Source organism: Streptomyces sp. SID13726 (genome assembly GCF_010548375.1).
Taxonomy (GTDB): Bacteria; Actinomycetota; Actinomycetes; order Streptomycetales; family Streptomycetaceae; genus Streptomyces.
The window spans coordinates 1-55,777 of the sequence record NZ_JAAGLY010000035.1 but is presented as its reverse complement, the minus strand read 5'-3'; the positions used below and the strand labels follow the sequence as shown (position 1 = coordinate 55,777).

The window sequence follows — 55,777 nt, the reverse complement described above, 5'->3', positions numbered from 1 at the left end:
ACCCCTCGCTGACCGCGGAGATGGGCGCGATGCGCTTCCCGCCCTCCTCCACCGCGCTCCAGCACTACATCGACCTCGTCGGCCTCAAGACCCGTCCCTTCCCCAACCCCCTCGCGGAGACGACCCCTTCGACCGTCGTCGACCTCAAGGGCGAGTCCCACTACGCCGAGACGGTCGCCGACCTCCCGCAGGTCTACCGCGATGTCGCCGCCGCCTGGAGCAAGTGCCTCGAAGAGGGCGCCGACTTCACCGACATGAACCGCGCCCTGCGCGAGCGGGACGTGCCGCGCATCCGGGAGATCTGGGCCCGGCTCGTCGAGAAGCTCGACAACCAGACCTTCTACGGCTTCCTGTGCGACTCGGAGGCGTTCCGGTCCTTCCGGCACCGCGAGATCTTCGGCCAGGTCGGCTTCGGCACCGGCGGCTGGGACACCGACTTCCCCAACTCCATCCTGGAGATCCTGCGGGTCGTCTACACCGAGGCCGACGACCACCACCGCGGGATCGTGGGCGGCTCGCAGCAACTGCCGCTCAGGCTCTGGGAGCGCGAGCCGGAGAAGATCGTGCACTGGGCCTACGGCACCTCGCTGGCGAGCCTGCACGAGGGCGGCCAGCCCCGCCCGGCCGTGACCCGGCTGCACCGCACCGCGGGCAACCGGATCACCGTGACGGACGCCGACGGGGACATCCGCACCTACCAGGCGGCGATCTTCACCGCCCAGTCCTGGATGCTGCTCTCCAAGATCGCCTGCGACGACTCGCTCTTCCCGATCGATCACTGGACGGCGATCGAGCGCACCCACTACATGGAGTCCAGCAAGCTCTTCGTGCCCGTCGACCGGCCGTTCTGGCTGGACAAGGACGAGGAAACGGGTCGGGACGTCATGTCGATGACCCTCACCGACCGTATGACGCGCGGGACTTACCTCCTCGACGACGGCCCCGACAAGCCGGCCGTCATCTGCCTTTCCTACACCTGGTGCGACGACAGCCTGAAGTGGCTCCCGCTGTCCGCGAACGAGCGCATGGAGGTCATGCTCAAGTCGCTCGGCGAGATCTACCCGAACGTCGACATCAGGAAGCACGTCATCGGCAGCCCGGTGACCGTCTCCTGGGAGAACGAGCCTTATTTCATGGGCGCGTTCAAGGCGAACCTCCCCGGCCACTACCGCTACCAGCGCCGCCTCTTCACCCACTTCATGCAGGACCGCCTCCCCGAGGACAAGCGCGGCATCTTCCTCGCCGGCGACGACATCTCCTGGACGGCGGGCTGGGCGGAGGGCGCGATCCAGACGGCGCTGAACGCGGTCTGGGGCGTCATGCACCACTTCGGCGGCGGCACGGACGCGACCAACCCGGGGCCCGGGGACGTGTACGACGAGATCGCGCCGGTCGAACTTCCGGAGGACTGACGGGCGTCACCCGAGCGGCCGGGCGGGCGGGGCCTGACCCCCTGGGGCCTGACCCCCTGGGCCCCGGCCTCGGCTGCGGGCCCGGCTGTGGCTGTGGTTGTGGCTGAGGCCCCGGCTGTGACGACGGCGCGTCAGCCACCGGCCGCGGGCCAGGTCCGCTTCGAGGTGCCGCTCCAGCGCGGTCGGCGTGAGGTCCGGGCGCAGCCGCTCGGGATGCCCCGGAGGCGGAGCCGACCGGAGTCCGGGGCGCTGGTCGGGCCACAGGTCGGGGCACGGGTCGCGGTGGGGGATGCCGACATGGATGCTCCCCAGTGCGGCCAGAGCGCGTACCGCCGGTGCCACGACCCGGCCCTTGAGCCACCACCACAGGCGGTACATGGCCGCTCCTCCCGAACATGGCCGCTCCCCCTCAACTCCCGGGGAGGTCATGGTCGGAGAGGTGACTTGAGGACGGCTCGAGAAGCGCCGGGCGCCCGGGTCAGTCCGGCAGCGGTGTGAGCAGCATCCGCCCCGCGAAGCCCACCGCCGTGTCCAGGCGTTCGGTGAACTCCCCTGCCACGTCGGGCAGTCCGCGCAGCGCCCACAGGGCCCGTGCCGCGGTCCAGGTGGCGTCGCGGGCGCGGTCCAGGCTCCAGGAGCCGAGGAGATGGGTGAGCGGGTCGGCGATCTGGAGGAGGTCGGGGCCCGGCATCAGATCTTCGCGGATGCGCTCCTCCAGCGAGACGAGGAGGTCACCCACGCGGTCGAACTCGTCCTCCACGTCGGCGGGTTCGCAGCCGAGACTACGACAGGTGTCCACCACGGCGAGCGCCAGGTCGTGCCCGATGTGCGCGTTGATGCCCGCCAGCGCGAACTGCAGCGGTCGTACCCCGGGATGCCGGCGGAACTGGAACAGCGGGCGCCAGCAGGCCGGCGGACGGCCTTCGTGGCGCGCTTCGTCGACCGCCGTCAGATAGCGCTCCGCGAACCGCACGTCCAGCGTGATCGCGGCCCGCGCGTCCCCCAGCCGGCCGCTGTCGACGCACCGGTCGACCGCCTCGGTGACGGCCAGGTAGACGCGGTTGAAGACCGCGACGCCGTCCCGCTCCGGCAGGGCCTCCTCCAGGGCGCGCATGCGGGAGACGACCGTGTCGAGGGGAGTGGTGAACTGTTCCAATTGCGCCATAGCGGCAGGGTCCCAGTCCTAGGCTGGCCGGGGTACCGGCGGGCCCGAGGCTTCCCCAGAACGGGGGACGCGCCCGCCGCGCGAGGGGGGCGGACAGGGTGTCAGGCTTGCGTGCCCAGCGGCTGGCCGCGCGCCGGTCCGCCCGCAGGCGCGCCGTGGGCCGCGGTGCGATGGTCGCGGTGGCCTCCGTGGTGGTCGCCGTCGGCACCGCGACCGGGATGCTCTCCGCGCTCGACGGCCGGCCCGCCTCCGACGAGGCCCGGCCAGAACCCGCCGCCTCACCGAGCACGCGGTCGTTGCCCGTCCCGCCGCCGGTGTCCGCGTCGGCCTCGCCCACCGGGAGGAAGAGCGCGTCGCCGTCGGCCTCCCGCACCCGGAAGGCGAGCCCCACGGCGACGGCGGACGAACCGAAGCGCGCCGTCGCCACCCGCCTCTACCGCCACCCCGCCTCCCAGGTGCTGGACTGGGTGCGTGACCACCCCGGCGACCCCCGCACCGACGTCATACAGTCCCGGATCGCCGACCGCCCGGCCGCCGTCTGGTTCGCCGAGTACGCCCCGGCGACCATCACCGCCAAGGTCCGCGCGGTCACCTCGGGCGGCGCCGCGCAGGGCCGGGTCCCGGTGGTCGTGGTGTACACCGTCCCGGACCGCGACTGCGGCGGCGCCTCCCAGGGCGGCGCACCGGACCTCGACGCGTACGACGCCTGGATCGACCGGTTCGCCGCGGGCCTCGGCTCCGGCGAGGTGGTCGTCGTCCTGGAGCCCGACTCGATCGCCCAGTCCGACTGCCTCTCCGCCGCCGACCGCGCCGACCGCTTCGCCTCGCTGGCCCGCGCGGGCCGGGTCCTGAAGGCCGCGAACCCGAAGGCGCGCGTCTACTACGACGCCGGGCACTCCGGCTGGAACCCGGCCGCGAAACAGGCGGAGCTGCTGCGGCAGGCGGGCGCCGCCTCGGCCGCCTCCTCCGACGGCGTCTTCAGCAACGTCTCCAACTTCCACACCACGGACGCCGAGATCGCCTACGACCGTCAGGTCCTCGCCGCCCTGGGCGGACCCTCCGGCCTCGGTGCCGTCATCGACACCAGCCGCAACGGCAACGGCGCCCCGGCCGACGGCGAGTGGTGCGACCCCGCCGGCCGGAAGATCGGCAGGACGCCCACCCTGGACACCGGGCAGCCGGGGATCGACGGCTACCTGTGGGTGAAGCTGCCGGGGGAGTCGGACGGCTGCAATGGCACGCCGGGCACCTTCTCGCCGTCGTACGCCTACGACTTGGCGTCGTCGTAGGGAGCCGCCCCCTCGTCGCCGTAGGAGGACGTCCCCTCGTCGAGCAGTGGCTCCTGCGTCTTGAGGTGGGCCGGGGCGAACGCCCGCAGCGCGTGGTACCCGGTGATGACGACCAGCGTGCCCAGGGCGATGCCGCTGAGGGAGAAGGTGTCGGTGAACGTCATGCTGACGTTGCCCACGCCGATGATGATGCCCGCGGCGGCGGGGACCAGGTTGAGCGGATTGCGCAGGTCCACCCGGGCGTTGGTCCAGATCTGCGCGCCGAGCAGGCCGATCATGCCGTAGAGGATGACCGTGATGCCGCCGAGGACCCCGCCCGGGATCGCGGCGACGACCGCGCCGAACTTCGGGCAGAGACCGAAGAGGAGGGCGAAGCCGGCGGCGGCCCAGTAGGCGGCGGTCGAGTACACGCGCGTGGCCGCCATCACGCCGATGTTCTCGGAGTACGTGGTGTTGGGCGGGCCGCCGACCGCGGTGGAGAAGATCGAGCCGATGCCGTCGGCCGAGATCGCCGTGCCCAGTCTGTCGTCGAGCGGGTCGCCGGTCATCTCGCCGACCGCCTTGACGTGCCCGGCGTTCTCCGCGACCAGGGCGATGACGACGGGGAGGGCGACCAGGATCGCGGACCACTCGAAGGACGGGCCGTGGAAGGCAGGCAGCCCGATCCAGTCGGCCTTGCCGACGCCCGAGAGGTCGAGCCGCCAGTGGTCGGTGAGCTTCCCGCTCGCGTCGACCGAGTGGATCCGCCCGAAGATCCGGTCGAAGGCCCACGAGATGCCGTATCCGAAGACCAGGCCCAGGAAGATCGCGATCCGGGACCAGAAGCCCCGCAGGCACACCACCGCCAGACCGGTGAACAGCATGACTAGCAGGGCCGTCCACTGGTCCTGCGGCCAGTACGTCGAGGCGGTCACCGGGGCGAGGTTGAAGCCGATCAGCATCACGACCGCGCCGGTGACGATCGGCGGCATCGCGGCGTGGATGATCCGCGCCCCGAACTTCTGGACCGCGACGCCGACCAGGAAGAGCGCGACACCGACGACGAGCACCGCGCCGGTCACCGTGGCGCTCGTGCCGCCCTGGGCGCGGATCACGGCGGCGACGCCCACGAAGGAGAGCGAGCAGCCGAGGTAGCTCGGCACCCGGCCGCGGGTCGCCAGCAGGAAGATCACCGTGGCGACGCCGGACATCATGATCGCCAGGTTGGGGTCGAGGCCCATCAGGACCGGGGCCACGAAGGACGCCCCGAACATCGCGACCACGTGCTGGGCGCCGAGCCCGGCCGTGCGCGGCCAGGAGAGCCGTTCGTCGGGGCGGACCACCGCCCCGGGCGCCGGGGTGCGTCCGTCGCCGTGCAGTTTCCAGCGGACGCCGAGATCCATGAGCGGTATCGCTTTCGTCGTACGAGTCCGGAGCGACCATTGTCACGTGCAAGATCCCTGGTCACCCGCCGGGGGCAGGGTGAGCGGCCGCTTAAGGTGGGGGTGATTGCCCCATACACCCAGGAGCCCCGCCGTGACCGCCGAAGCCACCCTCGCCCCCGCCCTCGCCTACGGCAGGCTGATCCCCGTCACCGTCCACTTCGACGACCTCGACGCCCTGGGCATGCTCCACAACGCCCGCTACCCGCTGCTGGTCGAGCGCGCCTGGACGGAGTTCTGGGAGGGGCACGGCATCCGCTTCGAGGGCGACTGGGCGAGCGCGGGGGACGCCTGCAACGTCGTCAAGGAACTCCTGATCAGCTACGACGCCCCCGTCACCCGCTCCGGCGGCTACGCCGTCCACCTCTGGCTGGAGCGGCTCGGCGGCACCGGCCTGACCTACGGCTTCCGGTTCTGCTCCGCGGACGGCGCGACGACCTACGCCCGCGGCACCCGCGTACTGGTCCGGCTCGACGCGGCGACCCTGCGCCCCACGCCCTGGAGCGACGGTTTCAGGGCCGCGGGTCGGGAACTGCTGCGGCCGGAGCGCTGACCTTCGGGCGGTCCCGGTCACCGGCCCGCAGCACGCCCGCGAAGACGACGAGCCCGCAGGCCAGGACGGTGACCAGGGTGAAGGACACCATCAGGTTCGTCGCCTGGGCCACCCCGCCCAGCAGGCTCGGCGCGATCAGCCCCGAGGTGTAGGTGATGGTCGCGACACCCGCGATGGCCTGGCTCGGATTGGGCCCGCTGCGCCCCGCCGCCGCGAAGCACAGCGGTACGACGACGGCGATGCCGAGCCCCATCAGCGCGAACCCGGTCATGGCCACCGCGGGATGGTCCGCGAGCACGATGAGCAGTCCGCCGGCGGCGGCGAGGAAGCCGCCGAGCCGGACCGTGCGGACCGAGCCGAAGCGGTTGACCACGGTGTCGCCGACGAGCCGGGCCACCGCCATGGTGAGCATGAAGCCGGTCGTGCAGGCCGCGGCGAGCCCCGCCGAGGAGTCGAGCCGGTCCTTGAGATAGACCGCCGACCAGTCCAGGCTCGCCCCCTCAGCGAACACCGCGCAGAAACCGACCGCGCCGATCAGCAGGGCCGACTTCGGCGGCAGCGCGAACCGCGGCGGCGGCTCCTCGTCCTCGGTGGCCTGCACGTCGAGCACCCACCGGCAGGCCAGCACACCGAGCACGCTGAGACAGGCCGACGCCAGCGCGAAATGCACGCGCGCGTCCGCGCCCAGATGGGCGGCCAGGGTGCCGCCCGCCGAGCCGATCAGCGCTCCGGCGCTCCACATGCCGTGCAGGCTGGACATGATCGACCTGCCGAGGCGGTTCTCGACCTCGACCCCCAGCGCGTTCATCACCACGTCGGCCATGCCGGCGCTCGCGCCGTACACGAACATCGCCAGGCACAGGGTGTAGATGTTCGGCGCGATCCCCGGCAGGACCAGGGACAGCGTCCACAGCGTGATCAGCGCGCGCAGCGCCGCCCGGCTGCCGAAGCGGTGGCTGACCCGGGCGGCCAGCGGCATCGAGCAGGACGCGCCGAACGCCGTGAAGGCCAGGGCGAACCCGAGCTGCCCCGCGCTCAGCGAGGCATGGTCCTGGATCCACGGCACCCGCGTCGCGAACGAGCCGGTCACGGCCCCGTGCACGGCGAACACGGCGGCCACGGCATACCGGGCCCGCCGTACCTCTGCCGGTGTGTGCACCACGGTGCTCATTCTCGGGTCCCTCCCCGGATCCTTTGTCGTCCCGTTGCCGTCGCCGCCGTAAACTATCAGGAACCCTGCCTGATAGATAGCGCGTGTTCGGCACAGTGGATCTGAGAGGATTCCCCGCATGCCCGCATCCCCGAGCACCGCCCGGGCCATCAACGACCGGCTCGCCCTGCGACTGCTCCAGCAGGAAGGCCCGCTGACGGCAGGCCAGTTGAAGCAGCTCACCGGACTGTCCCGGCCGACGGTCGCCGACCTCGTCGAGCGCCTCGCCGCCGCCGGACTGATCGACGTGGTGGGGGAGTCGGGGGAGCAGCGCCGCGGCCCGAACGCCAAGCTGTACGGCATCGTCGCCGGCCAGGCCCACCTCGCCGCCCTCGACGTGCGCACCGAGGGCGTCTCCGTCGTCGTCTCCGACCTGCTGGGCCGGGTGCTGACCGAGGCGTCGGTGCCGATCGGCGGGGACACCGGGACCGGGCCCGCGGTCGAGCAGGCGGTCGCGCTGGTCGAGAGGGCGGCGAAGGAGGCCGGGGTCTCGGAACTGCACACCGTCGGCATCGGCGCCCCCGGCCTGATCGACCCCGCCACCGGTGAACTCCGGGACACCAACGGGCTGCCCGAATGGCACCGCCGACTGGTGCTGGCCCTGCACGAACGGCTGCCCGGCACCCGGATCCACGTCGAGAACGAGACCAACCTCGCGGCACTGGCCGAACAGCGCGACGGGGTCGCCCGGGACCGGGACACCTTCGTCCTGCTCTGGCTCGGCCTCGGCACCGGAGCGGCCGTCGTCCTGGACGGCACCCTGCGCCGGGGCGCCTCGGGCGGCACCGGCGAGATCGGCTTCCTGCCGGTGCCGGGGACGGTGGGACTGCCGTCGGCGGTGGACTGCGCGGGGGGTTTCCACTCGCTCGCGGGATCGGCGGCGATCGTGGAACTGGCGGCTCGGCACGGGGTGGCGGCCGAGGCGGACGGCTACGAGCCGCCGGCCGCGAGGGTGGTGCGGGAGGCGGTGGCCCGGGGTTCGTCGGACTTCCTGGACGCCCTGGCCGACCGACTGGCCGTAGGGGTCGCGTCGGTCGTCGCCGTCCTGGACCCGGGTTGCGTGGTGCTGGGCGGCGAGGTGGGCCAGGCGGGCGGACCTGACCTGGCCGCACGAGTGGAGCGCGGGGTGCGCCGTATGTCACCTCTGGCCACCGAAGTGAGAGCCAGTGTCCTGGGAGGCGGAGCGGTCCTGGGAGGAGCCCTGCTGACGGCAAGAGACACGGCACAGGACGACTTGTTCGCGCCCCTTCAGGGGCGCGGGGCTGTGCTTGATCATGCGGCTCCGCCGCGTGGGCGCGACGAGCCCCCACCGGCCCGCAGATAGTCCTCGAACGTCCCCTTCCCCACCGCCTGTCCCACCGCAAGATGCCCCCCGGCCCGAAACTCCCGATACGCCTTCCCGAACAACCGCACACTCACCACAGGCCGCTTCTTGCCGGCGGTTCGCAGATAAGCCCGAGCGAGATCCGTGAGCGTACGAACCTCCGGCCCGCCCATGTCGGCCACGCGCCCCGCAGGCGCCCCCACCGCCAACTCCGCCAGCCGTTCCGCGACTTCGGCCACCTCGACGGGCTGGTCCCGCACCCCCGCCGGAACGAACACCACCGGCAGCCTGGCGAGCCCCCGGAAGAGCGTCACGAGCAGGTCGTGGAACTGGGTCGCCCGCAGGGTCGTCCAGCCGATCCCCGACTCCTCGACCATCCGTTCCACGGCGAACTTGCTCCGGTAGTAGCCGAACGGCACCCGGTCGACCCCGACGATCGAGATGTACACGCAGTGCCGCACCCCGGCCCGCCGCGCCGCGTCCAGCAGGTTCCGCGCCGCCTCCTCGTCGCCGCCCCGCTGGGTCGACGCGCAGTGCACGATCGTGTCCACCCCGGCGACGGCCGCGTCCAGCGCCGATCCGCCCTGCCGCAGGTCGACCGGGTACTCCGGGCCGCGCCGGCTCAGCACCCGCACCTCGTGCCCGTCCGCCCGCAGCCGCTCGGTGACGATCCGGCCGAGTGTGCCGGTGCCACCGGTCACCAGGATCGTGGTCATGCTGTCCATCCCCTCAGGAGGTCGGACGCTCCCGGCCGGAACGCCCTCCGACAGCCCAGACCGAGCAGGCCCGGGGGAATGTGACATCCGCCTACCGGTCGGCCAGCTGGCGCCCGGCGAACTCCAGCTTCTCGGGGTTGAGCACCGCCCGTACCCCGCCGATCACCCCGCCGATCCCCGCGTCGCTCACGTCGCTCACGTCGAACGTGATCACGACGGTCAGCGTGTCGCCGTCCCACACCGTGAGGCCGGGCCCGCCGTTGACCTCCGCCGGCGCGAACCGCATGCCCGCGCCCCACTTCTCCAGGGCGCCGAACAGGAACCGCAGCACCTTCTCGCGCCCCTCGACCGGCCGCCGGGCCGCGCTGACCCTGCCGCCGCCGTCGCTCCACCAGGTGGCGTCGGCAGCGAGCAGCTTCTCCAGCCCCGAGAGATCGCCGTCCCGGGCTGCCGTGACGAAGGACGCCACCAGCTCCCGCTGCCGCTCGGGCGGCGCCGCGAACCGGGACTCGGCCGCGCCCACCCGCTGGGCCGCCCGCCGGTGCAGCTGACGGCAGTTGGCCTCGCTCAGGTCGAGCACCCCGGCGATCTCCCGGTAGCCGTAGGCGAAGGCCTCCCGCAGCACGTACACCGCCCGCTCGGTCGGGGTCAGCCGCTCCAGGAGCACCAGCAGAGCCATGGACACGGCGTCCCGCTGCTCGGCGGACTCCAGCGGCCCGAGCGTGCCGTCCGAGGTGACGACCGGCTCCGGCAGCCAGGTGCCGACGTACTGCTCGCGGCGGGCCCTGGCCGAGGTCAGCCGGTTGAGGCAGAGGTTGGTGACGACCTTGGCGAGCCAGGCGCCGAGGTGCTCGATGTCCGCCCGGTCGGCGCCGCTGAAGCGCAGATACGCGTCCTGGACGGTGTCCTCGGCCTCGTCGGCCGAGCCGAGCATCCGGTACGCCAGGCCGAACAGCCGGGGGCGATGGCTCTGGAACTCGTCGGCGATCGCGGTCGTCATGCGGTCACCCTGCCAGAAGGAAGACCCGGCGGCGGGCAAGGGCCGTCGTCACCGCCGCCGGGCCCGTCTCTACGGGTGTCCACGCACGGCGACCCTAAAAAGGACTAGACCATTAGGTCAAGAGGCAGGTGTGCGGGGGGCTGTGAGCCACGGCACACCGTTCGCCCGTATGGACCTCGATCAGGCGTGGCACACTGGCTCTGTACCAGAAGCAGCGCACTCCGGGGTCGGTGAAAGTCCGAACCGGCGGTTACAGTCCGCGACCCGACCGCTTCCAGCGGCCGGTTGACCAGGTGAAATTCCTGGACCGACGGTTAAAGTCCGGATGGGAGGCAGTGCGCGGCGGGCGTGCATTCGTGCGCGCCGCCGTATCCGCTCGTCCTGAGGGACGAATGCGTCCGGCGTCGCCCCCGGTGTCCCTGCCCGTACATTCTGTCGTCATCGACAGCCCCGGAGTCCGTGCCCGAATGAGGCAGGGAGGACCCGGGACGTGTTCACCGGAATCGTCGAAGAGCTGGGCGAGATCACCGCCGTCGAGAACCTCGGCGACGCCTGTCGCTTCCGACTGCGCGGCCCCGTCGTCACCGAGGGCGCGAAACACGGAGACTCCATCGCCGTCAACGGCGTCTGCCTCACCGTCGTCGACCACGAGGGCGACGAGTTCACCGCCGACGTCATGGCCGAGACCCTGGACCGCTCCAGCCTTGGCGCCCTGGACGTCGGCTCCCGCGTCAACCTGGAGCGCCCCACCGCCGTCGGCGCCCGCCTCGGCGGGCACATCGTCCAGGGGCATGTGGACGGCACCGGCGAGGTCCTGGAGCGCAAGCCCTCCGACAACTGGGAGATCATCAAGATCTCGCTGCCCGCGGACCTCTCGCGGTACGTCGTCGAGAAGGGCTCCATCACGGTCGACGGCATCAGCCTCACCGTCGTGGACGCGGGTCCCGACTACTTCACCGTCAGCCTCATCCCCACCACCCTCGCCCTGACCACGCTCGGCCTCAAGCAGCCCGGCGCCCCGGTCAACCTCGAGGTCGACGTCGTCGCCAAGTACGTCGAGCGCCTGCTCGCGAGCGGTCAGGGGGCGGGGAAGTGAACTCCCTGAACACCGAGGCCTTCACCCTGTTCGGCCAGCACATCCTCTGGTCGGACATGATCGGCAACATCCTCGGCCTCATCGGGCTCGCCCTCGGCTGGCGGCGCCACCTGTGGAGCTGGCCGGTCCAGTTCGCCTCCGGCCTCATCCTCTTCGGCGCCTTCTTCGGCCACCTCACCGGCAGCGCCGGCAAGCAGGCCGTCGTCATGGTCGTCGCGCTGTACGGCTGGTGGCAGTGGAACCGCAACAAGGGCCAGTCCGGCGACGGACACATCGCCCCACGGTTCGCCACCTGGCGTGAGCGCGGCGCGATGGCCGGCGCCGCCGCCGTCGGCACCGTCGCGGTCGCCCTCCTCTTCAAGGCGTACCCGAGCCTGTCCTGGGACCCCTGGCCGGACGCCTACATCTTCGTAGGCACCGTCGTCGCCATGTACGCCCAGGCGCGCGGCATGGTCGAGTTCTGGTTCGCCTGGCTCCTCGTCGACCTCGTCGGCGTCCCGCTGAACTTCGCCAACGGCTATGCCTTCTCCGGCTTCGTCTACGTCATCTACGGCGCACTCGTCCTGTGGGGCATGCGCGACTGGTGGCTGCGCTCCCGCGGGAACGCGCAGCCCGCTCTGGAAGGAGCCCCGGCATGAGCGCCCGCCCGTCTCCCACCACCACCCCAACCGAGGCGCTTCGCGCCACCCCTTCGATCCCACCGATTCTGTACAGCACCGACGGGTTCGAGGACTTCGCGCTGGACCCGATCGAGCAGGCCGTCGCGGACATCGCGGCCGGCCGCCCCATCGTGGTCGTCGACGACGAGGACCGCGAGAACGAGGGCGACCTGGTCGTCGCCGCCGAGAAGGTCACCCCCGAGATCGTCGCCTTCATGATGAGCGAGTGCCGCGGCCTGATCTGCGCCCCCATGGAGGGCGACGAACTGGACCGGCTCAAGCTGCCGCAGATGGTCGACGACAACACCGAGTCGATGAAAACCGCGTTCACAGTCTCCGTGGACGCGTCGGGCGCTCACGGCGTGACAACAGGGATCTCGGCCGCCGACCGCGCGACCACGCTCCGGCTGCTCGCGAGCGGCGACACCGACCACACCGACTTCGTCCGGCCCGGCCACATCTTCCCGCTGCGCGCCAAGGACGGAGGCGTCCTCACCCGCAACGGCCACACCGAGGCCGCCGTCGACCTCGCCCGCCTCGCGGGACTGCGCCCGGCCGGCGCCATCGTCGAGATCGCCGGCGAGGACGGCCGGATGCTCCGCCTCCCGGAGCTGATCCCCTTCGCCCGCAAGCACGGCCTGACGATCATCTCCATCGAGGACCTGATCGCCTACCGCCAGGCCGCCGAGCCCACGGTCCGCCGCGAGGCCGAGACCCGGCTGCCCACCGCCCACGGCACCTTCACGGCGTACGGCTACCGCTCCACCGTCGACGGCGTCGAGCACGTCGCCCTCGTGCACGGCGAGATCGGCGACGGCGAGGACGTCCTGGTCCGCGTCCACTCCGAGTGCCTCACCGGCGACATCTTCGGCTCCCTGCGCTGCGACTGCGGCCCCCAGCTCGACGCCTCCCTGGAGCGCATCCAGGAGGAGGGCAGGGGAGTGGTGGTCTACCTGCGCGGCCACGAAGGGCGCGGCATCGGCCTGCTCTCCAAGCTGCGGGCGTACGAACTCCAGGAACAGGGCCACGACACCCTCGACGCCAACCTGGAGCTCGGCCTGCCCGCCGACGCCCGGGACTACGGCGCCGGCGCGCAGATCCTTCAGGACCTCGGCGTCCGCAGCCTGCGCCTGATGACCAACAACCCCGACAAGTCCGACGCCCTCCTGCGCCACGGCCTCAAGGTCACAGACCGGGAGCCGATGCCCGTACAGGCGGGTGAGCACAACCTCCGTTACCTGCGCACCAAGCGGGACCGGATGGGCCACGACCTGCCCTGGCTGGACACCGCCCCGGTGTCCACCTGCAGCAACCAGTAAGCACTTCGAGGGAGAGTTCGAGAACGTGAGCGGCAAGGGTGCACCGGAGCTGTCCGTACGCAACGTGGGGGACCTGCGGGTCGCCGTCATCGCGGCGCAGTGGCACGAGAAGGTGATGGACGGACTGGTCGACGGCGCCCTGCGCGCCCTGCACGACCTGGGCATCGACGAGCCGACCCTGCTCAGGGTCCCCGGCAGCTGGGAACTCCCGGTCGTCGCCAAGGTGCTGGCCGGGCGGGGCTACGACGCGATCGTCGCCCTCGGTGTCGTCATCCGCGGCGGCACCCCGCACTTCGAGTACGTGTGCCAGGGCGTCACCCAGGGTCTGACCCAGGTCTCCGTCGAGACCGGCGTTCCCGTCGGCATGGGAGTCCTCACCTGCGACACCGAGGAACAGGCCCTGGACCGGGCCGGTATCGAGGGCTCCAACGAGGACAAGGGGCACGAGGCGGTGACCGCCGCGGTGGCCACGGCGGCCACCCTCCGCTCAGTATCTGAACCGTGGCGTTAGGTGGTGCGGGCTTACGCGTAAAGTGGGCGCCACCATGTCCAATAAGACGTTCGAGGAGCTCTTCACCGAGCTCCAGCACAAGGCCGCCAACGGCGATCCCGCCACTTCCCGCACCGCAGAACTGGTCGGCAAGGGCGTCCATGCCATCGGCAAGAAGGTCGTCGAAGAGGCCGCCGAGGTCTGGATGGCCGCCGAGTACGAGGGCAAGGAGGCAGCCGCCGAGGAGATCTCGCAGCTGCTGTACCACGTCCAGGTGATGATGGTCGCCCGCGGAATCTCGCTGGACGACGTCTACGCCCACCTGTAAGCCGTACCCGCACCCCCTTTCCGTACGAGAAGAAGGAAGCTCGCCTCATGCTGCGCATCGCCGTCCCCAACAAGGGTTCCCTGTCAGGACCTGCGGCGGACATGCTGCATGAGGCCGGCTACCAGCAGCGCCGGGAGTCCAAGGAGCTGCGGATCGTCGACCCGGTCAACGACGTGGAGTTCTTCTACCTCCGCCCCCGGGACATCGCGATCTACGTCTCCTCCGGCCAGCTCGACATCGGCATCACCGGCCGTGACCTGCTGATCGACTCCGGCGCGAGCGCCGAGGAGATCCTCCCGCTCGGCTTCGCCCGCTCCACCTTCCGCTTCGCGTCCAAGCCGGGCACGGCCAACGGCGTCGAGGACCTCAAGGGCAAGACCGTCGCCACCTCCTACGAGGGGATCGTCGCCGGGCACCTCGCCGACAGCGGTGTCGACGCCTCCGTCGTGCACCTCGACGGCGCCGTCGAGACCGCCATCGAGTTGGGTGTCGCCGAGGTCATCGCGGACGTCGTCGAGACCGGCACCAGCCTGCGCAACGCGGGCCTCGAGGTCTTCGGCGAGCCCATCATGAAGTCCGAGGCGATCGTCATCCGCCGCACCGGCGCGGAGCCCGACGACAGCGCCGAGCCCAAGGTCCAGCAGTTCCTGCGCCGCCTCCAGGGCGTCCTGGTGGCCAGGACCTACGTGATGATGGACTACGACTGCCGCGTCGAGCAGCTCGAGAAGGCCGTCGCGCTCACGCCTGGCCTGGAGTCCCCGACCGTCTCCCCGCTGCACAACGAGGGCTGGGTCGCCGTCCGCGCGATGGTCCCCGCCAAGGAGGCGCAGCGGATCATGGACGACCTGTACGACATCGGCGCGCGGGCCATCCTCACGACGGCCATCCACGCCTGCCGTCTCTGAGGGGCCCACCGCACATGTCCTCCGAACTGCCCACCCTCCCCGTCACCTTCCGGCCGGGCCGCACCCGTGCCGTGCTGCTCACCGCCGGGATCGCGATCTTCGTGACCATCACGGTGATCGCCCTGCTCCTCGAAGAGCTGGGCCCCGGCGAGCGGCTGAGCTTCATCTTCACGGCGGCCCTGCTCGCCGGAGTGCTGTTCCTGCTCGCCAGGGTGAAGGTCGTCGCCGACGAGTCCGGTGTCACCGTCCAGAACATCGCGGGGCGGCGGCATCTGGAGTGGGCCGAGATCGTCCAGGTGAACCTCCGGCCCGGCGACCCGTGGGTGTTCCTCAACCTCAGCGACGGCACCAGCCTGCCCGCGCTCGGCATCCAGCCGGGCATCGCGAAGCAGCAGGCCATCACCGACGCGAAGGCCCTCAGGGCGCTCGCCGAGGCCCGCTCCACGGCCCGTCCCGACGAAGATCAGGGCTGACTCAGGGGCTTCCACCCTGCCGCAGTCGCCCTTGTCTTGATTAATCTGTTGGCGGAGGCGTTCTCATCGCGCCTCCGCCTCTCGTTGTTCCTGCTACCCGAGGAGTGACTCCCTCCAGCGATGGACGGATCGTCCTGTAGTACCTGCGCCGCCCCCTCCCGACATACCGAGGCGGCGGCATGACCATCCCCCTGCTGCTCCTCGGAGCCGCGTTCCTGCTGATTCTCGCCAACGGCTTCTTCGTGGCGGCCGAGTTCGGCCTCGTCACCGTCGAGGCCACCGACGCCGAGAAGGCCGCCGCGGAAGGCGACCGACGGGCCCGCCGGGTCGCCGAGTCGCTCAAGGAGCTGTCGTTCCAGCTCTCCGGCACCCAGCTCGGCATCACCATCACCTCCCTGGTCGTCGGCATGCTCGCCGAACCGGCCCTCGCGGAGCTGCTGCACGGCCCGTTCACGGCCCTCGGCATCCCCGAGGGCGCGGTCTCCGGCGTGGCCGTCGTCGTCGGCATGCTGCTGGCCTCGGCCGTGCAGATGGTGATCGGCGAGCTCGTGCCCAAGAACTGGGCGGTGTCCAAGCCGATGCAGGTCGCCCGCTTCGTCGCGGGCCCCCAGCACGCCTTCGCCCGCCTCTTCCGGCCGGTGATCGCCGCGCTGAACGCGGTCGCCAACCGGCTCGTCCGCGCGCTCGGCATCGAGCCCGCCGAGGAGCTGGCCTCCGCCCGCACCCCCGGCGAACTGGTCTCCCTGGCCCGGCACTCCGCCCAGGCCGGCGCCCTGGAGCAGGACACCGCGGACCTCTTCGTGCGCACCCTGTCGCTCGGCGAGCTCACCGCGCAGCACGTCATGACCCCGCGCGTGAAGGTCAGCGCCCTCCAGGCCTCCGCCACCGCCGAGGACGTCGTCAACCTCACCCGCGCGACCGGTCTGTCCCGCTTCCCGGTCTACCGCGAGAAGATCGACGAGATCGTCGGCATGGTCCACCTCAAGGACGCCCTGGCCGTCCCGGTCCAGGCCCGCCTGCGCACCCCCGCCGGCCGGATCGCCCGCCCGGCACTGCTGGTGCCCGAGACCCTCCCCGTCCAGCCGCTCCTCGCCCAGCTGCGCAGCGAGCAGCCCATCGCCGTCGTCGTCGACGAGTACGGCGGCACCGCCGGTGTGGTCACCCTGGAGGACATCGTCGAGGAGATCGTCGGCGAGGTCCGCGACGAGCACGACGGTCAGGACGTCCCCGAACTCGCCGCCGTCCCGCCCGAGGACGGCCGCCTCGCCTGGGACGCCGACGGCAGCTGCCGGGTCGACATCCTCCAGCGCATAGGACTCGACGTGCCCGAGGGGCCGTACGAGACCGTCGCCGGGCTGGTCGCCGACCTGCTCGGCCGTATCCCCGCCGTCGGCGACCGGGCCGAGCTGCCCGGCTGGCGGCTCACCGTGCGCCAGGTCGGGCACTACCGCGCCGAGCGGGTCCGCCTGGTCCGCACGGTCCCCGCGGTGAACGTCATGGAGGCCGCCCGATGAGCGTGCTCCAACTCCTCTTCGCCGGGCTGCTGGTGCTCACCAACGGCTTCTTCGTCGGCGCCGAGTTCGCGCTGGTCTCCGTGCGGCGCAGCCAGATCGAACCGCTCGGCACCGCACGGGCCCGGCAGGTGCTGTACGGCCTTGAGCGGCTCCCCCAGATGATGGCGGCGGCCCAGTTCGGCATCACGGTGTGCTCCCTGACGCTGGGCGCGGTCGCCGAGCCGACGGTCGCCAAGCTGCTGGAGCCGGTGTTCGAGTGGATGCACCTGCCGCACGGCATGATCCACCCGCTGGGCTACGTCATCGCCCTCGCCGCGGTCGTCTTCTTCCACCTCGTCATCGGCGAGATGGTCCCGAAGAACCTCGCGATGGCCGCCCCGGAGAAGGTCGCGCTCTGGCTCAGCCCGGGGCTGGTGGCCTTCGCGCGGCTGTGCAAGCCGATCACCATCGCCCTCGGCGCCTGCGCCCGGGCCATCCTGCGGCTCTTCCACGTCGAGCCCAAGGACGAGGTCGAGGCGGTGTTCACCAGCGAGCAGCTCAACCGCCTGGTGGAGGACTCCGGCCAGGCGGGGCTCCTGGACCCCGAGGAACAGGAACGCCTGGAGGACGCGCTGGAGCTGGGCTCCCGCCCGGTCACCGACGTCCTGCTCAAGAGCGAGTCCCTGGTGACGGTCCGCCCCTCGGTGACCCCGGGCCAGATCATCGAACTCACCGGCCGCACCGGGTACTCACGGTTCCCGATCGCCGCGGACAACGGCGCGTTCATGGGGTACCTGCACGTGAAGGACGTGCTCGACCTGGAGGACTCGCAGCGGGCGGTGCCCCAGCAGATCTGGCGCCCGATGACGAAGCTGCGGTCCGATCTGCCGCTGGACGACGCGCTCACGGTGATGCGGCGCGCGGCCACGCACCTGGCTCAGGTGGCGGACGGGTCGGGCAAGGTGCTCGGGCTGGTCGCGCTGGAGGACGTACTGGAGCTGCTCGTGGGCGAGGTACGGGATCCGGCACACCGGGAGCTGCCGGAGGTGCGGGTCACGGAGCCCCGGAGCAGCGAGGAAGCGCTGGCGTCGTAGGGGGCGTCGTACGGCCGCGGCCGGTGGGGCTTCTCGCGCGGTTCCCCGCGCCCCTCAGCAGGTGACGGTACCCACTTGCTTTCAAGGGCGCGGGGAACCGCGCGACCAGCCCCCACCGGCCCGCACCCGACCGACTACATCGGCGACGGATCCTGAGGCCCCCGCCCCGACAAGACCTCCCCGTACGCCTGCATCAGATCCGGCAACCGCAACGTCGACAAGTCGTCCCGGCTCAGCATCCCCGGATACGTCGACAACCGAAGATCCCGGTACGCGCAGCTCTTCTCGTACAGCGTCCGCAGGAACCGCCCGTTGCCCAGCTCGTCGATCCACCCCTGGTCCACCACGTGCCCGGCGATGGAGCGCAGCTCGTCCAGGGCCTCCTCGTCCCAGATGTCGCCGTTCTCGCCGGCCAACACCTCGCCGATGGAGGTGAGTTCGAGGGGACGGTAGGAGGGGAAGTCGACGCGGGTCGTGAAGCGGGACGACAGCCCCGGGTTCGCGGCGAGGAGCCGGTCCATGCCCTCCGGGTAGCCCGCGAGGATCACGACCAGGTGGTCCCGGTTGTCCTCGGCCCGCTTCAGCAGGACCTGGAGGGCCTCGTCGCCGTACGCGTCGCCTTTGCCGTAACCGGAGTTGGAGAGGGAGTAGGCCTCGTCGACGAAGAGGACACCGCCGAGCGCCGAGTCGATCAGTTCGTTCGCCTTGACCGCTGTCTGGCCGAGGTACTCCCCGACGAGATCCGCCCGCTGCGCCTCGACCAGATGGTCGCCGCCGAGCAGTCCGAGGGCGTAGAAGACGCGGCCGAGGATGCGGGCCACCGTGGTCTTGCCGGTGCCGGAGGGCCCGGAGAAGACGAAGTGACGTTTGGGCGGCTGGACCGGAAGGCCCTGACCGGCGCGCAGGCGGGCCATGTTCAACTGGGCGGAGAGGGCCTTGACCTGGCGCTTCACCGGCTCCAGGCCCACCATGCGCTCTAGTTCGGTGAGCGCCTCCTCCAGTAAGACGGGATCGGTCGGCCCGGCGGGCAGCGGCCCCACCGGTACGCCGGCCCGCTCACGCCCGGCCGGGTCCGTCATCGAGGGCAGTCGCCCTGTCGGCGGCTCCGGGTCGGAGAGCTTCAACTCCCGCCCCTCGATGCCGAACAGCGGGTCGACCCCGTCGGGCCCCTCCAGCACGTCCTGCCCGAACCCGGTGAGCGTGATCGCCGCGAGGTCGGCCGGGTCGTCGTACCCGTCGCCCTCGGCGATCGCGGCGAGCCGGGCCGAGGTGTCCATGAAGGCGGGGTCGACGCGGTGCACGGCCCGGTAGAGGGGGAGTGCGGCCGCGGACCGGCCGGTGCCCTCGTGGGCCCGGGCCAGCCAGTAGCGCAGTTCCTTGCGCTGGGGCTGTTCGCTGCGGCAGCGCATCAGGGACGCGGAGAGGAGCGGTTCGGCCTGGCCGAACATCTCCAGGCGCACCCGGGCCATGCCGCCGAACAGACCGGCCTCGATGCCGAGCATCGGGTCGTCGATCAACGGGTCGGTGTGCCGCACCAGTTGGTCCCAGTCCTTGACGAGATAGGAGCGGCAGGCGTGCAGGAAGCGGACCTGGTGGTCGGTGTCCACCGGGGGCAGGCCGGCGAGGGCCCGGTCCAGCTCGGGGACGTGGCGGCCGTCCAGCCAGTGCGAGGCGTGCGCGAGGAGCAGGTCACGCGGGCTCTCCAGCACCGGCTGCACCCACCAGCCCAGCCAGTACCAGGAGTTGAGGGTGCGTCGGTGCCGGGCGCGCTGTTCGCCGAACCGCTCGCGGTGCCGGAACATCCGCAGCAGCGCGGTCGTCGTGTCGACGCGCAGCGCGTGCAGTCCGAGCCAGCCGTCGGCCATCCCGGGATCGATCCGTACCGCGACCCGGAACTCCTCCTCCGCCTGGGGATAGGCGCCCATCGTGTAGGCGTCCACACCTCGCAGCCAGGCGAGGTCGGCCGGGGCCTCGGGGCCCTGCGTGCCGAAATCCATCACGTCCCCCACAAACCGTGCCCCCGTGGTTCACCACCGGGCCGTCGCCCGGTGGCCGCCTTCGTCCAACCGCAGTGCCGCGGACCGGAGTTGCAACGGTGCGCAGAGCTGTTGTCCGTAGGTCGCACAGAGGGCATCGTACCCGCGCCGGTGTCGCCCGCCGTAGGGTGCCGCACAGGACGTTTCACGAGGTGGGAGCAGATGACGCGGTTCCCGCATGGTGACCGAGGGTGAGTGAATCACGCCTCACAGCGTCGGGAAAACCGTGTGAGGGCAGAACGAAGCCCCCGATCACGGGGGAACAACCGGGGGCTTCGCGACTGCGGGCGGCCTCGAACGGCCGCACATTGAGAACGTAAGACCTGTACGGCCCCTCGGTCAAGCGGAGTTGGGGGACTGAGGCAAGTTCCTACCGGTGGGTCTTCACAGGTTCAACACATCGCCGCTGGCCCGTCACCGTGTGTGACATCGCGGTCCGGACCAACGGTCCCGGACGGCCCGGTGACCATGTCGTACCCCTCGCGACACTGCCGTACCAGAAGGTCGGCGAAGGGCCGGGAGGGGTCTTCGGCGAAATGCCGCTGTTCCGCCACGACCCAGCCCTCCCAGAACTCCCGCTGCTCCGCCCCGTCCCGGGAGCGGCCGCGCGCCCAGGACTCCTCGCGGGGCAACTCCATCCACAGCAGGTGCGCCAGGTGCGGCCGCAGCGCGCGCCGGCCCGCGCCCACCCCCTCCAGGAGGACGACCGGCGCCGGCGGCAGGGTGCGGGGCGGGCCGAAGCGGCGGGCGTGCCAGTCGTAGGGGGCGTAGCGCGCGCTCACACCGCTGCCGAGCGGTCCGATCACCTCGGTCAGGAGCCGTCCGGTCCAGCCGAAGAACTCGTCGTGGCTCGCGATGTCGTCGAGGTGCAGTACGGGGGCGCCGCCGAGGGCGTCGGCCAGCCGCGCGGCGAACGTGGACTTTCCGGAGCCGGCGTGGCCGTCGACGCCGACGAGGCGGACCGGGCCGCAGGACGGGGGCAGCCGGCGGAGCCGGGGGGCGAGGTCGTGGATGACGGTTCCTGGGGACGGGCGGGCGGGGCGTGGCCAGCTTAGTGAGGAGCCGCCGCCCGGCCCGGAATGACAGATTCCCAGGTCATGTCAGTGGCGGAGACCAATATTCGTGGGCGTGGCATGCCCCGAAGTGCTGGCAGGAGCATGTCCCCTCGTCCATAGTTGGCGCACAACCGTGCACCGGTCCCGCCCGACTCGGACACCCGGGGGTCTCTCCACCCATGAGCAGAGCCGAACAGCCGTCCCGCAGAACCGTTCTGGCCGTAGCCGTCGCCGCCGCGGTGGCCGGCAGTGCGGGCCCCGCGGCCGCCGCCGGCACCACTGCCGACGCGGAACCCGACGCGGCCGTCGCCGGCCAGGTCGACAACCGTGCCTGGACCACCTACAGCGACTGGCGCGCCGGCACCGCGAAGGGCACCCGTGCCGTCGCCGGCAACCGCCCCGGCGTCGTGATCGGCGCCCCCGTCGGCACCACCCAGTACACCGACCCGCACACCGGGACGACCGCGAGCTGGGAGTACGCGACCTGGACCGCCCCGGTCCACCACCTCTCCGTGCCCGCCACCGAGGTGATCGCCTCCTGGAACGCCCACACCCCGGCCGGCACCTGGATCCAGATCGAGCTCCAGGGGACGTACTCCGACGGCACGGCCACCCCCTGGTACGTCATGGGCCGCTGGGCCGCGGGGGACGGGGACATCAAGCGGACCTCGGTCGACGACCAGACCGACGGCAGGAGCACGGTCTGGACGGACACCTTCGCGGTCGACGACCCCTCGACCGGGCTGCGCCTGGCGTCGTACCGGCTGCGGCTGACCTTGTACCGCAAGCCCGGCACCAAGGTCACGCCGACCGTGTGGCGGCTGGGCGCGATGGGCTCGGACGTCCCCGACCGCTTCACCGTCCCGGCCTCCACACCCGGCCTCGCCCAGGAGTTGATCGTCCCGCGCTACTCGCAGGAGATCCACGCGGGCCAGTATCCGGAGTACGACAACGGCGGCGAGGCCTGGTGCAGCCCCACCTCCTCGCAGATGATCATCGAGTACTGGGGCGGCCGGCTCACCGCGGAGCAACTGGCCTGGGTGAACCCGTCGTACGCCGATCCGCAGGTCTGCCACGCGGCCCGCTACACCTACGACTACCAGTACGCGGGCTGCGGGAACTGGCCCTTCAACGCCGCCTATGCCGCCACCTTCAAGGACCTCCAGGGCGTGGTCACCCGGCTCGGTTCGCTCACCGACCTGGAGACGCTGATCGCGGCCGGCATCCCGGCCATCACGTCCCAGTCGTTCCTCAAGGAGGAGCTCACGGGGGCCGGTTACGGCACCTCGGGCCACCTCATGACGGTGATCGGCTTCACCGCCGAGGGCGATGTGATCACCAACGACCCCGCCTCGCCCAGCGACGCGGAGGTGCGGCGCGTCTACAAGCGGCGCGAGTGGGAGAACATCTGGCTGAGGACCAAGCGGTACAACGCCAGTGGCAAGGTCGTCTCCGGCACCGGCGGTGTCTGCTACCTGTACTTCCCGGCCTGTCCGACCGCGCGCCAGCGCAAGGCGCTCGCCGCGGTGGGCGTGGGCTGAACAGCCTCGTGTGCGGCCCCCGACAGACGTCGGGGGCCGTTCGCTGTGACCAAGCTCTCGGCCGCAAAAGCCGCCGAGGGTGGCAAGGTGGACGGATCGGCGGGGGGATTCCAGCCATCGCACCCGAGATCAGCGAGACACCATGACCGCACACACTGCCAGCGCCGCCCGAGCCCGTACCGGCGGCCCCAAGGACGACGGCCCGAAGATCGTCGAACAGATCGCGGGCTGGGTCCTCGTCGCGGTGATCGCGATGCTCGTCACGCAGCTCGGTCTCCTGTGACCTGATCCATAGTTGACCTGACATACTGCGCTTGTCCCGCCCCCAGCCCGAGACCAGGGTCGAAATTTGAATATCAGTGATCAGCGTGAAGCCGCCCGGCCGCGGGCCCGCGGTACCGAGCGCTCGGTTGCGCGCCGCGCCGAACTCATCGCCATCGGGCGGAAGTTGTTTGCGGACACGTCCTACGACGCGCTCTCCATGGACGACATCGCCCGCCAGGCGCATGTCGCCAAGGGGCTGATCTACTACTACTTCCAGTCCAAGCGCGGCTACTACCTGGCGATCATCCAGGACTCCGTCGCGGACCTGGTCACCTTCGCGGCGAGCGGCCTCAAGCTGGAGCAGGAAGTGGGGCAGGTGGAGCACATCCACCGCACCCTGGACAGCTATCTGCGCTACGCCGAGCACAACCAGGCCGCCTACCGTACGGTCGTCAGCGGGGGCGTCGGCTTCGACACCGAGGTGCACGCCATCCGGGACGGGGTGCGCGAGGCGATCGTCGCGACCATCGCCGAGGGGGCGTACGGCCGGACCGATATCGCCCCGCTGGCCCGGATGGGCCTGCTCGCCTGGGTGTGCAGCGTCGAGGGTGCCGTCCTCGACTGGATCGACGGCCCGCCCCAGCTCTCCCGCGACTCGCTGCGCGACCTGCTGGTCAAGTCGCTCGGCGGCTCGATGCGCGCCATCGAGGAGATGGACCCCAACTACCCGACCCCGGCACCGGCCCGCAGGGACAACTGACGGCAAGGGGCGGAGGCTCGTGGTCCCCCGCCCCAAGTCCGGTACCGGACAGGTCAGTTGATCGCCCTGATCAGCTCACCGCCCGAGGTGTCGCCGCTCAGCTCCCAGAAGAAGGTGCCGCCGAGGCCCTGCTGGTTCTTGTACGTCATCTTCGTCGCGATGGTCGCGGGGGTGTCGTAACTCCACCAGTTGTTCCCGCACTTGGCGTACGCCGTGCCGCCGACCGTCCCCGTCGCCGGGCACTTGGACTTGAGCACCTTGTAGTCGTCGATGCCCTGCTCGTAGGTCCCCGCCGCGGGCCCGGTCGCCGTACCGCCCGGCGCCGACTGTGTGACACCGGTCCAGCCGCGGCCGTAGAAGCCGATGCCGAGCAGCAGCTTCGAGGCCGGGATGCCGAGGCCCTTGAGCTTGGCGATGGTGGCCGAGGAGTGGAAGTCGGCCTTCGGGATGCCCGAGTAGCTGTTCAGCGCCGAGTGCGGGGCCGTCGGTCCCGCCGCGTCCCAGGCGCCGAAGTAGTCGTACGTCATCGGGTTGTACCAGTCGACGTACTGGGCGGCGCCCGCGTAGTTCGCCGCGTCGATCTTGCCGCCCGCCGTGGCGTCCGCGGTGATCGCGGCGGTGACCAGCGAACCGCCGCCGAACTTCGAACGCAGCGCCGCCATCAGGTTCTTGAACGCCTCACGGCCGCTGGTGTCACAGGTGTTGCCGCACGCGTTCGGGTACTCCCAGTCGATGTCGATGCCGTCGAAGACACCCGCCCACTTGGAGTTCTTCACCAGGTCGTAGCAGGACTGGGCGAACGCGGCCGGGTTGCGCGAGGCCTCCCCGAAACCGCTCGACCAGGTCCAACCACCGAAGGACCAGAGGACCTTGAGCCCGGGGTGCTTCTTCTTCAGCTTCAGCAGCTGGTTGAAGTTGCCCTTGAGCGGCTGGTCCCAGGTGTCGGCGACGCCGTCCACGGACTCGGCCGCGGTGTAGGCCCGGTCGGTGGCCGCGTAGGCGTCGCCCATCGCGCACTTGCCGCCGGTGACGTTGCCGAAGGCGTAGTTGATGTGGGTCAGCTTCGCCGCCGAGCCGGAGGTCTCGACGTTCTTGACGAAGTACTTGCGGTCGTAGGTGCCCCATTCGGTGAAGTAGCCGACGACCTTGGAGCCGGCGGCCCGGGGGCTCGCCTCGGGAGCGGCGGCGGTCGCGGTGCTCGCGCCGGCCAGCAGGCCCGCGCCGAGGACCGCGCAGCACGCGGCGGAGATCAACGCCCGGAAACGGGCGCGCTGGGGAAAGTGCATAGGTGTCTCCTCGTGGGGGAGAGGGGAACGCCAGTCTCTTGGCATGAACGCGGTGAAGCGTTGCCGGAACATTAGGAGGACTAGACCACCGCGTCAATGGTTCGGACCAATTCCCCGCCGATTCGCGGCCGGTTGTCGGTGTGCCGGTATATCTTGAAGTAAGCGGTCGTTAACCAGTGACCGGGTGTCTCCGATCGGGCATACTCACAGGGCGCAGCCGCTGGTCAGCAGCTTCCGTGACCCGGGAGACGCGAGCAGCGACCGGCGCCCAGTGAGACCAGGCGGAGCCGCCCCACCCCATGGCGTGCGTCCGCCAGCGCCCTACAGGGAGGAGAGCGTCGCCATGCCCGACCGCGCCCCGCAGCCGGTGGACCGGCAACTGCCCACGGACGAGGCCCGGGATCTGATCTCGCTCGTCCGTGACATCGCGCAGAACGAGATCGTCCGGAAGGCGGCCGAGGAGGAGGACTCCGGGCACTTCCCGCGCGAGGTCTTCACCCTGCTCTCCCGGACCGGACTGCTCGGCCTGCCCTACGACTCCGAGCACGGCGGCGCCGACCAGCCGTACGAGGTCTACCTCCAGGTCCTCGAAGAACTGGCCGCCGCCCGCCTCACCGTCGGCCTCGGCGTCAGCGTCCACACCCTCGCCTCCTACGCGCTCGCCACCTACGGCACCAAGCAGCAGCAGGTCGAGCACCTGCCCGCGATGCTCGGCGGCGGACTCCTCGGCGCCTACTGCCTCTCCGAGCCGTCCTCCGGCTCGGACGCGGCCTCGCTGCGCACCAGGGCCGTCCGGGACGGCGACCACTGGGTGATCAGCGGCACCAAGGCATGGATCACCCACGGCGGAGTCGCCGACTTCTACACCGTCATGGCGCGCACCGGCGAGGAGGGGCCCCGGGGGATCACGGCGTTCCTGGTCCCGGCCGACGCGGAGGGGCTGAGCGCGGCGGCGCCGGAGAAGAAGATGGGCATGAAGGGCTCGCCCACCGCGCAGGTCCACTTCGACGGGGTGCGCGTGCCGGACGAGCGGCGCATCGGCGACGAGGGGCAGGGCTTCGCGATCGCCCTGTCCGCGCTGGACTCCGGGCGGCTCGGCATCGCGGCCTGCGCGATCGGAGTGGCCCAGGCGGCTCTCGACGAGGCGGTCGACTACGCGACGGGGAGACGGCAGTTCGGGCGGCCCATCGCCGACTTCCAGGGGCTGCGCTTCATGCTCGCCGACATGGCGACGCAGATCGAGGCGGGCCGGGCGCTGTACCTCGCGGCGGCGCGGCTGCGCGACGCCGGCCGGCCCTTCGCGAAGCAGGCGGCCATGGCCAAACTGCACTGCACCGACACCGCGATGAAGGTCACCACCGACGCCGTCCAGATCCTGGGCGGCTATGGCTACACCGCCGACTTCCCGGCCGAGCGGTACATGCGCGAGGCCAAGGTCCTCCAGATCGTCGAGGGCACCAACCAGATCCAGCGGATGGTCATCGCCCGTCACCTAGCGGGTCCGGAGACCCGCTGAACTGCCCCGGCCTGACCTGCGGCGCCGCGAGCCGGACCCACTCCGGATCGTGGCGCCCCGGCAGGGTGCGGCCCCGGTTGGCCCAGGTGCGCATCAGATCCCGGTAGATCGGCGGGTCGTGGGGGGGGGGGGGGGCGGGCCGGAAGGGCGACGGCGCGTGGCTGAAGGGCGGGGGTGCCGGGCTCAGGGGCGGGGGCGCCGGGCTCAAGGGTGGGGGCGCCGGCGGAACCGATTCTGCGAGCCCCGTGTACGGAGCCGCATATGTAGAGGTCATACCTGGGCAACGGGGCGACGCGCGACCGGGTCACCGGCCCCCGCAATCGCGCGTGAGTTCGCGGGCGTCCGGCCGAACATCTGGTCACCTGCGGCCGTCTGACGTACCGTCAGCGCTCCACCGTCGGCCCCTCGGGCAGACCGGCCGTCGGCCCTCCGCAGGCAGCCAGGGAGGTTGGCCGTGACCGACGACCGCCCCGTACCGCTCGACGAGTACCCGGTGCACCAGGTGCCCCTGTCCATGAAGTACGTGGCGACGGGCGACCGCAACGCCTACGACCGCTGCATCTTCCACGTCGTCGACCACGAGGGACGCGCCCTGCTCATCCTCGGGCTCGGGGTCTACCCCAACCTCGGGGTGATCGACGCCTACGCCACCCTGCGCCTCGGCGACACCCTGCACGCGGTCCGCGCCTCGGACGCCCTGCGCGACGACTCCCGGACGAACCTGGCCGTCGGCCCGCTGCGCATCCTCGTCGAACGCCCCCTGCGCGACTTCGTGCTGAGCTGCGAGGCCGCCCCGGACGACCCGGACGCTCTGTCGTACGAGATCAACTGGACCGCCGACTTCCCGGCCCTGTGGGAGCCGCACCACCTCCAGCGGCGGGGCGGCCGGCTCACCCTGGAGGGCAGGCGGTTCGTGCAGGCCGGGCACTGCGACGGCTGGGTCCGGGTGGGCGGCCGGGAGATCCGGGTGCGGGGCTGGACCGGGACCCGGGACCGCAGTTGGGGCGTGCGGCCGGTGCCGGGGGAGGAGGGCGGCCGGTACGCCGAGGAGCACCCCACGGAGGGCTTCCACTGGCTCTGGTGCCCGGTCCGCTTCGACGACCGCTTCCTCATGGTGATCGTCCAGGAGGACGCCGACGGCCACCGCTCGCTCAACGACGCGACCCTTGTCCGCCCAGGACACCGCGACCGCCAACTCGGCTGGCCCCAGGCCGAGATCACCTACCGCTCAGGGACCCGCCACCCGGAACGCGCCCTCGTCCACCTCGGCGACCACCGCAAGCCGATGGAGCTGGACGTGGAGATCCTCACCTCCTCGCCGCTCGCGCTCGGCGCCGGGTACCCGCCCGCCGACGACTGGCAGCACGGCACCTGGCAGGGCCGCGACTGGACCGACCGCCGCAGCTACGACCTCACCGAGCCGCACCCCCTGGCCGGCTACGGAGTCACCGACCACGCGGCCCGCTTCCGCCTGGACGGCAGGACCGGCCACGGCATCTTCGAGCACGGCTCGTTCGGACGCCACGACCCGAGCGGCTTCACGGGCTTCGACTCGGTTGCGCCATAAGGGAGTTCGGGAGGCTCCGCGCGGGAGCCGGCGCTACAGGAACCCCGGTGAACCACAAGGGAGTTGAGGACATGGCCACGGCACCCCGCCCCCGCACCACCACCCGCGACCCCGAGGAGCTCACCCACCGCCTCACCGCCTGGCTCGCCACCCGCCTGCCCGGCGCGAAGGCCGTCGACGTCACCGTCCCCGCCTCGAACGGCCTGTCCAGCGAGACCCTGCTCTTCGACATCGAGCACCCCGAACCCCCCTTGCGCTCCTGCGCGTTGAGGCTCGCCGCGGACCCGTCGGCGTACACCGTCTTCCCGGTGTACGACATGGTCCGCCAGTACCGGACGATGCGGACGGTGGCCCGCCGCACGGACCTGCCGGTGCCGAGGGTGCAATGGCTGGAGGAGGACCCGGGCCCGCTCGGGGCGCCCTTCTTCGTCATGGAGCGCGTGGCGGGCCGCGTACCGCCGGACGTCATGCCGTACACCTACGAGGGCAACTGGCTGCACGCCGCGAGCGACGCCGAGCGCGCCCACCTGGAGGCGGCCTCGATAAGCCTGTTGGCACGCCTGCACGACCAAGTCCCCGTGGAGGAGGCCGAGTTCCTGGCCCTGCCCGGCGAGGGCGACGCACTGCGCCGACACGTCACCGCCCAACGCGCCTACTACGACTGGGTGGTGGACGGACTCGCCCGCTCACCCCTCATCGAGCGGTCCTTCGACCGGCTGGAGGAACTCTGGCCGCGCGATCCCGGCCCGCCCGTCCTCAACTGGGGCGACGCGCGCATCGGGAACGTTGTTTACGACGGCTTCGACCCCGTCGCCGTACTGGACTGGGAGATGGCGGCCCTGGCCCCGCGCGAGGTCGACCTCGGCTGGACCGTCTATCTGCACCGCTTCTTCCAGGACCTGACGGTCGCCTTTGGTCAGCGCGGACTGCCGGACTTCCTGCGCCGCGACCGGATCGAGTCCCGCTACGCCGAACTCACCGGCCACACACCGCGCGACATGGACTTCTTCACCCTGTACGCGGCGCTGCGGCACGCGATCGTCATGCTGAGGATCGCCTACCGCCAGGCCCACTTCGGCGAGGTGGCCGTACCGGAGGATCCGGACACACTGATCCTGCACCACGGCAGCCTGCGAGCCATGGTGCAGGGCAGTTACTGGGACTGAGCGAAGAGGCTCACGCGGCCTGGCGGCGCATCACCGGTACGCGCATCGGGCGCGAGCCCGGGCCACCGACGTGCGAGAAGGGCTGGGTCCGCCAGTCCAGCCCCTGAGGGAGCGTCAACAGGAGGGCGGTGTCCTGCTCCTGGGGCTCCGTCGTCTCGTCGGCGGAGCGGGCCTCGGAGGCGTTGCGGCCGGTGCCGGCGCAGACCGTGAGACCGAACGGGTTCCACGGAGAGGCGCACAGCGCGTGCTCCGGCAGGATGTCCTCGTCGGCCAGCAGCGCGATGCTCTGGGCGCAGTCCGGGCAGATCACCCGGTACATCTCGAAGGTGTCGTACGCGTCGAACTCCTCGTCGTCGAGAGCGTCGGGTTCGACGCCCTCCGGCTCGGGATCGACAACCGCCTGGAGACGCTTGGGTGCGGTACGACCAGGGCGCTTAAGACTCTGCATGGGATTCTCCCCCTCGGGCTGGGCCGTGAAGGCGCTGCGGCCTCGACCACAGCAAGCACTTCCCGTCCCGTCACGGCGGTAATCACGAGAACATCACGGAGGCTCACGCGGGGGTGTGGCCTTCGTCACATGCCGCTCGCAGATGCCCGTGGCGGTCGCTTTGTCCCTCAGGAGGCCCACAGACGACTCCCCGTCACATCACGAACCGGGCATGACCTGGGCCGCTCAGGTATCCGTGGAGATCAGACGCACTGTAGGTTCTTGCGCCATGGAGGAGCTGGACCGACAAATCGTGCAGCTGCTCGTCAAGGACGGGCGGATGAGTTACACGGACCTGGGCAAGGCCACGGGCCTGTCCACGTCGGCCGTGCACCAGCGGGTGCGACGGCTGGAGCAGCGGGGTGTCATCCGCGGTTACGCCGCGGTGGTGGACCCCGAGGCGGTGGGCCTGCCCATGACCGCCTTCATCTCGGTGAAACCGTTCGACCCCAGCGCCCCCGACGACATCGCGGACCGCCTGGCCGGCGTCCCCGAGATCGAGGCGTGCCACAGCGTGGCGGGCGACGAGAACTACATCCTCAAGGTGCGGGTCTCGACCCCGCACGAACTGGAGGAGCTGCTGGCGAGGCTGCGGAGCCTGGCGGGCGTCTCGACCCGCACGACGGTGGTCCTGTCGACTCCGTACGAGGCGAGGCCGCCCCGCATCTGAGCGCAGGGGACTGCCGTGCCTCACGGACCGGTGGTCACCGGGCAACCCGTACCCCTGCGGCGGTACGGCCCCTGAAAGACTGTCCCCCATGAGCGCACAGCAGACCGTCCTCCTCCGCCGCGGCGAAGTCCACAGCCCCGCCGACCCCTTCGCCACCGCGATGGTCGTCGAACGCGGACAGGTGGCCTGGGTCGGCTCGGAGGGCGCCGCCGACGCCTTCGCGGACGGCGTCGACGAAGTCGTCGACCTGGACGGTGCCCTGGTCACCCCCGCGTTCACCGACGCACACGTGCACACCACCACCACGGGTCTCGCCCTCACCGGCCTCGACCTCTCCGACGCCCCCTCCCTGGACGCGGCGCTGGCTCTCGTACGGGACTTCGCGACCGCCCGCCCGGACGACCGGGTCCTCCTCGGCCACGGCTGGGACGCGGCCCGCTGGCCCGGCGGACGCCCGCCCACGCGCGCGGAGCTCGACGAGGCGGCCGGTGGACGCCCTCTCTATCTGAGCCGCAGCGACGTCCACTCGGCGGTCGTGACGACGGCACTGCTCGACATGACGTCCCTGGGACGGCCGGACGGCCCCCTCACCGCCGACGCCCACCACGCCGTGCGCGCCACCGCCCTCGGCTCGATCGCGCCCGCGCAGCGCGTGGCGGCCCAGCGCCGGGCCCTCGCCCACGCCGCGTCCCTCGGCATCGGCACCGTTCACGAATGCGCAGGCCCCGAGATCTCCTCGGAGGACGACTTCACCGGCCTGCTCCGGCTCGCCCGCGAGGAGCCCGGCCCACGGGTCGTCGGCTACTGGGCCGACCAGGACATCGACAGGGCGAGGGAACTCGGCGCGGTCGGCGCCGCCGGAGACCTCTTCGTGGACGGCGCCCTCGGCTCGCACACCGCGTGCCTGCACGAGCCGTACGCCGACGCCGGGCACACCGGCACCGCCTACCTGGACGCCACCGCCGTGGCCGCCCATGTCGCCGCCTGCACCGAGGCGGGCCTCCAGGCGGGCTTCCACGCGATCGGCGACGCGGCCGTCACCGCCGTCGTCGAGGGCGTCCGCGCCGCCGCCGAGAAGGTCGGCCTCGCCCGAGTCCGCGCCGCCCGGCACCGCGTCGAGCACGCCGAACTGCTCACCCCCGAGGCGATCGCCGCCTTCGCCGAACTCGGCCTCACCGCGTCCGTCCAGCCCGCCTTCGACGCCCTGTGGGGCGGCGAGGACGGCATGTACGCCCGGCGCCTCGGCCGGGAGCGAGCGAGCCGTCTGAACCCCTTCGCGGCCCTCCTGAGGGCCGGGGTGCCGCTCGCCTTCGGCTCCGACAGCCCGGTCACCCCCCTCGACCCGTGGGGCACGGTCCGCGCGGCTGCCTTCCACCACACCCCGGAGCACCGCGTCTCCGTGCGCGCCGCCTTCACCGCGCACACCCGCGGCGGCTGGCGGGCGGTCGGCCGGGACGACGCGGGCGTCCTGGTGCCCGGCGCCCCCGCGGACTACGCCGTGTGGCGCACCGACGAACTGGTCGTGCAGGCCCCCGACGACCGGGTCGCCCGCTGGTCCACCGACCCCCGCTCCGGCACCCCGGGCCTGCCCGACCTCACGCCGGGCCGTGACCTGCCCGTCTGTCTGCGCACGGTGGTCGGCGGCCGAACGGTCTTCGTACGGCCGGGCGAGTGATCTCCGGGGGTGGCGCGGCACCGATCGGCCGTCGGCCCCCTGTCGCGCGACCTGCGCATCCTCCCCGCTGACCAGGGCGTTGACGAAAGACGCCCAGGTCAAACGAGTGTTGACAGCTGACGGCAAGGGGCGGGTAGGTTCGGCCGAGTCCACCACCGGACGCCCGATCGGGAACTTCCGCCCACTCGTCGCAGCGCCGCTGGGTCAGGGACGGTGCGCCGCACCGAAACTGGGAGCCAGGCCCAGCGCCCGCGCCACGGCGACGGAACGTTCCGTCCGGTCGGGGAGGTGTGACCCGGGTGGGGCCCGGGCGCTCAGTAGACAACGGCTTTCGGTCGACCCGCAGCCAGCGGGCCCCAGGTCGGCCCGAAGGGCGCCGGGCCCCCATCCGCAGCGACAGCGCGGATTTCGCCACAACGGCTGAAAATCGGACTCTTACCCCGCTCTTGTGGAAACGACACCAGCATACGAACGCCTTGTCACGTCATCGCAGGCCGTGCGCACTATGGTGGACGCCTGCGTAATGACTCGAAGGGGCAGCAGTGAACGACGGCGACGGGACTCTCACGGCACCCGGGAGGCGGTTCGGCCCGCTCGGCACGGCATTGGTGATCATTCCGACCTACAACGAGGCGGAGAACATCAAGGCCATCGTCGGCCGGGTGCGCAAGTCCGTCCCCGAGGCGCACATTCTCGTGGCCGACGACAACAGCCCCGACGGCACCGGCAAGCTGGCGGACGAACTGGCCGCCGAGGACGACCACGTCCAGGTACTGCACCGCAAGGGCAAGGAGGGCCTCGGCGCCGCCTACCTCGCGGGCTTCCGCTGGGGGCTGGAGAACGGCTACGGCGTCCTGGTCGAGATGGACGCCGACGGCTCCCACCAGCCCGAGGAGCTGCCCCGCCTGCTGACCGCCCTCAAGGGCGCCGACCTCGTCCTCGGCTCCCGCTGGGTGCCCGGCGGCCGGGTCGTGAACTGGCCGAAGTCCCGCGAGTTCATCTCCCGCGGCGGCAGCCTCTACTCCCGCGTCGCCCTCGACCTCCCCCTGCGGGACATCACCGGCGGCTACCGCGCCTTCCGCCGCGAGACCCTCGAAGGCCTCGGCCTCGACGACGTCGCCTCCCAGGGCTACTGCTTCCAGGTCGACCTCGCCCGCCGCTCGGTCAAGGCCGGCTACCACGTCGTCGAGGTGCCGATCACCTTCGTCGAGCGCGAGCTGGGCGACTCCAAGATGAGCCGCGACATCCTGGTGGAGGCCCTGTGGCGGGTCACCACCTGGGGCGTGGGGGAGCGGGTCGGCAGGATCACAGCCCGGGGAAAGCGCCCACAGCCGTAGGCGTACGACCTCACAGGCGCGGTTGATCGTCCCCTTATGCCGTGCTGAGCCGCGCCCAGGCACACTGGACGTATGACGACTGGCGCTCCCACTCCCACGTACCCCGCCCGGCCCCGCCGCTCCCGTATGCGCACCTTCCTGCCGCTGGCCATCGCGGCCTGGCTGGTGCTGGAGATCTGGCTGCTGACCGTGGTCGCGGGCGCGGCGAGCGGGTTCGCGGTGTTCCTGCTGCTGGTCGCCGGGTTCGTGCTGGGCTCGGTGGTGATCAAGCGGGCGGGCCGCCGCGCCTTCCAGAACCTGAACGAGGCGCTCCAGCGCGGCGGGGCCCCGTCGGACTCGGGCAGCGGTGGCAACGGCCTGATGATGCTGGGCGGCCTGCTCCTCATGCTCCCCGGTCTGATCTCCGACGCGGTGGGCCTGCTCCTGCTGATCCCGCCGGTCCAGAAGGCCGTCGCCCGCTATGCCGAGCGCACCTTCGACCGCAAGCTCCGCGCCGCCGCCCCGGGCACCCTGGGCGACGCCTTCCAGCAGGCCCGGATGCACCGCCCCGACGGCAAGGTGGTCCAGGGCGAGGTCATCCGCGACGACCGCCCCGAGCAGGGGGACGCCACGCGGCCTCCGCTGACGGGCTGACCTCCGTCCTGGCTCTCCGGTTCCCCGGGGTGCGGACAGCACGAAACCGCGGGCGCCGTACGTCGACTTCACGTACGGCGCCCGCGGTTACTTCGTGCGCTGTTTTCTCGGTTCGGCCCCGCTGGCGGGACTAGGCCGACTTGCGGCTGTCCCGGGGATGAACCGCGATGTTCATCGCCCCGGATCGCAGAACCGCCAGACGCTCCTCGAGGACCTCTTCGAGTTCCTCACGGGTGCGTCGCTCCATCAGCATGTCCCAATGTGTACGCGCGGGCTTGGCCTTCTTCTCTTCAGGGCCGTCGCCGTCCACGAGGAGTGCCTGGGCCCCGCAGACCTTGCACTCCCACTCCGGCGGGATCTCCGCCTCGACCGAGAAGGGCATCTCGAAGCGATGCCCCTTCTCGCATGCGTACTCCACGGCCTGGCGCGGGGCCAGGTCGATGCCGCGGTCCGTCTCGTAGCTGGTCACCACGAGGCGCGTGCCGCGAAGAGCTCGCTCACTCATGAATCGTGCCTCCCGGGCTTGTCGCCCACAGGACAGGTGTCGCTGTCGTCGTCATCCGGTCAACGTCCGGTCGGCGGTAAAGATTCCCGTTCCGAGTCCCGTTCCGGGTCATGCGTCGCCGTCGTAGCCGCCCCTTGTTGTACCCACCAGCGCCCGGTTTGTCACATCTGCTAGCAGATGTCACCCAGCGTTTCGGCATCTTTGACGCGCAGTAACGGTACGCCTGGCAGGCCAAACGCGTACACTACAGCGCTTTCGTGTTGAACGCTAAATCCTTTCCGGAACGGGATTGCCCGCGTCGCTGATCGCCCGCCCCACCGGAACCCGTGCGAGCAGCACGAACCCGATGACGAAGAAGGCCACGAGCGAGATGATCGCATCCCGATAACTTCCTGTTAGCTGGTAGGTGAGCCCGAACAGAAGCGGGCCCAGCCAGCTCATGCCCCGGTCGCTCATCTCGTACGCCGAGAAATATTCGGCCTCCTTGCCCGGCGGGACGAGATGCGAGAACAGGGAGCGGGACAGGGCCTGGCTGCCGCCCAGCACCAGACCGATGCCGGCGGCCAGCACGAAGAACCAGACGGGCGCGCCGGCGGGCAGGAAGTACCCGGCGCCCAGGACCGCCGCCCAGGCGACCAGGGAGCCGAGGATCGTCCGCTTGGCCCCGTACGTCCGGGCGAGCCGGCCGAGCGCCAGCGCCCCCGCCACCGCGAGCACCTGGACCAGGAGCACGGCGGCGATGAGGGTGGACTGTCCGAGCCCCAGCTCCTCGGAGCCGTAGATCGACGCCTGGGAGATCACGGTCTGGATGCCGTCGTTGTAGACGAGGTAGGCCAGCAGGAAGGCGAGGGTGAGCGGGTGGCGGCGCATGTCCCGGACGGTCGCCGCGAGCTGCCGGAGGCCGGGAGCCGTGGGCTCCTTCGCCGCCCGGGCGACGGAGCGGCGGTCGCGCAGCCGGCGTAGCGGGATCACGGCGAACGCGCCCCACCACAGCCCGGCCGAGGCCAGGCAGATACGGACCGCCGTGCCCTCCGAGAGGCCGAAGGACTCGTGGCCCGTGTACAGGACGAGATTGACCACCAGCACCAGGGAGCCCGCCGCGTAGCCGAACGCCCAGCCCTTGGAGGAGACCGCGTCGCGTTCGTCGGGCGGGGCGATCTGCGGGAGATAGGAGTTGTAGAGCATGGCCGCCACGGACTGCGCGGCGTTCGCGACGACCAGGAGGACCCCGCCGAGGAGATAGCGGTCGCCGCCGAGGAAGAACATGGCGGTCGTCGCCGCGGCCCCGGTGTAGGCGGCGGCCGCCAACAGGGGCTTCTTGCGGCCCGTGCGGTCGGCGGCGGCGCCCACCAGGGGCATCACCAGCACGGCCACGATCACCGACAGGGACACCGAGTACGCGAAGAAGGAACCGGCGCGCACCGGGATGCCCAGGGGGTGGACATAGCCGTCCGCGTCCGCCGCGTTCTTGGCGACCGACGTCAGATAGGGGCCGAGGAACACGGTGAGCACGCTCGTCGAGTAGACGGAGCACGCCCAGTCGTAGAAGTACCAGCCGCGCTGCTCGCGCCGCCGTTCGGCGGACTCGTCCGCCGAGCCCGCCCGCACGGTGTCGGTGCCCACCCGTGCCTCCCCGTCAAGGTGCCGTGCGCGGACCGGGAGCGGGGGACGCGGGTGTCAGACCCAGACGCCCCGGTCCTCCATGACCTTGCGCAGTGTGTCGATGTGATCGGTCATGATGCCATCGACTCCCAGGTCCAGGAGCCGGTGCATGCGATCGGGATCGTTGATGGTCCACACGTGCACCTGGAGCCCGCGCGCGTGGGCGGTGCGCACGAAGCGGTGGTCGACCACCTGGATGCCCGACTGGGCCTCCGGCACCTGGGCGGCGACGGCCGAACGGCGCAGGGTCGCGGGCACTCCCCAGGAGCGCAGCCTGAGATTGAGCACGCCCCGGGTGCCGTACGACGTCGCCAGGCGCGGTCCGGCCAGCCGCTGGGCGCGCATCACGCGGGCCTCGGAGAAGGAGCCGACGCAGATCCGGTCCCAGGTGTCGGTGCGCTCGATCAGGTCGAGGAGCGGCTGAAGGGCCGGCTCGGCCTTGACGTCGACGTTCCAGCGGGCCTCGGGGAAGGTCTCCAGCAGCTCCTCGAAGAGCGGTACCGGCTCCTTGCCCGCCACGCGCGCGTGGCTCACCTCGGCCCAGGGCAGGTCGCCTATCCGGCCCACGCCGTCGGTCACCCGGTCCAGCGTGGTGTCGTGGAAGGCGACCAGCCTGCCGTCCGCGGTGGCGTGGACGTCGGTCTCCAGGTACCGGTAACCCGCCTCGACCGCCCGCCGGAACTGGAACGTGGTGTTCTCCAGCCCGTCCGCCGCCCCGCCCCGGTGGGCGAAGGGGATCGGGCCGGGATGGTCGAGGTAGGGGTGGCGTATCCGCGAGGTCACGGACGCAGTATCGCTCCCCGCGGTTGCCCGGCGGCAACGACCGTGCTGCCGTCGGATGCCGGGGACACGGCGAACACCCGCAGGAAGAGCTGGGCGAGCGGGCCGATGGACACCGCGTAGAGGACGGTCCCGACGCCGATCGTGCCGCCGAGGGCGAACCCCGTGACCACCACGGCCACCTCGACCGCGGTCCGCATCAGCCGGATCGAGCGCCCGGTCCGCCGGTGCAGCCCGGTCATCAGACCGTCCCGCGGGCCGGGTCCGAAGCTGGCGGCGATATAGAGACCGGTCGCCACACCGTTGAGCAGGATGCCGGTCAGCATGAGGGGGATCCGTACGGCGAACCCGTGCACCTCCGGGACGGCGGCGAGAGTGGCGTCCATGGCGATGCCGACCACGAAGACGTTGGAGACCGTGCCGAGGCCGGGCCGCTGGCGCAACGGGATCCACAGGAGCAGCACCGCCGCGCCGACGATGATCGACACGACCCCGATCGACAGCCCGGTCAGCTCGGCGAGGCCCTGGTGCAGCACGTTCCAGGGCTCCAGGCCCAGGCTCGCCTCGACGAGCAGCGCGGAGCTGGCCCCGTACAGCGCGAGTCCGACGTACAGCTGGATCAACCGTCGCCCGAGACGGCTCTGCGTGGACAAGACGGGTCCCCCTGTGGTGGTAGTGGCCTGACACATGACACCCTGTGGCTCGGGATGGCACGCCATCCATGGCCAATTCGGGGAAGGTGGACTGATTTCAGTGGCGCAGTGGACCTCGGCGGTGGGCGCCGCACAGCTGGCCCGGCTGCTCAACTCCCAGCAGGACCGTCCGGCCGGCCCCGGCACCCGCCGCCCGCCCGCCTACCGCGCCCTGGCCGACGGCATCCGCCTGCTGGTCCTGGAAGGACGCGTCCCGGTGGCCGCCCGCCTGCCCGCCGAACGCGAGCTGGCCCTCTCCCTCTCCGTCAGCCGTACGACCGTCGCGGCGGCCTACGAGGCGTTGCGCGCCGAGGGATTCCTGGAGTCCCGGCGCGGCGCGGGCAGCTGGACGGCCGTACCCGCCGGGAACCCGCTCCCCGCGCGCGGCCTGGAGCCCTTGCCGCCCGAGACCCTCGGCTCGATGATCGACCTGGGCTGCGCGGCGCTGCCCGCCCCGGAGCCGTGGCTGACCCGGGCGGTGCAGGGAGCCCTGGAGGAGCTGCCGCCGTACGCCCATACGCACGGCGACTATCCGGCGGGACTGCCGGCGCTGCGGGCGATGATCGCCGACCGGTACACCGCGCGCGGGATCCCGACGATGCCCGAGCAGATCATGGTGACGACCGGCGCGATGGGCGCGATCGACGCGATCTGCCATCTCTTCGGTGGCCGGGGCGAACGCATCGCGGTCGAGTCGCCGTCCTACGCCAACATCCTCCAGCTGATGCGGGAGGCGGGCGCCCGGCTGGTGCCCGTCGCCATGGCGGAGGGGCTGACCGGCTGGGACCTGGACCGCTGGCGGCAGGTGCTGCGGGACGCGGCGCCGCGGATCGCCTATGTGGTCGCCGACTTCCACAACCCGACCGGCGCGCTCGCCGGCGAGGACCAGCGGCGGCAGCTGGTCGAGGCGGCGCGCTCCGCCGGGACCGTGCTGGTCGCCGACGAGACGATGACCGAGCTGTGGCTCGACGACGACGTCTCGATGCCGCGCCCCGTCTGCGCCTTCGACCCGGCCGGCTCGACCGTCGTCACCGTCGGTTCCGCGAGCAAGGCGTTCTGGGCGGGGATGCGGATCGGCTGGGTGCGGGCCGCGCCGGACGTGATCCGCAGCCTGGTCGCGGCCCGGGCCTACGCCGATCTCGGGACGCCGGTGCTGGAGCAGCTGGCCGTGAACTGGCTGTTCAGCACCGGGGGCTGGGAGCAGGCCAACGAACTGCGCCGGGGGCAGGCCCGGGAGAACCGGGACGCCCTGGTGACCGCGCTGCGCAAGGAGCTGCCGTCATGGGAATTTGACGTGCCGCAGGGCGGGCTGACGCTGTGGGTGCGCACCGGGGGGCTGTCCGGGTCGCGGATCGCCGAGGTGGGCGAGCGGCTGGGCGTACGGGTGCCGTCGGGGCCGCGGTTCGGGGTCGACGGGGCCTTCGAGGGCTATCTGCGGCTGCCGTTCACCGTCGGGGGAGCCGTGGCCGAGGAGGCCGCGGCCAGGTTGGCCGCGGCGGCGCGGATCGTGGAGAGCGGGGGGTCCGGGGCGGGGGAGTCGCCGCGCACCTTCGTGGCCTGACGGCGGCGGAACGCGTTCAGGGGCGTGGGGAACCGTGCGGCAAGTCCCCACACCCCGCAGCCGCGTGACCGCCGATGCGACAAGCCCCCCACGCCGCCGCAGTCGCGTGACCGCCGCCCGGAGCCGATGAGTTACGGCGCTTCGGCGACGGCCGTCTCCACGGGGACCGCCTCCGCCGGAGTCGTCCGCTCCGGCAGCAGCGCGAGCACCGCCTGCCGGTCCGCCTCGCTCGTGGCGTCGTCGTAGGGATCGGGAGTCGCCGGGACCTGGAGCCGGTGGACCGGCCCCGCGCCGAGCCGGGCGTACCCCCGCCCGGGCGGCACCTGCGCGACCGGGGTCGTGTGCGGAGGCGCGCCGAGGACGGCCTCCAACTGGTCGGCCGTCGCGGGTCCCAGCACGACACGCGCACGCGTGTGCTGTCGTACCGGATCGCTCAGGGCCTCGGCGCTGTCGAACTGGTCCGCCACCACCACCGTGACGTTCGCCGCGCGACCGTGCCGCAGGGGGACCTGGAGCAGGGACTGCGGGTCCTGGCGGCCGTCCGCGGCGGCCAGGTGGACGAAGGCGCTCGGGCGGTCGAGGAGGATCCACAGCGGACGCTTGGTGTCCTCCGGCGGCGGGTGACCCGCCTGACGCGCGCGGTTGATCGCGATCAGGCGCCGCTCGGTCTCGGTCGCCGCCCACTCCAGGCTCGCCAGCGCCCCCGCGAGCCCGCACTCGACCGCGAGCACGCCGTCGCGCCCGGTCAGGCACGCGTACTCGCCGGTGCCGCTGCCCTCGACGATGACGACATCGCCGTACTGAAGGGCCTGGAGCGCGATGGAGCGCAGCAGGGTCGAGGTGCCGCTGCCCGGCTGGCCCATGACCAGCAGGTGCGGCTCGGTGGAGCGGACGCCGGTGCGCCAGACCACCGGCGGGACGTCGCGCCGCTCGTCGCCGTGGCCGAGCGGCAGGGTGCGCTGGACCTGGGTGGGGTCGGTGAAGCCGAGGACCGTCTCGCCCGGAGCCGTGACGAATCGCTGGGCGGCGATGTCGGTGGGCAGCGGGGCGAGGACGTCGACCGCGAGGTGGTTGCCCTCCTCGTCCCAGACGAAGTGGTACTCACGGCCGCGCCCCGACTTGGCGTGCAGCAACTGCTCGACGCGGGCCCGGGACTCGGCCTCGCCGTCGGTGAAGTACGCCGGGTAGCGGATCGACAGATGGGTGACACGGCCGGTGCCGTCGAACTCGTACGCCGGGAAGGCCTTCTCCCACTCGCCGCCGTGCGCGTAGAGCGGGGCCGGGTCCTCGGGGGCCGAGAAGTACGGGACGAGCGCTTCGTACAGCGACTGGAGGCGCTGGGTCTGCGACTCGTCCGGGCCCTCCGGCTCAGGGGCCCTGCGCTCCCGGCCCTGCCAGGCCGCCGCCGCCATCACGGTGATGACCGCGAGCAGCGGGCCGTACGGCACCAGGGCCACGACCAGGACGACCGAGGCCACCAGGAAGAGCAGCGGCCCCCGCTTGTCCTTGGGGGTGTCGGCCCACTTGCGCCGCCCGGCCGCTGCCAGTCGGCGCAGACCTCGGGTGACCGTGATCAGCGGGTGGAGGACGTCGGTGGCGCTGTCGGCCGCCGTGCGGGCCAGCTCCCGGCTACGGGCGATCTGCGCGCTGCCTGTGCTCAGGATGCGGGGGAGAGGGCGGCGGGCCACTGCTGTCTCCTGAAGGTGCGTACGGACGGGACGGGCGGCGTCAGAACTTGATGCCGCCGAGGAGGCTCGCCAGGCTCTCGCCGCCGGCCTTGATGCTCGGGGCGATGGCCGTGCTGGCCAGGTAGAAGCCGAACAGGGCGGCCACGAGGGCGTGCGAGGCCTTGAGCCCGTCCTTGCGGAAGAAGATGAAGACGACGATGCCGAGCAGCACGACGCCGGAGATGGAGAAGATCATTTGAGTGCTCCTGGTTCGCGGGGACAGTCACCATGAGTACTTCCAGGATCACAGCATGTATCCATACGACAAAAGCTGCAAATGGGTGAATATCTTTTGATTTCACTTGGTTGGCCGAGCCGTAGTGATCTTTACCTCCGGCGCTTCGGGTCATGTGCCGCGCGAGCCAGTACCCTGTCGATTCACCTGAACGGTTGTATGAGAGGCGGTCCGGCCGATGACTGAAGCCCCCGACCCGGAGGTCGTGGAGCTGGCGACCAAGATCTTCGATCTGGCCCGGCAGGGGCAGACCGAGGCGCTCGTGGCGTATGTCGACGCGGGTGTTCCGGCCGGCCTCACCAACGACCGCGGGGACTCCCTCGTGATGCTCGCCGCCTACCACGGCCACGCGGACGCGGTACGCGCGCTGGTCTCCCGGGGGGCGGCCGCGGGCGGGGCCAACGACCGGGGGCAGACCCCGCTCGCGGGGGCCGTCTTCAAGGGCTCCGCCGATGTCATCGAGGCGCTGCTGGAAGGCGGCGCCGATCCGGCCGAGGGCACCCCCTCGGCCGTCGACACGGCCCGGATGTTCGGCAGGACGGAACTGCTCGAGTTGTTCGGCGCACACTGATCCGTCTGTTCTGACCAGCGAAAACAGAGAAAACGGGGGAGGCGGTACAGGGCCGCCGAAATTTCGGTCGCGGCAGGTCGAAGTGCCGGGTCATCATGACGTCGTGGTTCACGGACGTGATGGCTGGGCAGGTGATGTCGCACCGCGCGGACCGTGACGCGGTCCGCATGGGCCACCGACGAGAGGCAGAGGAACATGGCTTACAGCAAGCAGGAAACGGCGGGCGCCCCGACGTGTTGTCACGCGGCCAGGTAATGCACGTCCCCGGTTGCGTCGACGCTTGATGTGAGGCTGTTTCCCATGTTCGATCCGGTCATAGCGCCCAGCGGTACGCTGCTCGGCCTGCTCCAGCGGGGCCGCGGCGACGGCACACTGCACGCGCTCACCGCCCCGCGAGCCGAGGCGCTCGCGGCCCTGAACCACTGTGTGCTGCGTGATCCCCGCCACGACTGGCAGGTGGAGAACCGCTCCCTCTACTACGCCCGGCTCTTCCTCGACCTCAACGGCGAACTGGACGAGATCGAGGCGCACCTCTTCGACGTCGAGGACGTCTTCGACACCGAGGAGTCACGCACGGGGCTCGCCCTCGCGGTCCTCGGCCACCTCGCCTCCTACGGCAGGCGGGACGCGCTCGAACTGCTGCGCAGGTACGCCGCCACGGGCGCCAACTGGGCCTGGGCGCTGGACGAACTCGCGCTGCGCGACGACGACGCCGGGCTGCGTTCCCTGGCCGCGCCCGTACTCGCCCGCTTCGGGACCGACCCCGAGGGCGAGGCCGAGCTGGCCGCCGCCGTGCGCGACGCCTTCGAGCCGCGGCCCTGGCGGTTGTGGGCCGACGACCCCCGCGAATCCGTCTCCACGCGTGTGCGTGCCGCTCAGGAGACCGGCTGTTTCGACCGCTGGCAACGCCAGATGCGACCTACCGGGCCCCGTCCGGGGTGGAGCGTGCAGGCCGTCTTCGAGTGGGCCCAGCAGGGCGTCGAGCGGGGGGCCGCGCTGCATGTGCCCGCCGCCCGCTGCCTGGCCGCCGTCGCGGGGCCCGAGGACCGGCCCGAGATCGTCGCGGCCGCCAAGGACGGCACCGACGGAGGCCGCTGCACCGCGCTGCGCTACCTCGCCGACAGCAATGATCCCGACGCCTTCGAACTGATCGAGACAGCCGTGGTCACCGGCTCGGCCGCCGTCGTGGAGGCCGCTCTCGACGCCTTCGAACGCATGCGCAGTATCGCCGCCGTCGACCGGGCGCGCGGCTGGGCCCGCCGGCCTGATCAGCTGGGCGCCGCCGCCGGACGCATGCTGGCCTGTCTGGGCGGGGCCCAGGACCGCGACCTCGTGCTCGCGGCCCTCCGGGAGGCCGTACGGGGCGAGGGCCCCGACGCGCCCACCCTGTGGACCCTCGTCGACGGCACCGGACGGCTCGGCATCGTGTGCGCCGCACCCGTGCTGCGCCACGTCTACCGGGAGACAGCGTCCTCTCATCTGCGCGGCCGGGCCGCCCGCGCGCTCGCCGCCACCGACCCCTCCTTCGCCACCGGATTCGCCGTCGAGTGCCTGTGGGACTGCGAGGAGACCACCCGCGAGATCGCCGCCCGGCACGCCGAGACCGGTGACGCCCGGGTCGTCGAGCGCCTGCGCCGGCTCGCCGCCGATCCGGCCGAGGAGGCCGAGGTCCAGACGGCCGTCCGCAGCCGCATCGGACCGGACACCGCCGCCATGTGAAACCACCCCCGGGTGTGAACGATTCGGCCCTCTCGCACCCGCCGGATGAACTCGGGGTGACCCGCGGGTCAGGTGCGCATGGACGTGGCCTGACCTGCTCGGGTGTGCAGCGGAACGCTCATGGGACGTTCACCGTTCGCATAGATCCACGTTGACGCGGCCACGTCCAGTGCGGCGACAACACCGGTATGCGTGTCGTCATAGTGACCGAATCCTTTCCCCCCGATGTGAACGGCGTGGCCCACTGCGCGCTCCAGACCGCCCGGCACCTCGTAGATCGCGGTCACCTCCCGCTCGTCGTCGCGCCGGCCACCGCGTCCGGCCCCGGGCCCGGCGTGGACGCCCTCGCGCCCTGCCCCGTCGTCCGTGTCCCCTCCCTCCCGCTCCCGGGCTACCCCCAGGTCCGCGTCGCCCTCCCCAGCAGGCGCGTGGCCGCGGCGATCGTCGAGCACCGTGCCGACGTCGTCCACCTGGCCAGCCCCTTCGTCCTCGGCGTCCGCGGCATGGCCGCCGCCGCCCGGCTCGGTGTCCCCGCCGTCGCCGTCTACCAGACCGACCTCGCCGGATACGCCCGCACCTACGTGCACGCGGGCGAAGCCGCCGCCTGGCGCCGCATCCGCTCCGTCCACGCCGCCGCCGACCTCACCCTCGCCCCGTCCAGCGCGTCCCTGACCGACCTGGAGGCGCACGGCGTGCCCCGGGTCAAGCTGTGGCCGCGGGGCGTCGACACCGTCCGCTTCCGCCCCGAGCTCCGCGACGAGGCACTGCGGCGCGAACTCGCCCCGAACGGCGAGATGATCGTCGGCTACGTCGGCCGGCTCGCCCCCGAGAAGCACATCGAACTGCTCGCCGACGCGGCTCGCCTGGAAGGCGTCAAGGTCGTGGTGGTCGGCGACGGGCCCAGCCAGCCCGCCCTTGAGCAGGCCCTGCCCGGCGCGGTCTTCCTGGGCCGTCGCATGGGCGACGAACTGGCCCGGATCTTCGCCTCCTTCGACGTCTTCGCGCACACCGGCCCCTTCGAGACCTTCTGCCAGACCGTGCAGGAGGCCATGGCCAGCGGTGTGCCCGTGGTCGCCCCCGCCGCCGGCGGACCGCTGGACCTGGTCGCCCACGGGCGCACCGGGTTCCTCGTCCCGCCGCGCGACCCGGCCGCCGTACGGGACGCCGTGTGGTCCCTGGCCGCCGACCCCGAGATGCGTGCCTCGTTCGGCTCCGCCGCGCGGGCCATGGTCGAGGGGCGCACCTGGTCGGCCGTCGGCGATCAGCTCATCGGTCACTACGCGGCCGTGCTCGCCGGCCGGAAGACGGCGGTGGCGGCATGAGCGGACAGTCGCTGCGGATCGTCCGCCTCGCCAACTTCGTCGCCCCCGCCTCGGGCGGCCTGCGCACCGCCCTGCGCGAGCTGGGCAAGGGCTACCAGGCCGCCGGGCACGAGTCCGTGCTGATCGTGCCGGGCGACCGCGCGAGCGACCGGCAGACCGAGCAGGGGCGGATCATCACCCTGCCGGGTCCGCTGCTGCCCGGCACCGGCGGCTACCGGGTCCTCGCCGACAAGCGGCGGGTGGCCCGGCTCCTGGAGGAGCTGACCCCCGACCGTCTGGAGGTCTCCGACCGGACGACCCTCAGGTGGACCGGCAAATGGGCCCGGCGTGCCCGCGTCCCCGCCGTGATGGTCTCCCACGAGACCGCCGACGGCGTCCTGCGCACCTGGGGCCTGTCGGAGAACACGGCCCGGCGAGCCGCCGACGCCCTCAACGTCCGTACGGCGCACACGTACGCGCGCGTGGTGTGCACCACGGAGTTCGCCGAGCGGGAGTTCGTGCGGATCGGGGCGCGGAACGTCGTACGGGCCCCGCTCGGCGTCGACCTGGTCGAGCGGCGTCCCGCGCTGCGCGACCCGGGCCTCAGGGACCGGTACGCGCGCGAGGACGAGACGCTGCTCGTGACCTGCACCCGGCTGTCCGTGGAGAAGCGGCCCAGCACGGCCCTGGACGCCCTGGAGTCCCTGGTGCGCCGAGGCAGGCGCGCGGTGCTCGTGGTCGCCGGGGACGGGCCGCTGCGGCCGCGTCTGGAGCAGCGGGCGCGGGAGCGCGGGCTGCCGGTGACCTTCCTCGGGCACGTCACCGACCGCGGACTGCTCGGGGCGCTCCAGGCCTCCGCCGACGTGTGCCTGGCCCCCGGGCCCGCCGAGACCTTCGGGCTCGCCGCGCTGGAGGCCATGGCGTGCGGTACGCCGGTCGTGGTCAGCGCCTCCTCCGCGCTGCCGGAGGTGATCGGCTCCGCCGGGGCCGTCGCCGCCGACCGCGGGGACGCCTTCGCGGACGCCGTGGACATGCTCCTGGAGCACTCCGAGGCCGAGCGCCGCGAGACCGCACGCGCGCGTGCGGAGTGCTTCGGCTGGGACACGGCCGTCCGGGCCTTCCTCGCCGCGCACGACGCGGAGGTCTTCGTGCGGCGTTCCGTGCCCGGAGGCGTGGCATGAGCGGGAGCACGTCATGAGAGGCCCGCGCTTCGTCGCCCTCGGTGACTCGCTCACCGAGGGCGTGGGGGACCCCGTCGGGGAGGGGTGGCGCGGCTGGGCCGCGCTGCTCGCCGACGGGCTCTCGCACGAGGACGTGGACTTCACCAACCTCGCGGTGAGCGGGGCGCAGACCCGGGACGTGCTGGAGCGGCAGCTGCCCGCGGGGCTCGCCCTGCGGCCGGACGTCGTCTCCGTGGTCGTCGGCGTCAACGACACCCTGCGCTGCACCTTCGACATCCACGCCGTGGCCGCCCGGCTCGACAGGGTCTACGCGGCCTTCCGCGCACAGGGCGCGGTACTGCTCACGGCGTGTCTGCCGGACCCCGGCACGATGCTCGGGCTGCCCGGCGCGCTGGCGCGTCCGCTGGCCCGGCGGCAGCGGGCGGTGAACACGGTCGTGCACGCGCTGTCCGAGCGGTACGGGGCGGTGCATCTGCATGCCGCCGAAGGGAGTTGGACCACCGAGCGCGCGATGTGGAGCTCGGACCGGCTGCATCCCAGCGAGCGGGGGCACCGGCAGCTGGCGGTGCGGTTCCACGAGGTGCTGGCGGAGCGTGGGATCGCGACCGGGGCCGCTCCCTCGGCCGAGCCGGAGTTTCCCGTGCCCACCAGGTCGGCGAGTCTGTGGTGGCTGGCGACCGCGGGGACGGGATGGGTGGTACGGCGCTGTACCGACCTGCTGCCCCAGCTGGTGACGCTGGCCGTGGACGAGATGCGGCACCGGGCCCGGGGGACGAGCGGGCGGCTGGATCTGCGGGCCGCGCACGCGGTGTCCACGGCGCTGGCGGCGCTGTCGGTCGCCTCGGTCGGGGAGCAGCAGGCCGAGGCGGCATGAGCGCGTCACCGCCTGCGTACTCCTATGAAGCGCAGGGGAGTTCCCGGTGCCGCCTGGGCCGCCGCCGGGAGGTCCGCCTCGCGGACCACGCCGATCACCGGGTAGCCGCCCGTGGTCGGGTGGTCCGCCAGGAAGACCACCGGTCCGCCGTCCGGCGGGACCTGGACCGCGCCCAGGACCATTCCCTCGCTGGGGAGTTCGCCCCGGTGCGTTCTTTCGAGGGCGGGTCCCTGCGTGCGCAGGCCGATGCGGTTGCTCGCCGAGGAGACCTGGAAGGTGCGGGACGTGAAGAGACGCACCGCTTCCGGGGTGAACCAGTCGTCTCGTGGGCCGAGTGTGACGTGCAGGATCAGCTCCGCCGGGGGTGCGGGCTGGGGTGCCGTGTCCACGCGGGTGTGAAGGGGGCTCGGGGTGCCGAGGGGGAGGACCGCGCCGTCGGTGAGCGGGGTCGGGCCAAGGCCTGACAGGAGGTCCGTCGAGCGGCTGCCGAGGATCGGTTCCACGGTGAGTCCGCCGGAGACGGCCACGTAGCTGCGCACTCCCGAGAGGGCCGTGCCGATCGCCAGGACCGCTCCGGCCGGTACGCGCACGGGTGCTGCCCAGGCCGCCGGGCGGTCGTCCACCGTGACCCGGCAGGGGGCGCCCGTGACGGCCACGGTGACCGTGCAACGCGGGCGTACCGCGCAGCCGTTGAGGGTGGTCTCCAGGACGGCCGCGTCGGGGCCGTTGCCGACCAGGCGGTTGGCGAGGGCCGCCGCGGGGCCGTCGAGGGCGCCGGAGCGGGGGACGCCGAGGTGGGCGTGGCCCGGCCGGCCCCGGTCCTGGACGGTGGTCAGGGCTCCGGCGCGGACCACGGAGAGCGCGCGGTCCGTCATGGCGCCTCCACGAAGCGGACCCTGGTCCCCGGCGACAGGAGTGCCGCCGGGACCCGCGCGTGATCCCACAGGACGGCGTCCGTGGTGCCGATGAGCTGCCAGCCGCCGGGCGACGAGCGCGGGTACACGCCCGTGTACGGGCCCGCGAGCCCCACCGAACCCGCCGGGACGGCCGTGCGCGGGGTGGCCCGGCGCGGGACGTCGTAGCGGGTGGGCAGGCCGGTGAGGTAGCCGAAGCCGGGGGCGAAGCCGCAGAAGGCGACCGTGAACTCGGTGCCGGCGTGGACACGGGCCACCTCCCGGGGTGAGACGCCCCAGTGCGCGGCCACGTCGGCCAGGTCGGGGCCGTCGTAGCGCACCCGGAGTTCGATCACGTCACGCGCGCGTGGGGGAGCGGGCGGTACCTCGGCGGCGGTGAGTTCGGCGGCCAGGCGGGCCGGGTCGGTGAGGCCGTCGAGGAGGACGGTGCGGGCCGCGGGGACGATCTCGCGTACCGACAGCGAGCCCTCCGCGCGGCGGCGGACCAGTTCGGCGTGCAGGGCCTGGGCCTCCTCGCCCGACGACACCTCGACGAGCAGGGCGGTGTCACCGACCGGCAGTGCCCTCATACGAAGGCCTCCACCCGGATGCCCGAGGACTCCAGCCGCCGCCTGACCCGGTGGGCCAGCTCCACCGCGCCCGGAGTGTCCCCGTGCAGGCACAGGGAGCGGGCGTCGACCTCGACGAGGGCGCCGGAGCGGGCGGTGACCGCGCGGTCGCGGGCCAGGCCCAGTGAGCGTTCCACGACCGCCTTGGGATCGGTGATCACCGCGCCCTCCTGGTCGCGCGGCACCAGCGTGCCCTCGTCGGTGTACGCGCGGTCCGCGAAGGCCTCCGTCACACGGGGCAGCCCCGCCTTGCCGGCCGCCTCCAGGAGACGGGAGCCGGGCAGGCCGAGCACGGGCAGGGCGGCGTTCGCGAGGAGCACGCCGTCGACGACCGCGGCGGCCTGCTCCTCGTCGCGCACCACCCGGTTGTAGAGCGCGCCGTGCGGCTTGACGTACGACACGCAGGTGCCCGCCGCGCGGGCGAAGACCTCCAGGGCGCCGATCTGGTAGGCCACCTCGGCCGCCAGTTCGGCGGACGGCACGTCCATCGCGCGCCGTCCGAACCCCGCCAGGTCCCGGTAGGAGACCTGGGCGCCGATCCGCACCCCGCGCGCGGCCGCCAGCTCGCACACCCGACGCATGGTGGCCGCGTCCCCGGCGTGGAACCCGCAGGCCACATTGGCGCTGGTGACGACGTGCAGGAGCTGTTCGTCGTCGGTCAGCCGCCAGCGGCCGAATCCCTCGCCGAGGTCGGCGTTGAGATCGATCGAGGTCATGGAGGTCCTGTGGCTCCTTCCAGTGCTTTGAGATGCTTCGGGGCTTTTCGTCTATTCTCAGGCCACTCGGTACTGCTCGTCACGGGCGTCCGTCAGGAACATCTGGCCCGGTGCGTGCGTGAGGGCGAACGGCGGGCGCGAGGCCATCACCGCGGCCTGCGGGGTCACTCCGCAGGCCCAGAACACCGGGATGTCGTCCGGCTCGGCCGTCACCGGGTCCCCGAAGTCGGGGCGGCCGAGGTCGTCGATGCCGAGCGCCGCGGGGTCGCCGCAGTGGACCGGGCTGCCGTGCACCGCCGGGAGCAGGCTGCTCTCCCTGAGGGCGGCCGCCAGGTGCTGCGGTGGCACCGGGCGCATGGACACCACCATCGGTCCGTGCAGCCGCCCCGCGGGACGGCACTGTCGACTGGTCACGTACATCGGAACGTTCCGGCCCTGCTGAATGTGCCGGATCGGGACCCCCGCCTCCGAAAGTGCCCACTCGAAGGTGAAACTGCACCCGATCAGGAACGAGACGAGATCGTCGCGCCAATGGGCGCGCACATCGGTCGGTTCGTCCACCAGGTCGCCGTTCTCCCACACCCGGTAGCGCGGCAGATCGGTGCGCAGGTCGGCGCCGTCCGCGAGGACCGTGGTCCAGTCGCCGGCGTCCGTGACGTCGAGGACCGGGCAGGGCTTGGGGTTGCGCTGGCAGAACAGCATCATGTCGTAGGCCCAGTCGGCCGGCACCGAGATCAGGTTGACCTGGGTGTGCCCGGCCGCGACCCCGGCGGTGGGGCCGGTCAGGCCCGCACGGAAGCGGGTACGGGCCTGGGCGGGGCTCCACGCGTACGCGTGCTCGTCCACGAGGGTCAGGGGGCGGTCTTCCGTACGGTTCACGCGAGTTCCTTCCCGCGGGTCTCCGGCAGTCCGAGCAGCGCCAGGGCGGCGAGGCCGTATCCGATGGCGCCGAAGACCAGCGCCCCGCCCACGCCCCAGCTGTCGGCCAGGAAGCCGACGGTCGTCGGGAAGACCGCGCCGACCGCGCGGCCCGCGTTGTACGTGAAGCCCTGTCCTGAGCCGCGCACCGCCGTCGGGTACAGCTCGCTCAGGTAGGACCCGAAGCCGCTGAAGATCGCGGACATGCAGAACCCGAGGGGGAACCCGAGCACCAGGAGCAGGGTGTTGGCGCCGTCCGGGATGTTGCCGTACGCCACGATGCACACGGCCGAGAGCAGGGCGAAGAGCCAGATGTTGCGTCGGCGGCCGAGCCGGTCGGTGAGGTAGCCGCCGGTCAGATAGCCGAGGAAGGCCCCGGAGATCAGGAACGTCAGATAGCCGCCGGTGCCGACGACCGACAGGCCGCGGTCGCTCTTGAGGTACGTCGGCACCCAGGTGGCCAGCGTGTAGTAGCCGCCCTGGACGCCGGTGGACAGCAGCCCCGCGAAGATCGTCGTACGCAGCAGACCCGGCTTGAAGATCGCCGTGAACGAGCCCTTCCCCGCGCTCTTCTCGCGCACCGCTATCGCCTCGGGGGCGTCCTGGACCCGGCGCCGCATCCAGACGACGAGCAGCGCGGGCAGCGCGCCGGTCCAGAACATGACGCGCCAGGCCGTGCCGTCGTCGAAGACCGAGAAGACCAGCGTGTACACGACCGCGGCCAGGGCCCAGCCCACGGCCCACGAACTCTGGATCGCGCCCAGGGTGCGCCCTCGGTGCTTGCTGCTCGCGTACTCGGCGACCAGGATCGCGCCGACCGCCCACTCGCCGCCGAAGCCCAGGCCCTGGAGGGCGCGGAAGACCAGCAGGGACTCGAAGTTGGGCGCGAAGCCGCAGGCCACGGTGAAGACGGCGTAGGTGATCACGGTGATCATCAGCGCCCGGACCCGGCCGGCCCGGTCGGCGAGCACGCCCGCGAGGGCTCCGCCGACGCCGGAGGCCAGCAGGGTGACCGTGGTGAACAGGCCGGTCTGGCCGCTGTCCAGGCCGAAGTACGCGGCCAGCGCGACCATGCTCAGCGGGAGCGTGAAGTAGTCGTAGGAGTCGAGGGCGTAGCCGCCGAACGCGCCGGCGAAGGCGCGTCGGCCGCGCGGACCGAGGGCCCGGAACCAGCCCAGCGCCCCGTTGTCGGCGGGGTGTTCGGTCTCTGTCGGGTGAGCGGTCAGGGCTGGGGAAGGCGGGGTCGTGCTCATGAGCACCTCGCAGTGGGAGGACGGAGGGTGCGGAGCTTGAACCGTGCGGTGTCGAGCACCGTAGAGGATCGTTCAACGATCCTTCAATACCCCTGTTGTTTCGTTCTCGGGTCTGCGGTTGAATTCCGGGCATGGCAGAGCAGCTGAGCGGACTGGCCGACGACCGCGCCCTCCTGGGCCGCACCAGCACGGCCGAGCGGGTCTCGGACATCCTCAGAAGCCGTATCGCCGAGGGCTACTTCCCGCCGGGAACGCGGCTGTCGGAGGACAGCATCGGCGGCGCGCTCGGGGTCTCCCGCAACACCCTCCGCGAGTCGTTCCGGCTGCTCACACATGAGCGTCTGCTGGTCCACGAGTTGAACCGGGGCGTCTTCGTCCGGGTCCTGACGGTCGAGGACGTGGAGGACATCTACCGCACGCGTGCCCTCGTCGAGTGCGCCGTCGTACGGGGCCTCGGCGAGCCGCCGTACACCGTCGACGGGCTCGCCGACGCGGTCGCCGAGGGGCAGCGGGCGGTCCGTGAAGGTGACTGGAAAACGCTGGGCACGGCCAACATCCACTTCCACCGGGAGCTGGTCGCCCTCGCGGGCAGCGACCGCACCGACGAGCTCATGCGCAGCGTCTTCGCCGAACTCCGCCTGGCCTTCCACGTGGTGGACGACCCTCGTCGCCTGCACGAGCCGTATCTGGCCCGAAACCTCCAGATCCTCAAGGCGTTGGAGGCGGGCGACAAGGGCGAGGCCGAAAAGCTGCTGGGGGTCTATCTGCGCGACTCACTGGAGCGAGTGGTCGATGTGTACCGGCGCAGGGTGAGCGCCCCGTAGGGGCGCGGGGCTGTATCAATATGCGGCTCCGCCGCGTGGGCGCGACCAGCCGAAGACGGCCCGCGGACGAGACGCAACCGGTGGTGCCCCGTCCGACCGCCGGAGGCGATCCGCGTCGTTTGGGGAGTTGTCAGACCGAGGACCTAGTCTGTGCACCGTGACTTCGCCTGCGACGACGGACAGCGTTCCGCCCCAGTTCAGCGCGGGGCCGCGCCCCGCACCGGGCCCGGCCGCCGACGAGGGACTGGCGCGGCGACTGCGCGCGCTCGCCTGCACCGCCCCGCTGCACGACCTCGACGCCCGCAAGGCCAACCTCGCCGGTGAGTACTCGGTCTACGGCATGGCCGAGGTGGCCCTCTCCGCCATCGACCTGGTCACACTGAACATGGACTTCGACACCGGCGCCGACCACGACCAGATCGTCGCCCGCCTCATCCCGCGCATCGCCGCCCAGGCCCCGCAGCGCCCCGTCGTCGAGCACGAGCGGGTGGCCCGCTGGGTCCTGGAGAACCTGGTCAACGTCGGCAGTGTCGACCGCGGATTCCGGGCGGTCTACGGCACTTTCGCCCCGGACGGCACCTATGTCCGGCGGGACTACGACTTCAAGCTGATCGAGGAGGTGCCCGGGCCCGGCGGCTCGGTGTACCTGCGCACGACGGACGAGGCGGTCAACGTCCTCGTCGGCGCCCTCGACACCGACGTCACCAGCGCCCAGATCGCCGCCGAGGTCAAGCTGGAGGTGCTGATCAGCCGCGGCCGCCTCGCCGACGCCCAGCTCGCCGCCGAGCAGGCCCGCTACCGGACCGTGCAGTACTCCGAGACCCTGCGCAGGGCGCTGGACGCCACCCGCCGCAATGTCCGGGCCGTCGACTGGCTCAACTCGGTGCCCGATATGATCGCCGAGGCCCTCGACCACGTCGCCGACCGGTACCGCCACGAGAACGCGATCCTGACCAACATCCGCAAGGCACGCGACGAGTCCGAGGACGCCGAGCAGAAGCGCCGGGCCGCCGAGCTCGTCGACATCGTCAAGGACTGCATCCGGCGCCACACCCAGCTCCAGTCCCGGCTCCTGGAGGCCGGGCCGCTGTTCCGCGCCGAGCAGGACCGGCAGGCCTTCGCCACCCCGATGACGACCTCGGGCATAGATCTCTACGGCCACCTCGTCGCGCCCGTGCTGCCGCTGCCGTTGGAGCAGGCCACCCGGGTCACCGACGCGTTCTTCGCGCGCGGGACCGGGCTGCGAACCCCGGTGTCGACCCGCGTGGGCGACCTCGTCGACATACTGCTGACCCCGCCGATGGAGCGCGAGCATCTGGGCGCGGAGATGCCGGAGCCCGATCTCATCGCCACACCGGACGACAGCCGGTTCAGCGAGGAGCAGTTGGCGTCCGCGAAGCAGCTGCTTGACCTCCCGGCGGACGCGCCGCGGCGGCTCTCGGGGCTGCTCGCGGAGGCCCGCCGGACGGGCGGCTTCGACCTCGCCTACCTGGTGGCCCTGATCTCGATCCACGCGGCCAGTCCCGCGGTCGGCACCGCCTACCGCCAGGGCGAGGAGAAGCTGCTCTTCGCGGTGGACGACGGGACCGAGCTGGACGACCCGGAGTTCGGCGGCGCCGACCTCATCGTCGGCACCGCCCTGCTGGACGCCGTGGGGATGGCGGCAGACCGTACGGAGGCAGCATGAGTGAGCAACAGCGTGACAAGGAGCCCCAGCCGTGAGTGAGCAGGCCGAGTGGAGCGACCCGGAGGCCCCGGCCCCGTCGGCGCCCGCCGCCGTCACCCCCGCCGACGCCGCCGACGCGGCCCGGCTCGTCGCCTTCGGACTGCAGCCCAAACTCCAGCCCGCGCGGGACCAGGAGTACGCCGAGCTGCTGCGGCGCTACCGGGAGGACTCCCCGTTCGCCCGGCTCGCCGACGCCGTGGCCGCCGGACTGGGGCTGATCGTGCTGGAGGTGTCCCCGCGCGCGGGGATGGCCGTGACGGCCGCCGAGGACTCCGTGTTCGCCGTGCGGATGGGGGACTACGCGCGTCGTACGTCCGCCGACGGCGGTGACCGGTTCCTGCACGGACTGGCCCATCTCGCGGTCGCCGCCATGGCGTTCCCGCGCCCCGAGGATCTGGCCGACGACGGGTACATCGGGCGCGTCTCGGTCAACGGCGTCGACGCCTTCGTACGGCAGGCCTGCCGGCGTCTGGAGGAGCGAGCCGAGGAGGTCGGCGAGAACACCGACCCGGCCACGGACGCGCCGGGACTGGAGGCGGCCTGGCGGATCTGGGCGAGACGCAGCGCCGCCGGGGCGACCAAGGACGCGCGCCGGCTCGCCGGGTCCACCACCGGCATCGTCGGCAAGGCCGCCGCCTTCCTCACCGACTCCGGATTCCTCCAGCGCACCGGGGACGACAACGGCGGCACCTATCGGACCACGGCTCGTTACCAGCTCCAGGTGCGGGACATGGCCGGCAGCGCCGCCATGGCCGAGCTGCTGGAGCTGGGCGTCGTACCGGTCACCGACGGCACACCGACCCTGCTGCCCGCCGAGGACGCCGACGACCTGGAGCTGGTGGCCGACGCCGGACTGCCGTTCCATTCCTGAACCTCCCCGATCTGCCGAAGACTTACGAGAGTCCGCCATGTACGAGCTGTCCCGGGTCCGCCTCTACTCCATCGGCCCCGCCGGTGCGCGCTACGCCGACACCGTGCTTGACCTGCGCGGTGTCGGCGCGGAAGTGCCCGACCCCGCGCCCACCCAGGCGGAGTTCTTCGAGGAGGAGCCCGTCGGCCCGCCGCGCCGCCCCGCGCCCGCCGGAGTGCTCTTCCTGGAGAACGGCGGCGGCAAGTCCGTCCTGCTCAAGCTGATCTTCTCGGTGATGCTGCCGGGCCACCGCAACACGCTCGGCGGCGCCAGCTCCGGTGTGCTGCGGAAGTTCCTTCTGGCGGACGACTGCGGACACGTGGCCCTGGAGTGGCAGCACACCCTCACCGGCGAGTGCGTCGTCGTCGGCAAGGTGAGCGAGTGGCGGGGACGCCAGGTCTCCAACGACCCCCGGAAGTTCGCCGAGGCCTGGTACTCCTTCCGACCCGGCCCCGGACTCAGCCTGGACAACCTCCCCGTCGCCGAGTCCACCGCCGTACGGCCCGTCGTCGAGGGCCAGTCGGGCGCACAGGGCCGCCGCCGCACCATGAAGGGCTTCCGGGACGCCCTCACCGAGGCGGGCAAGGCGTACCCGCATCTGGAGGTGCACTGGGAGGAGATCCACGACCGCTGGATCGAGCACCTCGGCGACCTCGGCCTGGACCCCGAACTCTTCCGCTACCAGCGGGAGATGAACGCCGACGAGGGCGAGGCCGCCGGCCTCTTCGCGGTCAAGAAGGACTCCGACTTCACCGACCTGCTCCTGCGGGCCGTGACCGACACCCGCGACACCGACGGACTCGCCGACCTCGTCGGAGGCTTCGGCAACAAGCTGGGCCGCCGCGCCGAGCTGATCGCCGAACGGGACTTCACCGCCGGGTCGGTGGACCTGCTGGGCCGGATCGTCGAGGCCGCCGAGGCACGCTCACGCGCGCGTGACATCCACGCGGGCGCGGAACGCCGTACGCGCACCCTGGCCCGGCGGCTGTCCGCGCGGGGCGCCCGGGAGCGGGTGCGGGCCGCCGACCTCGCCCAGCGGGTCACCGCCGCCGCGTACGCCGTCACGCACGCCGAGGGCGGCCGTGAGCGCAGTGCGCTGGTCGCCGCCGAACTCGCCTACCGGCACGCCTCCCTGGCGCTCGCCGCCGCCGAGAAGTCGG

At 71.9% G+C, this 55,777-nt stretch carries 53 protein-coding genes, 1 pseudogene and 1 riboswitch (1 of these 55 cut by a window edge); of the genes and pseudogenes, 33 read left to right on the top strand and 21 right to left on the bottom strand.

The annotated features are described in order from the left end of the window. On the top strand, positions 1 to 1,412 hold the 3' portion of the coding sequence (locus tag G3I78_RS43725) for an NAD(P)/FAD-dependent oxidoreductase (protein ID WP_164435519.1). The gene continues 286 nt to the left of window position 1, outside the view; the window shows 1,412 of its 1,698 coding nt (coding positions 287-1,698); its start codon lies off the left edge, out of view; the stop codon is at positions 1,410 to 1,412. Positions 1,413 to 1,418: 6 nt separating this feature from the next. Here the strand turns inward: G3I78_RS43725 and G3I78_RS43720 are convergent, their stop codons facing one another. Together G3I78_RS43720 and G3I78_RS43715 are read right to left on the bottom strand one after the other, a co-directional pair. Next, positions 1,419 to 1,790 (bottom strand): DUF6059 family protein, encoded by a 372-nt coding sequence (locus G3I78_RS43720; RefSeq protein ID WP_164435517.1) that lies wholly within the window; start codon positions 1,788 to 1,790, stop codon positions 1,419 to 1,421. A 100-nt stretch (positions 1,791 to 1,890) separates the two neighbouring features. Continuing rightward, positions 1,891 to 2,577, bottom strand: coding sequence for a DUF5995 family protein (locus G3I78_RS43715; protein ID WP_164435515.1), 687 nt, complete (start codon positions 2,575 to 2,577; stop codon positions 1,891 to 1,893). A gap of 170 nt (positions 2,578 to 2,747) precedes the next feature. Here G3I78_RS43715 and G3I78_RS43710 point away from each other — a divergent pair, with 170 nt between their 5' ends. Next, positions 2,748 to 3,866 (top strand): glycoside hydrolase family 6 protein, encoded by a 1,119-nt coding sequence (locus G3I78_RS43710; protein WP_164435554.1) that lies wholly within the window; start codon positions 2,748 to 2,750, stop codon positions 3,864 to 3,866. Here the strand turns inward: G3I78_RS43710 and G3I78_RS43705 are convergent. After that, positions 3,845 to 5,248 (bottom strand): solute carrier family 23 protein, encoded by a 1,404-nt coding sequence (locus G3I78_RS43705; RefSeq protein WP_164435513.1) that lies wholly within the window; start codon positions 5,246 to 5,248, stop codon positions 3,845 to 3,847. The genes G3I78_RS43710 and G3I78_RS43705 overlap by 22 nt on opposite strands. Positions 5,249 to 5,381: 133 nt before the next feature. Here G3I78_RS43705 and G3I78_RS43700 point away from each other — a divergent pair, with 133 nt between their 5' ends. Further along, positions 5,382 to 5,840, top strand: coding sequence for a thioesterase family protein (locus G3I78_RS43700; protein WP_164435511.1), 459 nt, complete (start codon positions 5,382 to 5,384; stop codon positions 5,838 to 5,840). On the opposite strand, the gene G3I78_RS43695 is transcribed toward G3I78_RS43700, so the two are convergent. Continuing rightward, entirely contained in the window at positions 5,800 to 7,011 is a 1,212-nt protein-coding gene (locus G3I78_RS43695) for an MFS transporter (protein WP_164435509.1), read from the bottom strand. The two genes, G3I78_RS43700 and G3I78_RS43695, sit on opposite strands and share 41 nt — an antisense overlap. A 118-nt stretch (positions 7,012 to 7,129) precedes the next feature. Between G3I78_RS43695 and G3I78_RS43690 the strand changes: the two genes are divergently transcribed. After that, positions 7,130 to 8,374: an ROK family transcriptional regulator gene (locus G3I78_RS43690; RefSeq protein WP_164435508.1), complete on the top strand. Its 1,245-nt coding sequence runs from the start codon at positions 7,130 to 7,132 to the stop codon at positions 8,372 to 8,374. Here the strand turns inward: G3I78_RS43690 and G3I78_RS43685 are convergent. Both G3I78_RS43685 and G3I78_RS43680 read right to left on the bottom strand, forming a co-directional pair. After that, positions 8,323 to 9,090, bottom strand: coding sequence for an NAD(P)H-binding protein (locus G3I78_RS43685; RefSeq protein ID WP_164435506.1), 768 nt, complete (start codon positions 9,088 to 9,090; stop codon positions 8,323 to 8,325). The two genes, G3I78_RS43690 and G3I78_RS43685, sit on opposite strands and share 52 nt — an antisense overlap. A 91-nt stretch (positions 9,091 to 9,181) precedes the next feature. Beyond that, complete coding sequence (locus G3I78_RS43680; protein ID WP_164435504.1) at positions 9,182 to 10,090, bottom strand: RNA polymerase sigma-70 factor; 909 nt, start codon at positions 10,088 to 10,090, stop codon at positions 9,182 to 9,184. 212 nt (positions 10,091 to 10,302) lie between these two features. Further along, a riboswitch (FMN riboswitch) is annotated at positions 10,303 to 10,433 on the top strand. Between the two features lie 147 nt (positions 10,434 to 10,580). Here G3I78_RS43680 and G3I78_RS43675 point away from each other — a divergent pair. The 9 genes from G3I78_RS43675 to G3I78_RS43635 all read left to right on the top strand — a co-directional run bounded on the left by G3I78_RS43675 (position 10,581) and on the right by G3I78_RS43635 (position 17,947). Next, positions 10,581 to 11,186, top strand: coding sequence for a riboflavin synthase (locus G3I78_RS43675; RefSeq protein ID WP_164435502.1), 606 nt, complete (start codon positions 10,581 to 10,583; stop codon positions 11,184 to 11,186). Continuing rightward, positions 11,183 to 11,824 carry a nicotinamide mononucleotide transporter family protein gene (locus G3I78_RS43670; RefSeq protein WP_164435500.1) on the top strand — a complete coding sequence of 214 codons (642 nt, stop codon included), beginning with the start codon at positions 11,183 to 11,185 and terminating at the stop codon, positions 11,822 to 11,824. The genes G3I78_RS43675 and G3I78_RS43670 overlap by 4 nt, the downstream gene beginning before the upstream one ends. After that, on the top strand, positions 11,821 to 13,164 hold the full coding sequence (locus G3I78_RS43665) for a bifunctional 3,4-dihydroxy-2-butanone-4-phosphate synthase/GTP cyclohydrolase II (RefSeq protein WP_239158394.1): 1,344 nt from the start codon (positions 11,821 to 11,823) through the stop codon (positions 13,162 to 13,164). Before G3I78_RS43670 ends, G3I78_RS43665 begins: the two co-directional genes overlap by 4 nt. Positions 13,165 to 13,189: 25 nt before the next feature. Next, positions 13,190 to 13,675: a 6,7-dimethyl-8-ribityllumazine synthase gene (gene ribH / locus G3I78_RS43660; RefSeq protein ID WP_030613284.1), complete on the top strand. Its 486-nt coding sequence runs from the start codon at positions 13,190 to 13,192 to the stop codon at positions 13,673 to 13,675. Positions 13,676 to 13,709: 34 nt separating this feature from the next. After that, on the top strand, positions 13,710 to 13,982 hold the full coding sequence (locus tag G3I78_RS43655; protein ID WP_020117406.1) for a phosphoribosyl-ATP diphosphatase: 273 nt from the start codon (positions 13,710 to 13,712) through the stop codon (positions 13,980 to 13,982). Between the two features lie 47 nt (positions 13,983 to 14,029). Then, a complete protein-coding gene (hisG, locus tag G3I78_RS43650) occupies positions 14,030 to 14,887 on the top strand; it encodes an ATP phosphoribosyltransferase (protein ID WP_164435498.1) in 858 nt (285 codons plus the stop codon). Between the two features lie 14 nt (positions 14,888 to 14,901). Further along, positions 14,902 to 15,360: a PH domain-containing protein gene (locus G3I78_RS43645; RefSeq protein WP_164435496.1), complete on the top strand. Its 459-nt coding sequence runs from the start codon at positions 14,902 to 14,904 to the stop codon at positions 15,358 to 15,360. A 179-nt stretch (positions 15,361 to 15,539) separates the two neighbouring features. Continuing rightward, positions 15,540 to 16,874, top strand: a complete 1,335-nt coding sequence (locus G3I78_RS43640; protein ID WP_164435494.1) for a hemolysin family protein — start codon at positions 15,540 to 15,542, stop codon at positions 16,872 to 16,874. Then, on the top strand, positions 16,871 to 17,947 hold the full coding sequence (locus tag G3I78_RS43635; RefSeq protein ID WP_164435492.1) for a hemolysin family protein: 1,077 nt from the start codon (positions 16,871 to 16,873) through the stop codon (positions 17,945 to 17,947). The genes G3I78_RS43640 and G3I78_RS43635 overlap by 4 nt, the downstream gene beginning before the upstream one ends. A 134-nt stretch (positions 17,948 to 18,081) precedes the next feature. Here G3I78_RS43635 and G3I78_RS43630 read toward each other — a convergent pair whose 3' ends face one another. Together G3I78_RS43630 and G3I78_RS43625 are read right to left on the bottom strand one after the other, a co-directional pair. Further along, complete coding sequence (locus G3I78_RS43630) at positions 18,082 to 19,944, bottom strand: AAA family ATPase (protein WP_164435490.1); 1,863 nt, start codon at positions 19,942 to 19,944, stop codon at positions 18,082 to 18,084. A gap of 431 nt (positions 19,945 to 20,375) precedes the next feature. Continuing rightward, positions 20,376 to 20,996, bottom strand: a complete 621-nt coding sequence (locus tag G3I78_RS43625) for a hypothetical protein (protein ID WP_164435550.1) — start codon at positions 20,994 to 20,996, stop codon at positions 20,376 to 20,378. Between the two features lie 221 nt (positions 20,997 to 21,217). On the opposite strand from G3I78_RS43625, the gene G3I78_RS43620 reads away from it, so the two are divergent. The 3 genes from G3I78_RS43620 (at position 21,218) to G3I78_RS43610 (ending at position 23,603) form a co-directional block, all read left to right on the top strand. Further along, on the top strand, positions 21,218 to 22,579 hold the full coding sequence (locus tag G3I78_RS43620; RefSeq protein ID WP_164435488.1) for a peptidase C39 family protein: 1,362 nt from the start codon (positions 21,218 to 21,220) through the stop codon (positions 22,577 to 22,579). 142 nt (positions 22,580 to 22,721) lie between these two features. Then, positions 22,722 to 22,862 carry an SCO1431 family membrane protein gene (locus G3I78_RS43615; protein ID WP_164435486.1) on the top strand — a complete coding sequence of 47 codons (141 nt, stop codon included), beginning with the start codon at positions 22,722 to 22,724 and terminating at the stop codon, positions 22,860 to 22,862. A 66-nt stretch (positions 22,863 to 22,928) separates the two neighbouring features. Beyond that, entirely contained in the window at positions 22,929 to 23,603 is a 675-nt protein-coding gene (locus G3I78_RS43610) for a TetR/AcrR family transcriptional regulator (protein ID WP_164435484.1), read from the top strand. A 53-nt stretch (positions 23,604 to 23,656) separates the two neighbouring features. Here the strand turns inward: G3I78_RS43610 and G3I78_RS43605 are convergent, their stop codons facing one another. After that, positions 23,657 to 24,889, bottom strand: coding sequence for a glycoside hydrolase family 18 protein (locus G3I78_RS43605; RefSeq protein WP_164435483.1), 1,233 nt, complete (start codon positions 24,887 to 24,889; stop codon positions 23,657 to 23,659). 343 nt (positions 24,890 to 25,232) lie between these two features. Here G3I78_RS43605 and G3I78_RS43600 point away from each other — a divergent pair, with 343 nt between their 5' ends. From G3I78_RS43600 to G3I78_RS43590, 3 genes are all read left to right on the top strand, one after another. Continuing rightward, positions 25,233 to 26,405, top strand: a complete 1,173-nt coding sequence (locus G3I78_RS43600; protein ID WP_164435480.1) for an acyl-CoA dehydrogenase — start codon at positions 25,233 to 25,235, stop codon at positions 26,403 to 26,405. A gap of 454 nt (positions 26,406 to 26,859) precedes the next feature. Then, positions 26,860 to 27,972, top strand: a complete 1,113-nt coding sequence (locus G3I78_RS43595) for a hypothetical protein (protein ID WP_164435478.1) — start codon at positions 26,860 to 26,862, stop codon at positions 27,970 to 27,972. 71 nt (positions 27,973 to 28,043) lie between these two features. Further along, the gene (locus G3I78_RS43590; RefSeq protein WP_164435476.1) at positions 28,044 to 29,138 is read left to right on the top strand and encodes a phosphotransferase family protein; all 1,095 of its coding nucleotides are present in this window, start codon (positions 28,044 to 28,046) and stop codon (positions 29,136 to 29,138) included. 10 nt (positions 29,139 to 29,148) lie between these two features. Here G3I78_RS43590 and G3I78_RS43585 read toward each other — a convergent pair whose 3' ends face one another. After that, the gene (locus tag G3I78_RS43585) at positions 29,149 to 29,586 is read right to left on the bottom strand and encodes a hypothetical protein (protein ID WP_164435474.1); all 438 of its coding nucleotides are present in this window, start codon (positions 29,584 to 29,586) and stop codon (positions 29,149 to 29,151) included. A gap of 268 nt (positions 29,587 to 29,854) precedes the next feature. Between G3I78_RS43585 and G3I78_RS43580 the strand changes: the two genes are divergently transcribed. The 4 genes from G3I78_RS43580 to fxsA all read left to right on the top strand — a co-directional run bounded on the left by G3I78_RS43580 (position 29,855) and on the right by fxsA (position 33,940). Continuing rightward, positions 29,855 to 30,295 carry an Lrp/AsnC family transcriptional regulator gene (locus G3I78_RS43580; protein ID WP_024887321.1) on the top strand — a complete coding sequence of 147 codons (441 nt, stop codon included), beginning with the start codon at positions 29,855 to 29,857 and terminating at the stop codon, positions 30,293 to 30,295. Between the two features lie 79 nt (positions 30,296 to 30,374). Next, positions 30,375 to 31,970 (top strand): amidohydrolase, encoded by a 1,596-nt coding sequence (locus G3I78_RS43575; protein ID WP_164435548.1) that lies wholly within the window; start codon positions 30,375 to 30,377, stop codon positions 31,968 to 31,970. Between the two features lie 542 nt (positions 31,971 to 32,512). Next, a complete protein-coding gene (locus tag G3I78_RS43570; RefSeq protein WP_164435472.1) occupies positions 32,513 to 33,307 on the top strand; it encodes a polyprenol monophosphomannose synthase in 795 nt (264 codons plus the stop codon). Positions 33,308 to 33,379: 72 nt separating this feature from the next. Further along, entirely contained in the window at positions 33,380 to 33,940 is a 561-nt protein-coding gene (fxsA, locus tag G3I78_RS43565) for an FxsA family membrane protein (RefSeq protein WP_164435470.1), read from the top strand. A 130-nt stretch (positions 33,941 to 34,070) separates the two neighbouring features. On the opposite strand, the gene G3I78_RS43560 is transcribed toward fxsA, so the two are convergent. The 4 genes from G3I78_RS43560 to G3I78_RS43545 all read right to left on the bottom strand — a co-directional run bounded on the left by G3I78_RS43560 (position 34,071) and on the right by G3I78_RS43545 (position 37,576). Next, positions 34,071 to 34,445, bottom strand: a complete 375-nt coding sequence (locus tag G3I78_RS43560; protein WP_003977404.1) for an RNA polymerase-binding protein RbpA — start codon at positions 34,443 to 34,445, stop codon at positions 34,071 to 34,073. A 267-nt stretch (positions 34,446 to 34,712) separates the two neighbouring features. Next, entirely contained in the window at positions 34,713 to 36,068 is a 1,356-nt protein-coding gene (locus tag G3I78_RS43555) for an MFS transporter (protein WP_164435468.1), read from the bottom strand. A gap of 54 nt (positions 36,069 to 36,122) precedes the next feature. Next, positions 36,123 to 36,890, bottom strand: a complete 768-nt coding sequence (locus G3I78_RS43550; RefSeq protein ID WP_164435466.1) for a glycerophosphodiester phosphodiesterase — start codon at positions 36,888 to 36,890, stop codon at positions 36,123 to 36,125. Continuing rightward, positions 36,887 to 37,576 (bottom strand): hypothetical protein, encoded by a 690-nt coding sequence (locus G3I78_RS43545; protein WP_239158393.1) that lies wholly within the window; start codon positions 37,574 to 37,576, stop codon positions 36,887 to 36,889. Before G3I78_RS43545 ends, G3I78_RS43550 begins: the two co-directional genes overlap by 4 nt. 64 nt (positions 37,577 to 37,640) lie before the next feature. Here G3I78_RS43545 and G3I78_RS43540 point away from each other — a divergent pair, with 64 nt between their 5' ends. Next, positions 37,641 to 39,140 (top strand): PLP-dependent aminotransferase family protein, encoded by a 1,500-nt coding sequence (locus tag G3I78_RS43540; protein ID WP_164435462.1) that lies wholly within the window; start codon positions 37,641 to 37,643, stop codon positions 39,138 to 39,140. 131 nt (positions 39,141 to 39,271) lie between these two features. Here G3I78_RS43540 and G3I78_RS43535 read toward each other — a convergent pair whose 3' ends face one another. Further along, the gene (locus G3I78_RS43535; RefSeq protein ID WP_164435460.1) at positions 39,272 to 40,828 is read right to left on the bottom strand and encodes an ABC transporter ATP-binding protein; all 1,557 of its coding nucleotides are present in this window, start codon (positions 40,826 to 40,828) and stop codon (positions 39,272 to 39,274) included. Between the two features lie 40 nt (positions 40,829 to 40,868). After that, entirely contained in the window at positions 40,869 to 41,063 is a 195-nt protein-coding gene (locus G3I78_RS43530) for a hypothetical protein (protein ID WP_046262076.1), read from the bottom strand. Between the two features lie 217 nt (positions 41,064 to 41,280). Here G3I78_RS43530 and G3I78_RS43525 point away from each other — a divergent pair, with 217 nt between their 5' ends. The 5 genes from G3I78_RS43525 to G3I78_RS43505 all read left to right on the top strand — a co-directional run bounded on the left by G3I78_RS43525 (position 41,281) and on the right by G3I78_RS43505 (position 46,748). Next, positions 41,281 to 41,673, top strand: coding sequence for an ankyrin repeat domain-containing protein (locus G3I78_RS43525; RefSeq protein ID WP_164435459.1), 393 nt, complete (start codon positions 41,281 to 41,283; stop codon positions 41,671 to 41,673). A 300-nt stretch (positions 41,674 to 41,973) separates the two neighbouring features. Next, positions 41,974 to 43,392: a HEAT repeat domain-containing protein gene (locus G3I78_RS43520; protein ID WP_164435457.1), complete on the top strand. Its 1,419-nt coding sequence runs from the start codon at positions 41,974 to 41,976 to the stop codon at positions 43,390 to 43,392. Positions 43,393 to 43,580: 188 nt separating this feature from the next. Next, positions 43,581 to 44,714, top strand: coding sequence for a glycosyltransferase family 1 protein (locus tag G3I78_RS43515; RefSeq protein WP_164435455.1), 1,134 nt, complete (start codon positions 43,581 to 43,583; stop codon positions 44,712 to 44,714). Next, a complete protein-coding gene (locus G3I78_RS43510) occupies positions 44,711 to 45,874 on the top strand; it encodes a glycosyltransferase (RefSeq protein ID WP_164435453.1) in 1,164 nt (387 codons plus the stop codon). The genes G3I78_RS43515 and G3I78_RS43510 overlap by 4 nt, the downstream gene beginning before the upstream one ends. Positions 45,875 to 45,887: 13 nt before the next feature. After that, entirely contained in the window at positions 45,888 to 46,748 is an 861-nt protein-coding gene (locus G3I78_RS43505; protein ID WP_164435451.1) for an SGNH/GDSL hydrolase family protein, read from the top strand. A gap of 5 nt (positions 46,749 to 46,753) precedes the next feature. On the opposite strand, the gene G3I78_RS43500 is transcribed toward G3I78_RS43505, so the two are convergent. From G3I78_RS43500 to G3I78_RS43480, 5 genes are read right to left on the bottom strand one after another with little or no spacing between them, the layout of a single operon-like run. Further along, positions 46,754 to 47,623: a biotin-dependent carboxyltransferase family protein gene (locus G3I78_RS43500; protein WP_164435449.1), complete on the bottom strand. Its 870-nt coding sequence runs from the start codon at positions 47,621 to 47,623 to the stop codon at positions 46,754 to 46,756. Further along, on the bottom strand, positions 47,620 to 48,231 hold the full coding sequence (pxpB, locus tag G3I78_RS43495) for a 5-oxoprolinase subunit PxpB (RefSeq protein WP_164435447.1): 612 nt from the start codon (positions 48,229 to 48,231) through the stop codon (positions 47,620 to 47,622). The genes G3I78_RS43500 and pxpB overlap by 4 nt, the downstream gene beginning before the upstream one ends. Further along, on the bottom strand, positions 48,228 to 48,986 hold the full coding sequence (locus G3I78_RS43490) for a 5-oxoprolinase subunit PxpA (protein ID WP_164435438.1): 759 nt from the start codon (positions 48,984 to 48,986) through the stop codon (positions 48,228 to 48,230). The genes pxpB and G3I78_RS43490 overlap by 4 nt, the downstream gene beginning before the upstream one ends. Before the next feature lie 57 nt (positions 48,987 to 49,043). Continuing rightward, positions 49,044 to 49,865: a putative hydro-lyase gene (locus tag G3I78_RS43485; protein ID WP_164435436.1), complete on the bottom strand. Its 822-nt coding sequence runs from the start codon at positions 49,863 to 49,865 to the stop codon at positions 49,044 to 49,046. Next, the gene (locus tag G3I78_RS43480; RefSeq protein WP_164435433.1) at positions 49,862 to 51,157 is read right to left on the bottom strand and encodes an MFS transporter; all 1,296 of its coding nucleotides are present in this window, start codon (positions 51,155 to 51,157) and stop codon (positions 49,862 to 49,864) included. Before G3I78_RS43480 ends, G3I78_RS43485 begins: the two co-directional genes overlap by 4 nt. A 131-nt stretch (positions 51,158 to 51,288) precedes the next feature. Between G3I78_RS43480 and G3I78_RS43475 the strand changes: the two genes are divergently transcribed. The 4 genes and pseudogenes from G3I78_RS43475 to G3I78_RS43460 form a co-directional block, all read left to right on the top strand. Next, positions 51,289 to 51,981: a GntR family transcriptional regulator gene (locus G3I78_RS43475; RefSeq protein ID WP_164435431.1), complete on the top strand. Its 693-nt coding sequence runs from the start codon at positions 51,289 to 51,291 to the stop codon at positions 51,979 to 51,981. 157 nt (positions 51,982 to 52,138) lie between these two features. Continuing rightward, the gene (locus tag G3I78_RS43470) at positions 52,139 to 53,668 is read left to right on the top strand and encodes a hypothetical protein (RefSeq protein WP_164435429.1); all 1,530 of its coding nucleotides are present in this window, start codon (positions 52,139 to 52,141) and stop codon (positions 53,666 to 53,668) included. Between the two features lie 31 nt (positions 53,669 to 53,699). Then, positions 53,700 to 54,578, top strand: a complete 879-nt coding sequence (locus tag G3I78_RS43465; protein WP_164435427.1) for a hypothetical protein — start codon at positions 53,700 to 53,702, stop codon at positions 54,576 to 54,578. Positions 54,579 to 54,615: 37 nt separating this feature from the next. After that, positions 54,616 to 55,777 (top strand): annotated as a pseudogene (locus G3I78_RS43460) (hypothetical protein); the annotation flags it as partial.

What these genes read in the sequence shown, in the direction of transcription:
- G3I78_RS43720 (WP_164435517.1), bottom strand. Translation starts at nt 1,790, where the DNA reads ATGTACCGCCTGTGGTGGTGGCTCAAGGGCCGGGTCGTGGCACCGGCG.
- G3I78_RS43715 (WP_164435515.1), bottom strand. Translation starts at nt 2,577, where the DNA reads ATGGCGCAATTGGAACAGTTCACCACTCCCCTCGACACGGTCGTCTCC.
- G3I78_RS43710 (WP_164435554.1), top strand. Translation starts at nt 2,748, where the DNA reads ATGGTCGCGGTGGCCTCCGTGGTGGTCGCCGTCGGCACCGCGACCGGG.
- G3I78_RS43705 (WP_164435513.1), bottom strand. Translation starts at nt 5,248, where the DNA reads ATGGATCTCGGCGTCCGCTGGAAACTGCACGGCGACGGACGCACCCCG.
- G3I78_RS43695 (WP_164435509.1), bottom strand. Translation starts at nt 7,011, where the DNA reads ATGAGCACCGTGGTGCACACACCGGCAGAGGTACGGCGGGCCCGGTAT.
- G3I78_RS43690 (WP_164435508.1), top strand. Translation starts at nt 7,130, where the DNA reads ATGCCCGCATCCCCGAGCACCGCCCGGGCCATCAACGACCGGCTCGCC.
- G3I78_RS43685 (WP_164435506.1), bottom strand. Translation starts at nt 9,090, where the DNA reads ATGACCACGATCCTGGTGACCGGTGGCACCGGCACACTCGGCCGGATC.
- G3I78_RS43680 (WP_164435504.1), bottom strand. Translation starts at nt 10,090, where the DNA reads ATGACGACCGCGATCGCCGACGAGTTCCAGAGCCATCGCCCCCGGCTG.
- G3I78_RS43665 (WP_239158394.1), top strand. Translation starts at nt 11,821, where the DNA reads ATGAGCGCCCGCCCGTCTCCCACCACCACCCCAACCGAGGCGCTTCGC.
- G3I78_RS43655 (WP_020117406.1), top strand. Translation starts at nt 13,710, where the DNA reads ATGTCCAATAAGACGTTCGAGGAGCTCTTCACCGAGCTCCAGCACAAG.
- hisG (WP_164435498.1), top strand. Translation starts at nt 14,030, where the DNA reads ATGCTGCGCATCGCCGTCCCCAACAAGGGTTCCCTGTCAGGACCTGCG.
- G3I78_RS43645 (WP_164435496.1), top strand. Translation starts at nt 14,902, where the DNA reads ATGTCCTCCGAACTGCCCACCCTCCCCGTCACCTTCCGGCCGGGCCGC.
- G3I78_RS43640 (WP_164435494.1), top strand. Translation starts at nt 15,540, where the DNA reads ATGACCATCCCCCTGCTGCTCCTCGGAGCCGCGTTCCTGCTGATTCTC.
- G3I78_RS43635 (WP_164435492.1), top strand. Translation starts at nt 16,871, where the DNA reads ATGAGCGTGCTCCAACTCCTCTTCGCCGGGCTGCTGGTGCTCACCAAC.
- G3I78_RS43630 (WP_164435490.1), bottom strand. Translation starts at nt 19,944, where the DNA reads ATGGATTTCGGCACGCAGGGCCCCGAGGCCCCGGCCGACCTCGCCTGG.
- G3I78_RS43620 (WP_164435488.1), top strand. Translation starts at nt 21,218, where the DNA reads ATGAGCAGAGCCGAACAGCCGTCCCGCAGAACCGTTCTGGCCGTAGCC.
- G3I78_RS43615 (WP_164435486.1), top strand. Translation starts at nt 22,722, where the DNA reads ATGACCGCACACACTGCCAGCGCCGCCCGAGCCCGTACCGGCGGCCCC.
- G3I78_RS43605 (WP_164435483.1), bottom strand. Translation starts at nt 24,889, where the DNA reads ATGCACTTTCCCCAGCGCGCCCGTTTCCGGGCGTTGATCTCCGCCGCG.
- G3I78_RS43600 (WP_164435480.1), top strand. Translation starts at nt 25,233, where the DNA reads ATGCCCGACCGCGCCCCGCAGCCGGTGGACCGGCAACTGCCCACGGAC.
- G3I78_RS43590 (WP_164435476.1), top strand. Translation starts at nt 28,044, where the DNA reads ATGGCCACGGCACCCCGCCCCCGCACCACCACCCGCGACCCCGAGGAG.
- G3I78_RS43585 (WP_164435474.1), bottom strand. Translation starts at nt 29,586, where the DNA reads ATGCAGAGTCTTAAGCGCCCTGGTCGTACCGCACCCAAGCGTCTCCAG.
- G3I78_RS43580 (WP_024887321.1), top strand. Translation starts at nt 29,855, where the DNA reads ATGGAGGAGCTGGACCGACAAATCGTGCAGCTGCTCGTCAAGGACGGG.
- fxsA (WP_164435470.1), top strand. Translation starts at nt 33,380, where the DNA reads ATGACGACTGGCGCTCCCACTCCCACGTACCCCGCCCGGCCCCGCCGC.
- G3I78_RS43560 (WP_003977404.1), bottom strand. Translation starts at nt 34,445, where the DNA reads ATGAGTGAGCGAGCTCTTCGCGGCACGCGCCTCGTGGTGACCAGCTAC.
- G3I78_RS43545 (WP_239158393.1), bottom strand. Translation starts at nt 37,576, where the DNA reads ATGTGTCAGGCCACTACCACCACAGGGGGACCCGTCTTGTCCACGCAG.
- G3I78_RS43530 (WP_046262076.1), bottom strand. Translation starts at nt 41,063, where the DNA reads ATGATCTTCTCCATCTCCGGCGTCGTGCTGCTCGGCATCGTCGTCTTC.
- G3I78_RS43525 (WP_164435459.1), top strand. Translation starts at nt 41,281, where the DNA reads ATGACTGAAGCCCCCGACCCGGAGGTCGTGGAGCTGGCGACCAAGATC.
- G3I78_RS43520 (WP_164435457.1), top strand. Translation starts at nt 41,974, where the DNA reads ATGTTCGATCCGGTCATAGCGCCCAGCGGTACGCTGCTCGGCCTGCTC.
- G3I78_RS43515 (WP_164435455.1), top strand. Translation starts at nt 43,581, where the DNA reads ATGCGTGTCGTCATAGTGACCGAATCCTTTCCCCCCGATGTGAACGGC.
- G3I78_RS43510 (WP_164435453.1), top strand. Translation starts at nt 44,711, where the DNA reads ATGAGCGGACAGTCGCTGCGGATCGTCCGCCTCGCCAACTTCGTCGCC.
- G3I78_RS43505 (WP_164435451.1), top strand. Translation starts at nt 45,888, where the DNA reads ATGAGAGGCCCGCGCTTCGTCGCCCTCGGTGACTCGCTCACCGAGGGC.
- G3I78_RS43500 (WP_164435449.1), bottom strand. Translation starts at nt 47,623, where the DNA reads ATGACGGACCGCGCGCTCTCCGTGGTCCGCGCCGGAGCCCTGACCACC.
- pxpB (WP_164435447.1), bottom strand. Translation starts at nt 48,231, where the DNA reads ATGAGGGCACTGCCGGTCGGTGACACCGCCCTGCTCGTCGAGGTGTCG.
- G3I78_RS43490 (WP_164435438.1), bottom strand. Translation starts at nt 48,986, where the DNA reads ATGACCTCGATCGATCTCAACGCCGACCTCGGCGAGGGATTCGGCCGC.
- G3I78_RS43480 (WP_164435433.1), bottom strand. Translation starts at nt 51,157, where the DNA reads ATGAGCACGACCCCGCCTTCCCCAGCCCTGACCGCTCACCCGACAGAG.
- G3I78_RS43475 (WP_164435431.1), top strand. Translation starts at nt 51,289, where the DNA reads ATGGCAGAGCAGCTGAGCGGACTGGCCGACGACCGCGCCCTCCTGGGC.